Origin of the sequence: Streptomyces sp. NPDC019443 (assembly GCF_044389785.1) — a bacterium.
In the GTDB taxonomy this organism is placed as follows: Bacteria; Actinomycetota; Actinomycetes; order Streptomycetales; family Streptomycetaceae; genus Streptomyces.
Map to the genome: position 1 here is coordinate 281190 of NZ_JBIRYJ010000006.1, position 57671 is coordinate 338860.

Below are 57671 nucleotides of genomic sequence, written 5' to 3' on the forward strand. Positions count from 1 at the left end.
TGGCCGGACTCCTCGTGGCCGGTCTCTTCGTGGCCGGTCTCTTCGCCCTCGTGGCTGTGGCCGCCCTCGGTGCCGTGGTGCTCGAGCTTGGTGAGGGTGGCGGCGTCGACCTTGTTCTTCGCCTCGGACTGGGCGATGGCCTTGTCGACGGCGGGCTGGATGCCCTTGAGGTAGAGGATGTAGCCGGCTTCGTTCAGCTCGGCGGTCTGGCGGGGCCCCAGCTCCAGATCGTGCGGCTCGACGCCCGGCTCGGTGAGAGTGGAGACGGAGACGTGGTCGCCGCCGATCTGCTCTGCGAGATACTGCATGGGGTAGAACGACGCCACCACCTTCAGCTTGTCGCCGTTCTTGCCGCCGTCGGCGGCATTGGAGCTGGAGCAGGCGGAAACGGCCATCAGGCCGAGGGCGACGGCTCCGGCAGCGACGGTGGTGGGTATGAGGCGGCGTACGTTCATGACAGTCATTTTCAACAAAACTGGAAACGATTGTCAACAAAGCTGCCGAGCTCCCGCTGCCCCCGAACCGATTTGATCCAGGGGGTCCGGCCGCCGGTAACCTGAAGCATTCGCCGTTCGTCGTCGTCGTAATGAAGAGAGCACCGTGGCCGCCGACAAGATCGACACCATTGTCAACCTGAGCAAGCGCCGTGGCTTCGTCTACCCGTGCAGCGAGATCTACGGCGGTCAGCGTGCCGCCTGGGACTACGGACCGCTGGGTGTCGAGCTGAAGGAGAACATCAAGCGTCAATGGTGGCGCTACATGGTCACCTCGCGCGAGGACGTCGTCGGGATCGACTCGTCGGTGATCCTTGCCAGTGAGGTCTGGGAGGCGTCGGGCCACGTCTCCACCTTTACCGACCCGCTCACCGAGTGCACCTCCTGCCACAAGCGCTTCCGCGCCGACCACCTGGAAGAGGCGTACGAGGAGAAGCACGGCAAGGCCCCCGAGCACGGCCTCGCCGACCTGAACTGCCCCAACTGCGGCAACAAGGGCACCTTCACCGAGCCCAAGCAGTTCTCCGGCCTGCTCGCCACCCACCTCGGCCCCACCCAGGACTCCGGCTCCATCGCCTACCTGCGCCCCGAGACCGCCCAGGGCATCTTCACCAACTTCGGCCAGGTCCAGCAGACTTCCCGCAAGAAGCCGCCGTTCGGCATCGCCCAGATGGGCAAGTCGTTCCGGAACGAGATCACGCCCGGCAACTTCATCTTCCGCACCCGCGAGTTCGAGCAGATGGAGATGGAGTTCTTCGTCAAGCCCGGCGAGGACGAGCAGTGGCAGGAATACTGGATGGAGCAGCGCTGGAACTGGTACCGCGACCTCGGTCTCCGTGAGGAGAACATGCGCTGGTACGAGCACCCGGCCGAGAAGCTCTCCCACTACTCCAAGCGCACCGCCGACATCGAGTACCGCTACCAGCTCGGCGGCAACGAGTGGGGCGAGATGGAGGGCGTCGCCAACCGCACCGACTTCGACCTCTCCGCGCACTCCAAGGCGTCCGGCCACGACCTGTCGTACTTCGACCAGGAAGCCGGCGAGCGCTGGACCCCGTACGTCATCGAGCCCGCCGCCGGTGTCGGCCGCGCCATGCTCGCCTTCCTCCTCGACGCGTACAACGAGGACGAGGCCCCCAACGCCAAGGGCGTCATGGAGAAGCGCACCGTGATGCGTCTCGACCCGCGCCTCGCGCCCGTCAAGGTCGCGGTGCTGCCGCTGTCCCGCAACCCGCAGCTCTCGCCGAAGGCCAAGGGCCTGGCGGCCGACCTGCGCAAGAACTGGAACATCGAGTTCGACGACGCCGGCGCCATCGGCCGCCGCTACCGCCGCCAGGACGAGATCGGCACGCCGTTCTGCGTCACCGTCGACTTCGACACCCTCGACGACGACGCCGTGACCGTGCGCGAGCGGGACACCATGAAGCAGGAGCGCGTCTCGCTGGACCAGATCCAGGGCTACCTCGGCAGCCACCTGCTCGGCTGCTGACGCCCGCTGACGCCCTCGGACTTCTGCGGACTTCTGTGGATGTCTGCGGACGTCTGGGACGTACTAAAGGCCGGCCGGGCCACAGCCCGGCCGGCCTTTCCATGCCGCCTAAACTCCTGGAAGGTGGCGCCTGAGCGCCCGTTGAGCGCCCGCTGGGCTACGCATGGGGCAACAGAGCGACAAGAGTCTCCTGTTGATGTTGTCCCTGCTGCACACTGGGCGCAGTCGTCACCAGGAGGACATGATGCCGTCCATGACCACCAGCAAGGTCAGCAGATGGGATCAGCACGGCCGCGAACACATCGTGCACGTACAGAAGTCGGGCATGCAGCGGACGCTGACCTGCGACACCTGCGGCTGGCGCAAGGGGGCGCAGTTCCTGCCCTGGCTCAAGGCCGAAGAACACCTCGCCGAGGCCCACCAGGCGACGGTCGACCCGAGCGCGTGAGCTGAACGCTCCGGCCTGGGCGCCTGGCTTCAGGCGCTCAGGCCGCGCAGCACCAGATCGGCAACCGCCGCGAACTCGCCGTCGATCGTGGGCTTCTGCCACTCCGGCGCATACGCCGGATCATGGAAACGGGCCGTCGCGTCGAACACCGCCTGCGCCGCCACGCTCGGTTCCGTGAAGGCGAACTGCTCGGCGCGTACGCCCTCTTCGATGATCTCCCGCAGCTGCTCCACCAGCTCGCGGATGTGCTCCTCCACGACGCCGCTGTTCTCCCCGATCAGCACGCTGTACGTCGCGAACAGCTCCGGATCGTCACCGGCCTTGTGCCGCTTCGCCTCGAACAGCGTTGTCAGCCAGAAGCGCAGCCTCACCGGGGCCGGGTGCTCCGTGCCATTGGTGATCTTCGCCAGTTCCACCACGGTCCGCTCCAGCCAGCGGCTGGTCACCGCCTCGCGCAGCGCCGCCTTCGTACGGAAGTGGCGGTAGACGCTGCCATGGCTGACGCCGAGCGCGCGGGCCACGTCCACGACCGTGGCCTTCGCCGGGCCGTAGCGGCGCAGAACATCCTCGGTCGCCTCGAGGATCCGCTCGGGGGTCAGTGCTTCGGGCGTCATCGCGTCTGTGCTGCCTTTCGCTGGACGGAAACCAGACGGTACCGGTCCGTCAGCGCTCGCTGTCCAGGTGGGCCATCTGCGCCGACGGGTAGCGGTCGCCCACGGCCGAGCCCACCGGGACGGCCCGCTCGATCGCGGCGACGTCGTCGGCGTCCAGGGTGACGTCGAGCGCGCCCAGGGCCTCGGTGAGCCGGTCCCGGCGACGGGCCCCGACGAGCGGCACGATGTCCTCGCCGCGGGCGAGCACCCAGGCGATCGCGGTCTGCGCGAAGCTGACGCCCTTCTGCTCGGAGATCTTGCGCAGCTGGTCGACCAGATCCAGATTGTGCTGGAGGTTCTCGCCCTGGAAGCGCGGGCTCATTCCACGGAAGTCATCGGGCGCGAACTCGCGGTCGCGGGTGAAGTGGCCGCTGATCAGGCCGCGGGACAGCACGCCGTACGCCGTGATGCCGATGCCCAGCTCGCGCGTGGTCGGCAGGATCTGCTCCTCGATGCCGCGTGAGATCAGGGAGTACTCGATCTGCAGATCCGCGATCGGGGCCACGGCCGCGGCCCGGCGGATCGACTCCGCACCGGCCTCGGAGAGACCGATGTGGCGGACATGGCCGGCCTCCACCAGCTCGGCGATCGCGCCGACCGTCTCCTCGATCGGGACGTCGGGGTCGACACGGGCAATGCGGTAGATGTCGATGTGGTCGGTGCCGAGCCGCTGGAGGGAGTACGCGGCGAAGTTCTTGACCGCGGCGGGTCGGCCGTCATAACCGGTCCAGCGGCCGTCCGGGTCGCGCAGGGCGCCGAACTTGACGCTGGTGAGCGCCTGTTCGCGCAGGGCCGCGGGGGCGGTGCGCAGCGCCTCGTTGATCAGCAGCTCGTTGTGCCCCATGCCGTAGAAGTCGCCGGTGTCCAGAAGCGTGATGCCCGCGTCGAGAGCGGCGTGGATGGTGGCGATGGATTCGGCGCGGTCGGCCTCGCCGTACAGCGCGGACATGCCCATGCAGCCGAGACCGAGCGGGGAGACCTGGGGGCCGGTGGATCCGAGGGTGCGGAGGGGGTGCGGGGTGGAGGGCATGAGGGGCTCCTGTGGGAGGTCGGGAGGTGACGCACATCAACCATGGCATGACGGCTGACAGATTTCAATATCTGTCAGCCGTCATGTGTCATTCGCTATCCGTCATCCGTCATTCGTCATCGACGTCCGCCATCCGTCGGTCGTCAGCCCACGGGCCTCGACCGGAAACTGGTATCGCGAGGCCCCCCGGCGAGGTACCGTCACCTGCATGTCTTCGTTCTTCCAGATCTACGAGTGAGAGGGCGGCGGATCCACTCCCGCCCCCGTCTGACGATTCCCGAGTCACTTCTCACCACGATGGGAGAACCCCGTGGCCAAGAGCCGTAACAACCTCCTCGGCGTGGGCGGACAGCGAAAGAAGCTGTCCCGAGCCGACCAGCAGGGCAACGGTCCCGCGCGCAACGCCGATCGCAAGGCGGCCGCCGACCAGAAGCAGGACCTGGTGCGCAAGATGCGCGAGCGCGCCCAGGCCGGCAGCACGCCGGATGCGCCGCAGGAGGAGCAGGCCTGATCAGGACCGTGGGCCCGGACCGCGATGCGGTCCGGGCCCACGGCCGTGTCCGGGTGCAGTTCTGTTCTGTTCGGTTCAGTGTCAGTCCACCGTGCGCGGCAGGCGCAGGCTCAGCAGTGCCGTCAGCGCGATCATCGCCAGCTGCACCAGCAGCGTGACGGTCAGCGCCTGGCGCATCTCCGCCTCCGCTGCCAGCGCCAGGAACAGCGAGCCCAGTGTGGCCACGCCCAGTGCGAGTGCGGACTGCTGCGTCGTCGCCATCACCCCGCTGCCCACGCCGGCCCGCTCCGTGGGCACTTCGGAGAGCACGATGCGGAAGATGACGGGCAGCTGGAGCCCCTGGCCGAACCCGGCGAGTGCGACGCCCGGCAGCAGTTCCACGAAGCCCAGGTCCGGCCAGCCTCGCCACACGGCCAGCGCCAGCAGCGCGATGCCCAGGCCCTGCAGCACTCCGCCCGCCGTCACGATCCGGGTCCCGTACCGTACGACCAGCCGCGGGCCCGCCAGCGACGCCCCGAAGAACGCCAGCGCCATCGGCACCAGGGCCATGCCGGAGGCCACGGCCCCCATCCCGAGCCCCTGCTGCAGCGCCACCGCGATCACGAACATGAAGCCGCCGAAGCCGATCGAGAACGGCAGCACCAGCGCGAGCCCGCGCCGCAGCGGGACCAGCGCGAACAGGCTCGGCGGCACCAGAGGTGTGCGCCCCTGCCGGTCCGCGCGCCGCTCGACCCGGTAGAAGGCGACCGCCGCGAGGGGGAAGGCCGCCAGCGCGATCCAGGTCCACAGCGGCCAGCCCGCGGCCCGTCCCTCCGTCAGTGGCGCCAGCAGCGTCAGCAGGGCCACGGCGAGCAGCACGGTGCCGGGTACATCGACGGGGGCCGGGCGCTCCGCGCGCGTCCGCGGGACCGAGCGGGCCGCGAGCACCAGGCCGAGCAGCGCCACCGGCACGTTCACCAGGAAGATCGCCCGCCAGCCGGTGCCCGCGATGTCCGCCGCGACCAGCACGCCGCCCAGTATCTGCCCGGCGACCATGGAGAGCCCGGCGGTCGCTCCGTACAGGCCCATCGCCCTGGCCCTGCGCGGTCCGGCCGTTGCCGCCTGGATGGTGGCCAGCACCTGCGGCAGCATCAGCGCGGCCGCCGCGCCCTGTGCCACCCGCGCCGCGACCAGCGTCCAGGCGTCCGGCGCGAGTCCGCAGGCGAGGGAGGTCAGCCCGAAGGCCGCCATGCCAATGAGGAAGAGCCGGCGGCGCCCGTACATGTCCCCGAGCCGTCCGCCGAGGACGAGCAGCACGGCGTAGGAGAGGCCATAGCCGGCGACGACCAGCTCGAGGAGTGCGGGGCCCGCCGCCAGGTCGTGGTCGATGGTCGGCAGGGCGACATTCACGATGAAGAAGTCGATCAGCGGAAGTGCCGCGCCGAGCAGCACGGTGAACAGCCCGAGCGGGCCGAGGGCCGGTCCGCTCTGGTCGGCTGCGGCGCGGACGGGGACTGAGGAGAGGACACTGGTCTTACTCACGTCCTTGACGATCCTCGGCCGCACAGCCTGGTACCAGAGTCTATTTATCCTGGTACAGGCAGTACCTGGCAACGGTGTGGGGCGTTCGGCACCCTGGGAGTATGACGACGATGGTGCAGGAGTCCGACGTACGAAGGCATGAGCTCGCGGATTTTCTGCGCAGCCGTCGCGAGCGCATCACCCCCGAGCAGGTCGGCTTCCCACGCGGCCGCCGTCGGCGCACCCCCGGTCTGCGCCGCGAGGAGGTCGCCCAGCTCTCGGCCGTCGGCGTCACCTGGTACACCTGGCTGGAACAGGCCAGGGACATCCAGGTCTCCCCGCAGGTCCTCGACGCCATCGCCCGCGCCCTGCTCCTCGACTCGAGCGAGCGCACCCATCTCTTCGCGCTGGCCGGAACCGCCGACCCGGCGCCCGGCACGCCCTGCCCGACCGTGACCCCGGCGCTGCGGCAGATGCTGGAGCAGCTCGAACCGATCCCGGCATGCATCCAGAACAGCCGGTACGACATCCTCGCCTACAACCGCACGTACGGGCGGCTGCTCTGCGACCTGGACGACCTGCCGCCCGAGGACCGCAACTGCATGATCCTGGCCTTCACGAATGACGACTGGCGGGCGGCGGTAGCCGATCTGGGGGACGTCAGCCGGACCATGGCCGCGAAGTTCCGCGCCTCGATGGCCGAGCATCTCGCGGAGCCCGCCTGGAAGTCGCTGCTCGGCCGGCTGGAGTCGGTCTCGCCGGAGTTCCGGGATGTGTGGGCGCGCCATGAGGTCATCGACCACGGCGGCAGGACGAAGTACATCCGCAACGCCCATGTCGGCCTGCTGCACCTCGAGCACAACAACCTCTGGCTCGGGCCCGCGGCCGGTCCCCGCCTGGTCAGTTACGTGCCCCTCGACGACGAGTCCCGCGAGCGCCTGGAGAAGCTTCAGGCGCTCGCGGTCGCCGACGTCAGCCCGTGAAGCGGGTCACCGCGGGGACCAGGTCGCCCTGCTTGGCGATGCCCACGGTCCACAGGTCGGCGCTCTGCGGGACCGCGCTGAATCCCCGTACCACCACAGCGGGGTCGGCGCTCTGTTCCCAGCGGCTCTGCTGTCCGTTCCAGCGCAGGGCCACGGAGACCGCGCCCTTGCCGCCGACCGCCCACAGTGCGCCGTCCCCGGCTCGTCCGACTGCCCGGAGCCGGCCGTCGGCGATGTCGGGTGCGGTGGCGGCGGCCCATTTCTTGCCGTCCCAGTGCAGCGCGTAGGGGCGATCCGGTCCCTTGGAGTTCACGCCGCCCACGGCCCAGATGTCGTCGGCGCCCAGTGCGGCGATGGCGCTGACGAAGGGGTCTTCACCGCTCTTGCCCGCGGGAGCGTCGACGCGCTTCCAGGACGTGCCGTCCCAGTGCAGCAGCAGGGCGGTCTGATCGGTGGTGTCGGTGCCGTAGACCGTGCCCGCCGCCCAGATGTCGTCCGGCGCGACGGCGGCGAGGCCGGTGAGTTCGCCCTTGCCGACGTCGGGCAGGGACTGCCGGCGCCAGGCAGAGCCGTCCCACGACTGGATGGCGGGTACCGCGTTCTTGATGGACTGCGGCACTGCCCGGCCGGCCGTCCAGGCCTTTCCGTCGGAGGTCGTGGCCACCGCGTCGGGCACTACCCGGCCGGCCGGGTCCCGGTCGAGGTTGCGCGTGGTCCACGAAGTGCCGTCCCAGTGCGCAGTGTTGGCGCCGACCGCCCAGATGTCCTTGGCCGAGCGGACGGCGAGCGCCTGCGGGAAGCTGCCGTTCGGCAGCGTCGACTCCTGGACCCAGGAGGTGCCGTTCCAGCGCAGGGCCAGCGCCTCCACCTGGGTCGCGCTCAGCCGGTAGCCGACGGCCCACGCCTGTTTGTCGCTGAGCGCGGCGACGGCGGTGAGATCGCCCTTCGTCACGGGCACCGGCGTCTGCTGCCACTGTCCGGCGACGCGGGACGTTGCGGCGGAGGCGTCCGGCCCGCTGGGGGCGGGACCGGCCCAGCCCGTGCCGGCGACGACCAGGCCGCCGGTCGCGATGGCGCCGGCGGCCAGCGCCGCCAGAATGGGCGACCGGCCGACGTGCGGGCGCCCGGATGACTTGCTCGTATGCATCACGGAAATCCTTGGGTGATCGGCGGTCGGCTACTGGACCGTGGTCTTGATGACGAAGTCGAAGGCGCCGGTGTAAGCGCCGTCCTGCGGGCCCGCGAGCGCGATCGTGCAGGCCCGGTTGATGAGCCCGTCGGCGGCGTTGAGCGCGGCGAAGTCCCTGCCGTACGCCTGGGTGTCGTCCGGGAAGTACAACTGTGTGATCAGAACCGGTCCGCCGGGGGCCTGGACCTGGGTGTGGATATGGGGCGCTCGTTGGCCCCAACGGCCCCAGTAGTCACGGGGGATGATCGTGCTGAGCCGGAAGCCGCCCCTGCTGTTGGTGTACTGGTGGCCGCGCAGGGAGAAGCCGGCGGTGTCGTAGTCGCCGTTCTGGTCGCACTGCCAGAACTCGATGAGCGTCCCCGGCAGGGGCTTGCAGGCGGTGTCGTAGACGACGCCGGTGAAGTCGAGCCGCACTCCGCGGATGGCCGGGGTGATGAAGTCTCCCCGCTCGGGGGACTGCGGTTTGAAGAGTGGGCCCTCCGACGCCGCCGGGGTCTCATGACCGTCGCAGGCGGGCGTGACGGCCAGGGGGCGCCCCGCCCGACGTGCCGCGGTCACCGCGGGGGCGGAGGCTGGGGCGGGGGCTGCGGGCGCGGCTCCCGTCGCCGCGAGGGCGGCGGCGGTCACTCCCACCGAGCTCGTTCTGATGAACGTCCTTCGTGAGCTGGTGTGTTCGCCGTCCGCGTCGTGGTCGTGCCGCATCGCGTCTCCTTGCCGGATTCGATCGCCAGGCAGGGCATTCCGTGGGGGGAAGGACCGGGATCCACGCCTACGAGTCCTTGGAATGCCCTGTTCCGGCTCAGCCTGGCCGCTGTCGTGACCGAGCGGATCGATCAGATGACCGGCGGGTTCGCGGCGTTACGAAACCTCGTCCCGGCGCAGCGCGCCGTCGGGGGCGCCGAACCGTTCCTTTCCGGCCACCCACAGCGCGATCTGCGTCCGCGACCGCATGCCCAGCTTGTCGCGGACGTTGTCGAGGTGCGTGGCGACGGTGCTCGCCGACAGGTCCAGGCGCGCGGCGATCTCGCGGTTGGTCAGCCCCTCTGCGACCAGTGCCGCCACCGCCGTCTCCCGACCGGTCAGCGGGGACTCGGCGCCGGCGTCACCGACACCTACGGCGGCGTCGCCCGCCCGGAGCGCGTACGCGAGCAGCCGCTCCCAGCGCAGCAGGCGTCCACCGGCAAGCGCCCCGTCCCGCGCCGCTGCGGGCAGTGCCGCCTTCGCGCGGGCCGCCGCCGCCTCGACCTGCCGCTGCCACTCGGCTTCCGGCTCGGTGTCCAGCCGCCGTCGCGCCTGCGCGCCGGCGGCGAACAGCCGCAGCGACCGTTTCATGTCGCCCCGTTCGGCCGCCACGATGGCGAGTCCTTCGAGGGGATACAGCGCGTGGAAGCTCTCGCCGGGCACCGTGCGCAGCGCCTCGGCGAACAGCTCCTCCGCCGCTTCGAGTTCGCCCAGCGCGAGCCGTATCGCACCGGCGGTGTGCAGCGCGGCCGTCGACTGGCCCCAGGGCTGCTGCTCCCTCAGCAGGGGCAGGCAGGAAGCCATCAGCGCGTCGCCCTCGGCCGCCTTGCCGACGTGCAGCAGCGCCCAGGCCAGGTGATGCCGGCACCACGCCTCGTCCCGGGGGCGGCCCAGCGTGACGACGACGGCCAGGCACTCGGCGAAGTCGGCGACCGCCTCGGAGAACTCGCCGAGGCCCAGCTTGGCGGCGGCCCGCGCGTCCAGCGCGTTGGCGAGCCCCGCGGGGTTGTCACGCCGCCGCTCGACGGAAACCGCCTGCTCCGCAAAGCGCAGTGCGGCCGCCGGGTCCGCCTGCTGGCAGGCCGCGCGTGCGGCGAGCGCCAGGGCCGCACCGCCGTGCCGGAAGCCGCTGTCCCGCTCCAGCACCTCCGTCAGCAGCGCGCGGGCGGCCGTCAGCTGCTCCTGCTGGAAGCGCACCCGCGCCAGCGCCAGCGCCAGCCCGATGTGCGGTGCGCCGTCGCGGTCGGCGGTGTGGGCGACGGCCGCCGCGAGGTTGTCCCGCTCCTCGGTCAGCGGCCCGCCGGCCTGGTCGGCGAACAACTGGTCCGCGGCGGGCCGCATCAGCCCGGTCAGCCAGTCGACGGCCCGCTGCCAGGTGCCGTCCAGTTCGCCCGACTCGGCGAGGCGGTCCAGAGCGTAGGCGCGGATGGCGCTCAACTGCCGGAATCTCGCGGTGCCTTCGGCGTCGTTGCCTTCGGCGTCACCCGGCAGCCGTACGATCAAGGACTTGGCCTCCAGCGCGCACAGCACCCGCAGGACGTGCCGCGGCTGCATCTCGCCGTCCGCGCAGACCGCGGCCGCGCCCTCGGCGTCGAATCCGCCGACGAGAACGGCGAGTCGGCGAAAGAGCCTCTGCTCCTCGGGATCCAGTAATCGATGGCTCCAGTCGATCGCGGCGGCCAGCTCGCGGTGCCGGTCCGGCCCGGTTCTGCTGCCGTCGGTGAGGAGGGCGAGCTGGTCGTCCAGTCCGGTCAGGACATCGGTCAGCGGGAGGGCGCCCGTGCGGCGTGCCGCCAGTTCGATGGCCAGCGGCATGCCGTCCAGCCGTCGGCAGATCTCCGCGACCGTACGGGCGTTTCCGGCGTCCAGCGCGAATCCGGGGGCGCGGCTGCCGGCGCGTTCCACGAAGAGCCGTACGGCGTCCGCCTGGAGCACGGCCGCCGGGTCGTCGTCCTCACCGGGCGGCGACAGGGACAACTCGCCGACCCGGAACACAACTTCGCCGGGCACGCGCAGTACCTCGCGGCTGGTGGCGAGGATACGCAGCCGGGAGCACCGGCTCAGCAGGGCCGCGGCCAACTGCGCGCACGCTTCTGCCAGGTGCTCACAGTTGTCCAGGATCAGCAGCGTCGAGCGGTCGCCCAGCGCATGGGCCAGCACCTCGACGCCGGTTCTGCCGCCGCGTTCGCCCACGCCGAGCGCGGCGGCCACGGCCTGGGCCAGCCGGCTGTCGTCGTGGAGCGAGTCCAGCTCGACCAGCCGGACCCGGCCGTCCCCGGCGCCGCGCAGACCGGCGGCGAACTCCAGCGCCAGACGTGTCTTGCCCACGCCGCCCGGGCCGGTGAGTGTCAGCAGCCGTGACGACTTCAACAGGGCCCGGAGCCGGGACAGTTCACCCCCGCGGCCGATGAAGGAGTCCAGCGCCCGTGGCAGGTCCCGGTCGGGGGAAGGCGCGGCCGCGGTGGCTGTGCCGTGCTGCCGTGCGGAGCGTCGGCGGAAGGCGCGCTGTCTGCATGCGTCCGAGCAGTAGCGGGCGGGCCGGCCGCCCTGTGCCGGCTCGCTTCCCGGACGCCGGCCACGGCCGGGCAGCTCGGTCCCGCATGTTTCGCACGTGCGACTCGGACTCATCTCCCGAATCCTTGCCCAACGACCGTGGCCGGCACCACCGTGTCCGGCGAAGGTGAGCCACGCCCCACTGCCGTACGGGCCCGGGCTCGGCGCGGGCTATGCGGCCGCTGTGGACGCCGACTGGTCCAGGTCCCGCACCTCCAGGCGGTCCGCTGTGCGCCGTGCCGTCCCCTGTGCCCAGGCGCCGCTGGTCAGCGCGCCGACCACGAGGATGCACAGTCCGCATCCGGTGAGGACCCACCAGGCGGGGCGGCTCGCGGCGACGAAGCCTTGCGCGTAGGAGGTGGACGAGACCCCGGCGGCCAGTACGGCTCCGATGACGGCGACGCCGAGGGTCTGCCCGATCTGCCGGCTGGTGGAGGCGACAGCGGCGGCGACCCCGGCCTGGGCGCGGGGCATGCCGGAGACGGCGGTGTTGGTGATCGGCGTGTTCACCATGCCGAAGCCGAGGCCGAACAGGACGTATCCGGCGAAGAGCAGCGCATCGGAGGTCTCGGCCTCATAGGCGGCGAACAGCACGCCGGTCGCCGCCATGGTGACGCCTGCGATCAGCAGGGGGAGACGGGGGCCGCGGCTGCTGACGAGCCGCCCTGCCAGGGGGGCGCATACGAGGGTCATCGCGGCCATCGGCAGCATGTACAGCCCTGCGTCCAGGGCGGACAGGCCGCGGACGTCCTGCAGATAGAGGGTGTTGAGGAAGAGGAATCCGCCGAGCGAGGCGAAGGCGCAGACCGCGATGACGGTGGCCCCGCTGAACGGCGCGCTGCGGAAGAAGCGCAGATCGATCAGCGGCTCGGCGCGCCTCGGCTCGTACAGCAGCAGTCCGGCGAGCGCGAGGGCCGCGAGCGCGCTGAAGCAGAGGATCAGGGGCGAGGTCCACCCGGCCGAGGGTGCCTCGATGATCGCGTACGTGAGCGAGCCGAGGAGCGCGATGACCAGCAGCTGGCCGACGGGGTCGGGGCGGCGCGGTTTCGGAGCGCGGGACTCCGGGATGTAGAGCCAGGTCAGCAAAGCTGCGGCGAGGCCGATGGGCAGATTGAGCCAGAAGATCGAGCGCCAGCCGACGCTGTCCACGAGCACTCCGCCGACGAGGGGCCCCGCGGCCATGGAGATGCCGACGACGCCGCCCCACACACCGATGGCGCGAGCGCGCTCGCGCGGGTCGGTGAAGGTGTTGGCGATGATCGACATCGCGACCGGGTTGAGCATGGAGCCGCCGGTGGCCTGCACCATCCGGAAGGCGACGAGCGATTCGAGGTTGGGGGCGAGGGAGCAGAGCAGCGAGCCGAGGGTGAACAGGAGGAGCCCGGCCTGGAAGACCCTGCGTCGGCCGATCCGGTCGGCGGTGGAGCCGGAGAGCATCAGCAGCGAGGCGAGGACCAGGGTGTATGCGTCGATCGTCCACTGCATTCCGGCGACGGAGGCGTCCAGGTCCTTGCGAATGGAGGGCAGCGCGACATTGAGGACGGTGTTGTCGAGGCTGACGATCAGCAGGCTCATACAGCAGATCGCCAGCACGAGCAGTTGCCGCCGGTGTGTGAGCTCGGGCATACGCGGATCGTACGGCTGACCAACGTTTCCGGCAGTGCGCGACAATGGGCGAATGACCCCGCTCGCCCCGTCCTCGACGCTCAAAATCGGCCCGCACGCCGTGCAGCCCCCCGTGGTGCTCGCGCCCATGGCCGGCATCACGAATGCGCCCTTCCGCACCCTCTGCCGTGAGTTTTCCGGCGGCAAGGGGCTGTTCGTCAGCGAGATGATCACGACGCGGGCGCTGGTCGAGCGCAATGAGAAGACCATGCAGCTCATCCACTTCGACGCGACCGAGACGCCCAGGTCCATCCAGCTGTACGGAGTGGATCCGGTGACCGTCGGCAAGGCCGTCCGCATGATCGTGGAGGAGGATCTGGCCGACCACATCGACCTGAACTTCGGCTGCCCGGTCCCCAAGGTGACCCGCAAGGGCGGCGGCTCGGCCCTGCCGTACAAGCGGCCGCTGCTGCGCGCGATCCTGAACGAGGCGGTCACGGGCGCGGGGGATCTGCCGGTGACGATGAAGATGCGCAAGGGCATCGACGACGACCACATCACCTATCTCGACGCCGGCCGGATCGCGGTCGAGGAGGGGGTGACGGCGATTGCGCTGCATGGGCGTACGGCTGCGCAGCACTACGGCGGTACGGCGGACTGGGACGCGATCGCCCGGCTGAAGGAGCACGTCCCGGAGATCCCGGTGCTCGGCAACGGCGACATCTGGTCGGCGGACGACGCGCTGCGGATGGTGCGCGAGACGGGGTGCGACGGGGTGGTCGTGGGGCGCGGGTGCCTGGGGCGGCCATGGCTGTTCGGCGATCTGGTGGCGGCGTTCGAGGGCAGTGACGCCTATGCGACGCCGACGCTGAAGGAGGTCGCGGTCGTCATGCGGCGGCACGCGGAGCTGCTGGGGGAGTGGATCGGCGACGAGACGCGCGGCGTGATCGACTTCCGCAAGCATGTGGCCTGGTATCTGAAGGGCTTCTCGGTGGGCTCGGAGATGCGCAAGAGGCTGGCGATCACGTCGTCGCTGGCGGAACTGGACGCGCATCTGGGGCAGTTGGACCTGGACCAGCCGTGGCCGGTGGGCGCGGACGGGCCGCGGGGGCGTACGTCGGGGAACAACCGGGTGGTCCTGCCGGACGGCTGGCTGAAGGACCCGTACGACTGTGCGGGCGTGAGCGCGGAGGCGGAACTGGACACGTCGGGCGGCTGACGGATGGACCGGGTCCGCCCTGTGAGGACGGGCGCACCCGTCGCCCGCTCATCTGATGCGGGCCGACGCGCGGAAGACACGGCTCGGGTGGCCCTGAGTGCCACCCTCGGCGGTCGCGGTTCGCGCTCCCGGCCGGGCGACGCAGTACTGACGGAGCCGCGTGTTGCGGTGTGTTACGCGGGTCCGGATGATGGGACAGGAGACTTGGCGGTCGCGTGATTCTCGCCACCCTTGATAGGGGTGGCGCTCAGATGAGCGAATTGGCAGCGACTGCATCTCTCGGAAGAGTGGCACGCAGTGCCACCCCTGTTGGGTTCATTCGGTCGAGCGACTCGTCGCCATGGGTGGCGGAACCTGCGGTATTCATCACCTTCCGTATCGATGACTTCGAGTCTTGAAAACACACCCATGCTCCATCCCCTCGTTATTTACTTTCGATCTGGTGGCGGAGGAGTGGTTACAGCCGTATGACGTCCAGGTGGACGTACCCAGGCGCCTTCGATCTGGGTATGTTCCTCGCCGTCAGGGCAGCCACCGAGTCCTCGAGGAGTCGAGACCCGTGTCGGAAAACAAAGATCAGAAGTTCGTCTACGACTTCACCGAGGGCAACAGGGACCTCAAGGACCTGCTCGGCGGCAAGGGCGCGAACCTCGCCGAGATGACCAACCTCGGGCTGCCCGTCCCTCCGGGCTTCACGATCACCACTGAGGCGTGCAAGGTCTACCTCGACAGTGGCGAGGAGCCCGCGGCACTGCGTGACGAGGTCAGCGCCCACCTCGACGCACTTGAGCAGACGATGGGGAAGAAGCTCGGCCAGGCCGACGACCCCCTCCTTGTATCCGTACGCTCCGGCGCCAAGTTCTCCATGCCGGGCATGATGGACACCGTCCTCAACATCGGCCTCTCCGACGCGTCGGTGTCCGGGCTCGCGCAGCAGGCCGGCGACGAGCGCTTCGCCTGGGACTCGTACCGCCGCCTCATCCAGATGTTCGGCAAGACCGTGCTGGGCGTCGACGGCGACCTCTTCGAGGAGGCGCTCGAGGAGGCCAAGGCCGCCAAGAAGGTCACCGTCGACACCGACCTCGACGCCGCCGACCTGAAGAAGCTGGTCAAGCAGTTCAAGAAGATCGTCTCCCGCGACGCCGGGCGCGACTTCCCGCAGGACCCGCGCGAGCAGATGGACCTCGCCATCCGCTCGGTCTTCGAGTCGTGGAACACCGACCGCGCCAAGCTCTACCGCCGCCAGGAGCGAATCCCCGGCGACCTCGGCACGGCCGTCAACATCTGTTCCATGGTCTTCGGCAACCTCGGCCCCGACTCCGGCACCGGCGTCGCCTTCACCCGCGACCCCGCCAGCGGCCACCAGGGCGTCTACGGCGACTACTTGCAGAACGCGCAGGGCGAGGACGTCGTCGCGGGCATCCGCAACACCGTGCCGCTCGCCGAGCTGGAGTCGATCGACAAGAAGTCGTACGACCAGCTGATGCAGATCATGGAGACCCTCGAGACGCACTACAAGGACCTGTGCGACATCGAGTTCACCATCGAGCGCGGCCAGCTGTGGATGCTGCAGACCCGGGTCGGCAAGCGCACCGCCGGCGCCGCCTTCCGTATCGCCACCCAGCTCGTCGACCAGGGCCTGATCGACGAGGCCGAGGCGCTCCAGCGCGTCAACGGCGCACAGCTCGCACAGCTGATGTTCCCCCGCTTCGACGACCAGGCGAAGACCGAGTTGCTCGGCCGCGGCATCGCCGCATCGCCCGGCGCGGCCGTCGGCAAGGCCGTCTTCGACTCGTACACCGCGGTCAAGTGGTCGCGTTCCGGCGAGAAGGTCATCCTCATCCGCCGTGAGACCAACCCCGACGACCTGGACGGCATGATCGCCGCCGAGGGCATCCTGACCTCCCGCGGCGGCAAGACCTCGCACGCCGCCGTCGTCGCCCGCGGCATGGGCAAGACCTGTGTCTGCGGCGCCGAGGAGCTCGAGGTCGACACCAAGCGGCGCCGGCTCACCGTGAACGGGACCGTCATCGAGGAGGGCGACGTCGTCTCCATCGACGGCTCCACCGGCAAGGTCTACCTCGGTGAGGTGCCGGTCGTGCCTTCCCCGGTCGTCGAGTACTTCGAGGGCCGGATGCACGCGGGCGCCGACGACGCCGACGAACTGGTCGCCGCCGTGCACCGGATCATGGCCTACGCGGACCGAGTACGCCGCCTTCGAGTACGGGCCAACGCCGACAACGCCGAGGACGCGCTGCGCGCGCGGCGGTTCGGCGCGCAGGGCATCGGCCTGTGCCGCACCGAGCACATGTTCCTCGGCGAGCGCCGCGAGATGGTCGAGAAGCTGATCCTCGCCGACACCGACGACGAGCGCGAGCAGGCACTGGGCGCGCTGCTGCCGCTGCAGAAGAAGGACTTCATCGAGCTGTTCGAGGCGATGGACGGACTGCCCGTCACCGTCCGGCTGCTCGACCCGCCGCTGCACGAATTCCTGCCCGACATCACCGAGCTGTCGGTGCGCGTCGCCCTCGCCGAGTCCCGCAAGGACGCCAACGAGAACGATCTGCGCCTCCTCCAGGCCGTGCACAAGCTCCACGAGCAGAATCCGATGCTGGGTCTGCGCGGTGTACGCCTCGGTCTGGTCATCCCCGGTCTCTTCGCCATGCAGGTACGGGCGATCGCCGAGGCCGCGGCCGAGCGCAAGAACGCCAAGGGCGACCCGCGGCCGGAGGTCATGATCCCGCTGGTGGGCACCGTCCAGGAGCTGGAGATCGTCCGTGAGGAGGCCGACCGGGTCATCGCCGAGGTGCAGGCAGCCACCGGCACCGACCTCAGGCTGACCATCGGCACGATGATCGAGCTGCCGCGCGCCGCGCTCACGGCCGGTCAGATCGCCGAGGCCGCCCAGTTCTTCTCGTTCGGCACAAACGACCTCACCCAGACTGTGTGGGGCTTCTCCCGCGACGACGTGGAGGCTTCGTTCTTCACGGCGTACCTGGAGAAGGGCATCTTCGGGGTCTCCCCGTTCGAGACCATCGACAAGGACGGTGTCGGCTCGCTCGTCCGCAGCGCGGTCGAGGCCGGCCGGGCCACCCGCCCCGACCTGAAGCTGGGCGTGTGCGGCGAGCACGGCGGCGACCCCGAGTCGGTGCACTTCTTCCACGAGGTGGGTCTGGACTACGTGTCCTGCTCGCCGTTCCGCATCCCGGTGGCGCGCCTGGAGGCCGGCCGCGCGGCGTCTGTGTCCACCAAGGCGCGGGGCAGCGACTCCCGATAAGACGCCGGAGCCGTCGCCGGGGTCTGGGGGTTCGCCCCCAGTCGGTACACCGACCCTCACCGACCCGGTGGCAGTTCCGGAACACCGAAGGGGAAGGGGCGGGCGCCTTGTGCGGGGCGCCCGCCCCTTCCATGTCTTCTCCCGGAACTTTCGGCAAAGTCCATGCCGACGCAATGTCCCGGTTGAATTATGGACCGTTGTCCGCCGGACCGTTTCCGGGCCGCAGGCGGCAATCGAATTTCTGCCATTCGCTACGTAAAACAACGGGCGGGGCGCGGCCTGCGGATCCCCATCCGCCGACCACGCCCCATTACCCGTGCCGGACAGGGAGCCGCACCGTCTGTCGCCCGCCGCCGGTCGTGCAAAGCCCCCCACGGTCTTCGCACGTCCATCGGTGACAGAAGGTTTCCTGCCCGACGTCGTACAGCCTTTCGGTTGCCACCCACCCCTCGCGAGGCGTTTCAACTGTGGCTGAAACACCGTGGTAACGTCCTGTGATGGCATGCATACTCAGTGGTGGGGGCGATTGCGGATGCAACATGTGGGGGTTCGGTGCTACGTATCCATTTCACTGGGGACGACCTAGCCAGAGTGCGGATGGCGGTCAGACCGGATGAGTTGTGGGAAACGATTCTCAGCTTTCACCGATTGCGGGAGCGGCGGCGTGCGCTCGTGTTCGGGGAATGGCGATCGGAAACCCGCGCCCGGTTGAATGGTGAAACACGTCTGCTTGCTCCGATGGTTCCGCCGCAGGGATATTTCCCGGACTTTCTCACGCCTCCCGAAGGGGGCGGCGGGCTGGATGCGGGGCTGGAGGCGCTGCGGGCGACGCCGCCCGGACGGCTGCACTCCGAGCTGGCTCTCGCGGCCGCGGGACGGGGCGGCGCAGCGGTGCTGCCCGGCCGGCTCGCCGCGCTCGCCGAAGGCGATCCCGAGCCGCTCGCCCGGCTCGTAGGAGTTCTGCGCAGCTACTACCGCGCCGCCATCGAGCCGTACTGGCCGCACATCCAGGCCAGGGTCGAGGCGGACCGTGCCGTACGCGGCCGGGCGCTGCTCGACGGCGGCGCGGGCGAACTGCTCGCCTCACTGCCCCCGGTGCTGCGCTGGCGGGCCCCGGTGCTGGAGGCCGACTATCCCGTGGAGCGCGAACTGCACCTGGACGGGCGGGGATTGCTGCTCCAGCCGTCGTTCTTCTGCCGCGGCACCCCGGTGGTCTACCGTGACACCGCGCTCCCGCCCGTCCTGGTCTACCCCGCCGTCCACAGCTGCGCCCCCGCCTTCAGCGAGACGGGCGGCCCCTCACTCGGCAAGCTCGTCGGTCACACCCGCTCGGCCGTCCTGCAGGCCATCCGCTTCGGCTGTACGACCAGTGAACTCGCCCGCAGGGCAGGGGTGTCGCTCGCATCCGCCAGCCAGCACGCGGCGGTCCTGCGCGAGGCGGGCCTGGTGGTGACGCTGCGCCACGGCAACGCCGTACTGCACACCCTCACTCCGCTGGGCGCCGCCCTGCTGCGGGGCGGCGCCGCTGCGGAGGCCGCGGGCTAGGAGCGGAAGGGCCCGGTCACCTCGTAGGTGATGCCGCCGGACGAGGAGCCGCTCGTGCCGCGCTGGCTGGAGAAGTACAGCCGCTGGCCGTTCGGAGAGAAGGCCGGTCCGGTGATCTCGGAGGAGGACTGGCCGGTGATCCGCAGGAACACTGCGACGATGTCGTTCGGCGTGATGATGCAGATCTCCATGTTTCCGCCGTCCTCTGCGACGAAGAGATCGCCGGAGGAGGAGCCGGTGATGTTGTCGACACCGGTCAGCGGGGCGGGGCCGGGGTTGACCAGGCTGTCGTCGTAGGCCAGCTCGTAGGTGCTGTTGGCGAGGTTGAGCTGCCAGACGCGGTTGTCGCCCTTGGTGGTGAACCAGACGGTGTCGCCTGCGTAGTGGCAGCCCTCGCCGCCGTTGAAGTGCTTGGCGCCGGAGACCTGGCTGCGGGTCGCAGTGGGCGAGCCGTCCGGGTCGGGCACGTTCTGCCAGGTGAAGGAGCCGGAGGTGCCGGAACCGGCGACGAGCACCTGGAGGGTGCCGGAGGAGAGATTGCCCCAGGTGCTCGGGATGAACCGGTAGAAGCAGCCGTTGGACTCGTCCTCGGTCAGGTAGATCACCTGGCGCACCGGGTCGGCGGCGGCAGCCTCGTGCTTGAACTTGCCCATGGCGTCTCTGCGGGTGCTGGTGCCACCCCACGGGTTGGTCTCGTAGACGTAGCCGAGGGAGACCTCCTCGCAGGACAGCCAGGTGTTCCACGGGGTGGCCCCGCCGGCACAGTTCTGCCGGGTGTTGGAGAGGATCCGGTACGCGCTGGTGATGGTGCCGGAGGAGTTGAACTTCACGGCGCTGGCGCCGCCGCCGGGGTTGATCTCCGAGTTGGAGACATAGATCCAGCCGCTGCCGTCGGCGAAGCAGGCGCCGCCGTCAGGGGCGTTGTGCCAGGTGTAGGAAGTGCCAGAGACGGTCTGCCCGGAGCGGGCGATCACCCGGCTGGTGAACCCGCTCGGCAGCTGGATGCCGTTGGCGTCGGCCGCGCCCAGCGAGCCGTACGGGCTGGGGCCGTTCTGGGCGGGGGCCGCGTATGCGGCACCGCGCATCAGGGTGCCGCCGAAGGCAGCGACGGAAGTGCCGATGACCGCTCCGCGCAGGAAGTTACGACGTTCCACTTGTCACTCCAGGGGTGCTGGTGACCGCCCGTGGCACCGGTCGGCGCCGCGAGGTCGCGCGCTTCCGGAACCTAAGAGTGCCGAATTGACTCTACGTCAACAGGAGGTGACGTAGAGCGGTCGAGTCCGCGGGGTTTCGGCCATCCGGCGCCGTCACCGGGGGGCCCGAACCGATCGGGCGTACCGTCTGGGTATGTCCGTTACGTGGGTTGTGCCGGGGTCAAGTGGAATGTCGGTGCATGCGGCCGACGAGGAGCGCCGCATCGACAGCGAAGAGGAAGGCCGGTTCTCGTACGAGATCCACGGCAGCGGTGCCCTGCTCATCTGGGTGAAGCACGGCAGCGGAGCCGACAGCATCCACATTGCGTACGGGCCGGGCGCATGGATCTCTGTAACCGGGACCAAGAGAGGCATGTAGACCTGGAAGCCGTGGCCGCGAGCCGACCCCCGGCCGCGGCGGAGGCCTCAGGCCTTGAGGCCCTCATACGTCACCGACGTGAGCTGCTCGGACGCCACCCAGAGCCGCTCGCCCGCCGTATCGTTCCGCGTCCACTTCGCCCGCTGCGACGGCGCGGGCGCGCCGCGCCAGCCCAGCCTCGGCCCGGTGAAAGAGTCCGGCCGCACGCCAGGCGCGGTGGCCGCGTACAGCGTCGGCAGCGCGCCCGACTCCGCGGACTGCGCCATGATCCGGTTGCCGACCCGCATGAACCGCTCGGTTGTCCTCTTGCCCTCCAGCCGCGCGCCCGCGGTCTGCAGATTGGTGTCCGCATAGCCCGGATGGGCGGCGGCCGCGACGACGTCGGAGCCCGCCGCACCCAGCCGCCTGGCCAGCTCGTGCACAAAGAGCAGGTTCGCCGTCTTGGAGCGGGAGTAGGCGACCCAACGGCGGTAGCGGCGCTCACTGTTGAGATCGCCCATGTCGATATTGGCCAGAACGTGCATGAAGCTGGACACGACCACCACCCGCGCGCCCGGGGTGTCGAGCAGCTTCGGCAGCAGCAGCCCGGTCAGCGCGAAATGCCCGAGGTGGTTGACGCCGAACTGCGTCTCGAAGCCGTCGGCCGTCTTTCCGTACGGCAGGGCCATCACGCCGGCGTTGTTTATCAGCAGGTCGAGGCGCTCGTACGGGTAGCTCGCCGCGAACTCCCGCACGGAGGACAGTTCCGCCAGGTCCAGCCGCCGGAACTGCACGTCGGCGCCGGGGACTTGGCGGGCCATGTGCTCCTGCGCCTGCCTGCCGCGGGCCTCGCTGCGGCACGCGAGAATCACTCGCGCGCCGCGGCGGGCCAGCTCCTGGGCAGTGACGAGTCCGATTCCGCTGTTGGCTCCGGTGACCACGGCGGTACGTCCGCCCTGGTCCGGGATGTCGCCCGCGTTCCAGCCCGACATGGCTGAACCCCTCGCTAGGGAACCCTTGGTAGGTCCACCCTACGAACGATCAGGCGGTGGAGCCACTGCCGACGACCAGGTCGGTGCTCAGCCGTACCTCGTACGCCGTCACCGACACCGACTCGTCGTCCAGACAGCGCCCGCTCGCCAGGTCGAAGCGCTGCTTGAGCAGCGGCGACGCGACGAACGGTTGGCCGGACGACGAGCCGACCAGGCCGCGGGAGAGAACCTGGGCGCCGGAGAAGGGGTCGCGGTTGTCGATGGCGTACGCAGCGCCCTCGCGGTCCAGGAAGACCGCAGCCTGGCGGCCGTCGGGCAGCAGTGCCGCGACACCGCGTCCGGGGGTGAGCAGGGACAGCGCACACAGCGCGATCCACTCCTCGCCCAGGCGGAGCTGGACCTGAGTTTCCGTTTTTTCGGGAGCGATTGTCATCGGGCGGCGGTACCTTCCAGGGCTTCCAGCGGACGGATGGACAGCAGCGGCAGATCGGGCTTGACCTGGTCGCGCTCGGGCACGAACTTCACCGTCGGGTCCGGGACGTCGGGCGCGTTGACGAACGAGACGAAGCGGCGCAGCCGCTCCGGGTCGTTGATCGTCTCGGACCACTCGTCGCGGTAGCCCGCGACATGGTCGGCCATGAGCGACTCCAGCTCGGAGCAGATGCCGAGCGAGTCGTGGACGACCACGTCCCGAATGTGATCGAGGCCGCCCTCGATCCGCTCCAGCCACGTCGAGGTGCGCTCAAGACGGTCGGCGGTGCGGATGTAGAACATCAGGAACCGGTCGATGAGCCGGATCAGCTCCGCGTCGGAGAGATCCTGGGCGAGCAGATCCGCGTGGCGCGGGGTCGCGCCGCCGTTGCCGCCGACGTAGAGGTTCCAGCCGTTGGCCGTGGCGATGACCCCGAAGTCCTTGGACTGCGCCTCCGCGCACTCGCGCTGGCAGCCCGAGACCGCGGACTTCAGCTTGTGCGGGGAGCGCAGACCTCGGTAGCGGAGCTCCAGATCGATGGCCATCCGGACCGAGTCCTGCACGCCGTAGCGGCACCAGGTCTGGCCCACACAGGACTTCACGGTGCGCAGCGCCTTGCCGTACGCATGCCCGGACTCGAAGCCCGCGTCCACCAACCGCGCCCAGATCATCGGCAGTTGATCGACGCGTGCGCCGAACATGTCGATGCGCTGGCCGCCCGTGATCTTTGTGTAGAGACCGAAGTCACGGGCCACCTCGCCGATCACGATCAGCTTCTCCGGGGTGATCTCACCACCCGGAATACGCGGCACGATCGAGTACGAGCCGTTCTTCTGCATATTGGCGAGGAAGTGGTCGTTGGTGTCCTGGAGCGCGGCCTGCTCGCCCTCCAGGACATAGCCCGAGGCGCCGATCGTGGGCGCGAGGGAGGCGATGATCGAGCCGACGGTCGGCTTGCAGACCTCGCAGCCGTTGCCGCCGCGGGCGCCGTCACGTCCGTGCCGGTCGAGGAGTTCCTGGTACGAGGTGATGCGCAGCGCCCGCACGATCTCGTACAGCTCCTGGCGACTCTGGCCGAAGCAGCCGCACAGGCCCTTGTCGACCTCGACGCCCGAGGCCTCCAGCTCGGCATTGACCAGCTGTCCGAGCACCTTGACGCAACTGCCGCAGCCCGTACCGGCCTTGGTGCACTTCTTCACCTCGGGCACGGTGGTGCAGGAGTGCTCGGTGACCGCGCCGCGGATCGTGCCCTTGGTGACGTTGTGGCAGGAGCAGATCACCGCCTCGTCGGGCAGCGCGGAGGGGCCGAGCGCGGCCGGCGCGCCGATCCCGGCGGGCAGCACGAGCTGCTCGGGCGAGAGCGGCGGGACGGAGCCGGTGAGCGGGCGCAGCATGCCGTAGGAGTCGGCGTCGCCGACCAGTACGCCGCCGAGCAGCTCGCCCTCGCGGCCGATGACCAGCTTCTTGTAGACCCCGGACCGGGAGTCGGAGTAGACGACGTCCAGGCAGCCCTCCGCCGCGCCGTGCGCGTCGCCGAAGGAGGCCACGTCCACGCCGAGGAGCTTGAGCTTGGTGGACAAGTCCGCGCCGGTGAAGGCCTTGACCTCTCCCTCCAGCGCGGCGGCCGCGGTCTCGGCCATCTCGTAGCCGGGCGCGACCAGGCCGTACACCCGGCCGTCCGACGCCAGCGCGCACTCGCCGATCGCGAAGACGGCGGGATCGGACGTACGGCACTGCTCATCGACCACGATGCCGCCGCGTTCGCCGATCTCCAGGCCGCAATCACGGGCGATCTGGTCCCTGGGCCGCACACCGGCCGAGAAGATGACCAGGTCGGTGTCGATGGACGAGCCGTCCGACAGCGCCATCGCGGTCACGGCGCCGTCCTCGCCCGCCGTGATCTCCTTACCGCCGACGCCCGTGTGCACGATCAGGCCCATGTTCTCGACGGTGCGGCGCAGCGCGGCGCCGCCGCCCTCGTCCACCTGTATCGACATCAGCCGCGGATTGAACTCGACGATGTGCGTGGCCAGTCCCAGCCCCTTGAGGGCCCCGGCCGCCTCGAGGCCCAGCAGCCCGCCGCCGACCACGGTGCCGGTCGTGCAGTTCTTGGCGTACTCCTCGATGGCGAGGAGGTCCTCGATGGTGCGGTAGACGAAGCAGCCGTCGCTGTCCTTGCCGGGCACCGGCGGTACGAAGGGGTACGAGCCGGTGGCCAGCACGAGCGTGTCGTACGTGAAGGTCCGTCCGGCGCGTGAGGTGACCGTGCGCGCCTGCCTGTCGATGGTCTCCGCCGGGTCGTCGAGATGCAGCTCGATGCCGTGGCGCTCGATGAAGTCGCCTTCGACGAGGGAGAGCTCGTCGGGCGTACGGCCGGAGAAGTACGAGGTCAGCTGGACCCGGTCGTAGGCGGCGCGGGGTTCTTCGCACAGCACGACGATCCGCGCCCGCCCGGCCACACCGCGCTCCGCGAGGGCTTCGAGGAACCGCTGGCCGACCATCCCGTGGCCGACGACCACGATGGTGGGACTCGTGGTGGGAGTCGTGGGGGTGGACATCTCAAGCGCCTCCAAGCAGGTGGAACAGTGGGGTGGAGGGGAGCGGCTCGTCGCCCTCCCAGGTGCGGGCCAGCTCGCCGACGGTGCGGAGGTCGCCGAGCAGTACCCCGCCGACGAGCCGGTCCCCGCGGACGACGACCTTGCGGTACGCGCCGCGGGTGGCGTCAGTGAGCTGAACGACGTCGTCGCCGGGGTGGGGGGTCGGATCGCCGAAGGCGGCGAGATCGAGCGGGCCGGGGCCCGACAGGGTGAGCCGGGTCAGCGCGCGGGTGCCGGTGTAGCGGGCGGCGGTGCCGGTGAGCACGGAGGCCAGGACGTCCGCCTGTTCCAGCGCGGGGCCCGCCAGGCCGTGGACGACGCCCGCGTGTTCGGCACAGTCGCCGATGGCGTGGATGTACGGGTCGGATGTGCGCAGCTCGTCGTCGACGACGATGCCGTGGCGGACCTCCAGACCGGCGTCGCGTGCCAGCCCGGCCCGGGGACGTACCCCGCAGGCGAGCACGACCAGCTCGGAGTCGAGGACGTACCCGTCGGCGAGCTCGACGGACGTACCGCGAAGGCCCCTTACCCGGCACTCCGTGTGGATCTCCACGCCCATCGCTTCGAGGTGGGCGCGCAGCAACTTCGATGCGGAAACGTCCAGTTGGCGCTCCATAAGGTGCTCGCCCTGCTGGGTCAGCACCACCCGGGCGCCGCGTTCGGCCAGCGCGCGGGCCGCGGAGACGCCGAGCAGCCCGCCGCCGACGACGACCGCGCTGATGCCGGGGCGTACCGCCTCGGAAAGGGCGAGGCAGTCGTCCAGCGTACGGAAGGGGTGCACCCCTTCCGGGAGCCCGTCGGCGATCCCGCGCAGGGGCGGCAGCACCGGGTTGGAACCGGTCGCCAGCACCAGCCGGTCGTACGCCACGGAGGTGCCGTCCGCACAGTGCACAAGACGCTGGTCGCGGTCGATCTCGGTGGCCCGGACGCCGCGCCGTACCGGAACCTCGGGCAGGGCGATGACCTCGGGGCCGTACCGCCCGGCGAGGACCTCCGCGAGCAGCACCCTGTTGTACGGGGCGTGCGGCTCCTCACCGAGAACGGTGACGGAGACGCCCGCGTAGCCGAGTCGGCGCGCCAATTGTGCGCCCGCCGTCCCGCCGCCGATCACCACTGTCTCTGAAGCCATTCCCGCAGCCTGCGGCTTCGGTGTTACCTGGCAGGTTCCCGTCTGTTTCCCGTGAGGAACGCTGCCCTCAGCGTGCCGGGGGCGGGTGTGTGAGGGGACGGGGATGCGCGCGCCCCGCTGCTCGCCCGGCTCCGGTACTGTTGCCGTCTCCAGCAGTGGACCGTCGTAGGAGGTGAGACCCATTACCGCAGTAGCAGGCTGGGTGCTCTCATCTCACGACCGCGCGGTCAATCCGACATAGGTGACCGCCCCGCGGGAGCGCCCTCAGGCTTCCCGAAAGGCATCCATGTCGGCTTCACCGTCACTTCTTCCTCTCTCCGCCATCGTCACCAGGCTGCGCGCCGCCGGCTGTGTATTCGCCGAGGACGAGGCGCGACTGCTCATCTCCACGGCAGGTACGCAGTCCGAACTTGCCGCCATGGTGGACCGGCGGGTCGCCGGGCTGCCCCTTGAGCACGTCCTCGGGTGGGCCGAGTTCTGCGGTCTGCGGGTGATCGTCGAGCCCGAGGTCTTCGTGCCTCGCCGGCGCACCGAGTTCCTCGTGGCGCAGGCTGCCGGGCTCGCCGGGTCGCGGGCTCTCGTCGTCGATCTGTGCTGCGGTTCCGGTGCGGTGGGCGTCGCGCTGACGGCGGCGTTGGAGGGGGCTCAGCTGTACGCCGCCGATGTCGACCCGGCCGCGGTGCGGTGCGCCCGGCGCAATGTCGGGGCCGTCGGGGGGCAGGTGTATGAGGGCGACCTCTTCGAGCCGCTGCCCGCCGCGCTGCGGGGGCGGGTCGATGTGCTGGCCGCGAATGTGCCGTACGTACCGACCGAGGAGGTCGAGCTGCTGCCCCCGGAGGCGCGCGAATTCGAGCCGCGGGTGGCGCTCGACGGGGGTGCGGACGGGCTTGACGTGCTTCGGCGGGTGGCCGGTGAGGCGGCGCTGTGGCTGGCGCCCGGTGGGTGCCTGCTCGTCGAGACGAGCGAGCGGCAGGCGCCGGGGGCCGTCGAGGCCTTCGCCCGCGGCGGGCTGGTGCCGCAGGTGGCTGTTTCCGAGGAGCTGTACGCCACCGTCGTCATCGGAACCAGGACCGCGGACCTGCCGCGGGCCTGATCCTGATCCTCGGGCCTGATCCTCGGGCCTGATCCTCGGGCCTGCGGCCCCGCCGCCCGCCTCCGGAACCTCAGACGTCGCTCAACTCTCCCGGGATTGATGGACGACACACGCATCTCGTCCGTAGGGTCGCGATCATGCCCGACATATCGCTGACGACGCTCCTCTTCCTATGCATCGCCGCCGCCGCGGCGGGCTGGATCGACGCGGTGGTGGGCGGCGGCGGGCTGCTGCTCCTGCCGGCCATGCTGCTCGGCCTGCCGAACGTCCAGGCCGCGCAGATCCTCGGCACCAACAAGGCCGTCGCCATCGTCGGCACGTCGGGCGCCGCGATCACCTATGTGCGCAAGGCCTCGGTGCAGGTGAAGACGGCGGTACGGATCGGGCTCGCGGCCCTCGCGGGCTCGATGGGCGGCGCGTTCTTCGCGGCCGGGATCAGCAGCGACGTACTCCGGCCCGTGATCATGGTGGTGCTGCTTGGCGTGGCGGCCTTTGTGATGCTGCGCCCCACCTTCGGCACCGCATCGGACGCCGACCGGCGCACCGCCGGCCGCGCCCGCATGATTGCCGCGATCGTGCTCGTCGGCGGCGGAATCGGCTTCTACGACGGTCTGTTCGGGCCCGGCACCGGCACCTTCCTGGTGCTCGCGCTCACCGCCGTACTCCATCTCGACCTGGTGACCGCGTCCGCCACCGCCAAGATCGTGAATGTCTGCACCAACGGCGGGGCCCTGGCGATGTTCGCCTACCAGGGCACGGTGATGTGGCAACTGGCTGCGCTGATGGCGGTGTTCAACCTGGCGGGCGGCATGTTCGGCGCCAGGATGGCGCTCAGGAAGGGCAGCGAGTTCGTCCGCGGAGTGCTGCTCGTCGTGGTCTTCTCGCTCGTCGCGAAGCTCGCCTTCGACCAGTGGACGGCGTAGCGGGCGGATCGGCGCTGTACTGCGGACGATCATGCCGATGGTGGCCTGACCCCGATCAGGTGCGCGAACGCCACCACATTCCCCTGGTAGCCGGTCTTCTTTGTGAAGCCGCCCCCGCAGGTGATCACCCGCAGCTCCGCCCGGCCCCTCGATCCGTACACCTTCTCGTCCGGGAACGCGCCCGTCCCGTACACCTCGACCGCGTCGATCGTGAACACCGCCGTACGGCCGTCCTGCCGGGTCACCTCGATCCGGTGGCCCTTCTTCAGCGCGCCCAGGTTGTAGAAGACCGACGGGCCCTTCGCGTTGTCGACGTGGCCGGCGACTATCGCCGTACCCTTGGCGCCGGGGGATGTGCCGTCCCGGTACCAGCCCGCGAGGTTGCGGTCGGCGGCCGGTGGCACCTCCAGGCTGCCTTTGCTGTCCAGGCCCAGGCGCGTGACCGGTGCGTCGACCCTGATCTCGGGTATGCGCAGGCGTACCGGCGGGGACGGCGGCAGTGGGTCGGCGGCCGCGTCGGTGTGGTGGTGGGGACCGGCCGCGAAGGCCTCCGCGGCGGACGGGACCGGCGGGGTCACGTCCTCGGAGCCGTTCTGGACCAGCCACAGGCCGGCGCAGACGGCGACGGCTATGCCCCAGCCGCTGCCCTTGGCGCTCATCGGTCCTCCGGATAAATCTCGCCCGCTCCCGTCAGGTCCTGGGACCTGACGGGAGCGGGGATACGGCGGGTACGAGGGCCGGTGGGAACCGGCCCGTCAGCTGCCCTGCGCGCCGCTCGCCCGACGGCGCAGGAGCAGGGTCCCGCCTACGGCGGCCGCGGCCAGTACGGCCACGCCCGCCGCGATCTGGGTGGTGTCAGGGCCGACGCTGCCGCCGACGCCGGAGTGCACATGGCCGCTCGGCCGGTTGTGGTGCCGCACCGCCAGGTCACCAGTGGCCCGCTTGCCGTTCTTGCAGCTCACCTCGATGGCATAGGTCCCCGGCTCGGCCTCGTGCGGGACTGTGAACCGGCCGACTACGACCTCCTTGTGCTTACCCGCAGACAAACGGAATCCGCCCGCGCCCAGCGACCGCGCGTCTCCGACGCCGTGGCCGCCGGGACCGCAGGCGGTGGTGTTCACGGTGATGGTGGCGCCCGGCGAGGCGGTCGACGGGAACGCCTCCAGTACCGCGAAGTCCCCGGCGTACGCCCCGTGGGCGCCGAGCCCTATCGTGGCGGCTGCCAGCGCGGTGGCTGTCAGCAGGCGGGCGGTGGTGCGCATGTCGGTCCTCCGATGAAGCGCGGTGGTGCGAGTGATCGTCCTCACTTTGAGGTAAGGCGCAGCTCGCCGCCCACGCCTGCTGATGGGCAATCAGATTCGATGGGCAGACTCGGCGTGTCGCGCTGGACACGAGGCGTCGTCGCAGGTCATCGCTGGTGACGGGGAATCAGATGGTGTGGTCGGCCGCGGGCATGCTGAACGGGTGAAGGGGCCCCCGGCCGGCCGTACCCGCTCACCGGGCGCACGGACTTGACCTCAATCATGCTTGAGGTATGAGTCTCATCCTCATGGACCTCACAACGCCTGAAACCGCGTCCGAGATCGCGTCCGAGATCGCGTCCGAGACCGCGCCTCAAAGCGCGCCGGAGAGCACCGCGCCGCTGAAGCTCGCCGTCGTCCTCTCCAGCAACCGCGAAGGCCGCTTCGGCCCCGTCATCGCCGACTGGTTCCTCTCCCACGCCGCCGGGCGCGAGGACTTCACCGTCGAACTGATCGACCTTGCCGACGCCGACCTGCCCACCGCCCTCTCCCACAGCCCCGGCCCCGCCGTCCGCGCCGAACTGGCCAAGGTCTCTCCGAAGCTCGCCGACGCCGACGCCTTCGTCGTCCTCACCCCCGAGTACAACCACTCCTTCCCCGCCGCCCTCAAGAACCTCATCGACTGGCACTACACCCAGTGGCAGGCCAAACCCGTCGGCTTCGTCTCGTACGGCGGAATCTCCGGCGGCCTGCGCGCCGTCGAGCAGCTGCGCCAGGTCTTCGCCGAAATGCACGCCGTCACCGTCCGCGACACGGTCTCCTTCCACCACGCCGGCGCCCACTTCGACGGCGAGGGGCGGCACAAGGACCCGGCCGCCTGCGACGCCGCCGCCAAGACGATGCTCGACCAGCTCGCCTGGTGGGCGCACGCCCTGCGGAACGCCAAGTACAGCCACCCGTATGCCGGTTGAGGGCCGTGGACCATGCTGGCCGGACTGCTGGGCGAGCGAGTGCGTACGGTGGCTGCCTGACCGACTGCGGCCCGACCCCGCGACCCGACCCGCGGCCCGACCCCGCGACCCGACCCCGCGACCCGACCCGCGACCCGACCCCTGCGACCCGAAGGAGCACGTCAGTGGCCCAGGCACTGACCGTACTGACCACGACTGACAGCGCCGCGAAGGCGGAGGAGCTGGCGCGCGGCGCGGTGGAGGCGAGGCTCGCCGCGTGCGCGCAGATCTCCGCGCCGGTCACCTCCGTCTACCGCTGGAGGAACGCGATGGAGACCGCGGAGGAGTGGCAGGTCCTCTTCAAGACGACGCAGGCCTGCTATGCGGCGCTGGAGGCGCATCTGGTCGCCGCGCACGATTACGAGACACCGGAGATCATCGCGACGCCGGTGGTGGGTGGCAGCCCCGCGTATCTGGCGTGGATCGAGGCGGAGACCATGGTGCCGTGACGATGTCTGCGCAAGAGCTCCCGTTCTTCGTCTACGGCACGCTGCGCCCGGGCGAGTGCAACCACGATCTGTTCCTGCACGGCCGAACGGCGACGGAAGAGCCCGGGCTGCTCGCGGGCGCGGTGCTGTACGAGGGCCCCGGCTATCCGTACGCCGTCCTCGACGCCGGTGGCGGCACGGTCGCGGGGGAGCTGGTGACGGCGGCCCCGGGGGGGTACGGCGAGCTGCTCGCCGTACTCGACCACCTGGAGGAGTACATCGCGCCGGGCCACCCGCGCAATCTGTACGAGCGGGTGGTGCGCGACGTCCTGCGCCCGGACGGCACGGCGGTACGGGCATGGGTGTACGTCGCGGCGCCGGGACCGGCCGGGGAGCTGCGGGCGAAGGGCACGCGGATCCGGGGCGGCGACTGGTGCGGCCGGCTGAGCAGCTGACCTGGGGCTACGTCTCGTGCGCGCGTTCCACCCGGACCGCGCACACCTTGAACTCCGGCATCCGCGAGGTCGGGTCGAGCGCGGGGTTCGTCACCGAGTTGACCCGGCCCTCGCCGGGCCAGTGGAACGGCATGAAGACGGTGTCGGGCCGTATCCCCGCACTGATCCGGGCGGGCCCGACGGCACGCCCGCGCCGTGACACGACGGCGAGCGGCTCGCCCTCGACGGCCCCGAGGCGCTCGGCGAGCAACGGATGCAGCTCGACGAAGGGCCCGGGGGAGGCTGCATTGAGCTCATCGACCCGCCGGGTCTGCGCCCCGGACTGGTACTGCGAGACGACCCGCCCAGTGGTGAGCAGTACGGGATACGTCTCGTCGGCCTCTTCGCCGGCGGCCCGATGCGCCACGGTGACGAAGCGGGCGCGCCCGTCTGGGGTCGCGAACCGTTCGAGGAAGAGCCGGGGCGTGCCGGGGTGGTCTCCCGAGACCTCCTCGGGGCACGGCCAGAACACCCCGTCCTCCTCCATGATCCTTCGGTACGTGATGCCCGAGTAGTCCGCCGGGCCGCCCGCCGACGCCCTGCGCAGTTCCTCGAAGACCTCCTCCGGGTCAGCCGGGAAGCCCTTCTCGTGGCCCAGCAGAGCCGCCAGTCCGCCCAGCACTTCCAGGTCGCTCCGTATGCCCGGTGGGGCCGTCACCGCCTGGCGGCGCAGCAGGACGCGGCCCTCCAGATTGGTCGTCGTGCCCGTCTCCTCCGCCCACTGCGTGACCGGCAGCACCACATCCGCGAGCGCCGCCGTCTCCGACAGCACCACGTCCGCGACCGCCAGGAAGTCCAGCGAGCGCAGCCGCTCCTCCACATGCCCGGCCCGGGGCGCGGAGACCACCGGGTTCGAGCCCATCAGCAGCAGCGACTTCACGTCCCCGCCCAGCGCGTCCAGCAGTTCGTACGCACTGCGCCCCGGGCCCGGCAGCGTCTGAGGCTCAACCCCCCACACCCGGGCGACATGCGCCCGCGCCGCCGGGTCGTCGAGCTTGCGGTAGCCCGGCAACTGGTCCGCCTTCTGGCCGTGCTCGCGGCCGCCCTGGCCGTTGCCCTGGCCGGTCAGGCAGCCGTAGCCGGACAGCGGTCGGCCCGCGCGGCCCGTCGCCAGGCAGAGGTTGATCCACGCGCTCACCGTGTCCGTGCCCTTGGAGTGCTGCTCGGGACCGCGCGCGGTCAGCACCATCCCCGACTCCGCGTCGCAGAACATCCCCACCGCTTCGCGCAGTTGGGGCACGCCCACCCCGGTGATCCGCTCCACCAGCTCCGGCCAGTGCGCCATTGCCGCGGCCCGTGCCTCACCCCAGCCGCTCGTACGCGACGCGATGAACTCTTCGTCCGTACGCCCCTCGGCCACCACCACGTGCAGCAGCCCGAGCGCCAGCGCCAGATCCGTCCCCGGCCGGGGCGCGAGATGCAGGTCGGCCTGTTCCGCTGTCCGTGTCCGCCGCGGATCGACGACGATCAACTTGCCGCCGTTCTCCCGCAGTTCGGTCAGATAGCGCAGCGCCGGCGGCATCGTCTCGGCGAGATTCGAGCCCACGAGGATCACGCACCCGGAGCGCGGAATGTCCTCCAGCGGGAACGGCAGCCCGCGGTCGAGCCCGAATGCCCGCTGGTGCGCGGCCGCCGCCGACGACATGCAGAAGCGCCCGTTGTAGTCGATCTGCGAGGTGCCCAGCACGACCCGCGCGAACTTCCCGAGCGCGTACGCCTTCTCATTGGTCAGGCCCCCGCCCCCGAAGACGCCGACCGCGTCGGGGCCGTACACCGCTCTCGTACGCCGCAGTCCCGCCGCGACCGTACTGAGAGCCTCCTCCCAGGTGGCCGGCTCGAGCCTGCCTGTGGCGGGGCGACGGACCAGGGGCTCGGTCAGACGCACCCGGGAGGAGAGCAGCGCGGGCGCGGTACGGCCCTTGCCGCACAGCGCGCCCCGGTTCACCGGGAAGTCCGGACGCTCCACCACCTCGACCGCTTCGGGTCCGCCGCGCAGACTCATCCCGCACTGCAGGGCGCAGTAGGGACAGTGGGTCGGCGTGACCGGGGCAGCGGCCTCGGTCGTGGTTTCGGACATACGTCCAGGTTGCGACGCTCGTGTTACGCGGGCGGGCGCGCCGCATTACGGTCCGGGTACGCCCATCTCCGCCCGCGCCCGTGGCGCCCGTGAGGTACCAGCGGTGCCCCGTTCGGTACCCGTGGCGCCCGTGAAATACCCGCGGCGCTCCTCACGCGCGGCGGCCGAGCAGCGCCAGCAGCCTGGCCTGGTGGCTGTCGCCCGGCGGCGGCTCGATCGGCGGGGCGAAAAGACCGGACTTCGACAGGCCCGAGGCATACGGAGTGACCTCGTCGAGCGCGAAGCTCACCAGCACGTCCGGCAGCCGCTCCGGCGCGCCGATCGCACGGGACAGGTCCCAGCTGTGCACGACGGCGTCCGTGATCATCTGCGCGCAGTACGCCACCGCCGGGGTCTCGCCGTACGAGAGCAGCACGGTCTGCTCCAGCGCCCCCGGCGCCCCGAACGCCTTCCGCGCGGCGCGCGCGGCCGCGTCCCAGCTGGTCCGCGGGTGGGCGCCGAGCACATCGCCGTCGTACGCGTCGCCCACCTCGTCGATGCCGGCTCCGTCGGTCACCAGGTCCGGCACCCACAGCTGCTCCGCGGTGAGATGGTTGACGAGATCGCGTACGGACCACTCGGTGCAGGGCGTCGGGTCGTCCCACTGATCGGCCCGTACCGCGTGCACGCGTTCGGTGAAGAGCGCGAGCGCTTCGGCGTGCCGGCTGAGCAGGGTTGCTACGTCGTTTTCCATACGGTTCACTGTCGCGCGCCGCGGATGCCGACGCGAGTCTGTCGCCGCGTGTCACCGGGTGGCTGCGGCCAGCGCCTCCCTCACCCCGGGCTCCTCGGCCCCCAGGAACCGGGGATCCGGCGTGAACACGGCATCCACCGCCGCCTTGCCGGCCGCGAACATCTCCCGCGTCCCGCCGTAGTACCAGGTCGCGTCGTGGGGTTCGGCGACCCCGACGCCGTACGACTCGACCCCCGCCGCCCGGCAGAGCGCGACGGCCCGCCGGATGTGGAAGCCCTGCGTCACCAGGACCGCGCGCCGGACCCCGAAGATCTTCTTGGCGCGTACGCAGGAGTCCCAGGTGTCGAACCCGGCGTAGTCGCTGACGATTCGCTTGTCCGGCACGCCGCGGGCGGTGAGATACGTGCGCATGGCGTCCGGCTCGTCGTACTCCACGCGGCTGTTGTCGCCGGTGACGAGCACAACCTTGACCTTGCCCGCCCGGTACAACTCGGCAGCGGCGTCCAGCCGGTGCGCGAGATAGGGCGTGGGGCGGCCCTTCCAGAGCCCGGCCCCGAAGACGACGGCGACATCCTGCGCCGGGACCTGCGCAACGGTGCGGATGCGGCTGTCGGCGACGGCGTGCATCCAGGTCGCGGGAGCGAGTGCGAAGACGCAGGCGAGCATGACGGCCTGCGCGATCCGCCGCTGGGCGCGCCGGGTCCGGGGTGCTTTGGGAAGTCGTAGTCTCACCTTCACGCCTGGTCAGACGTTGATTGGGCCGGATCGGTTCGGCAGGGGGCCACTTTGGCTCCATCTCGATCCAGTCCATGATGAGACCGACCCCCCGATGTTCCGGTTCGAAATGTCGATCACAGTAGGTGACGGGCCTGACAACGCCGCCGGGGTGTCGGTGAGCCCGTGGAAAACACCCGTCACCCTCACGCAACGACCCGGCAATCTCGGCACGTCAGGATCGGTTCATGACGGAGCCGGCGCACCTTCACGAGACCCTGCCCCTCGACGCCACGCCCCTCGACAGCACAGCGCAGCTGCTCCTGCGCATCTCCGACCAGCTCGGCAGCCAACTCAGCCACGTCACACTGAACGGAGCCCGCAGGCGCATGCCCCCGACCGAACGGCCCACCCTCGTCGCCGTCGCACACGGCAGCCGCGACCCACGCGCCCTGCGCACCGTCACCGAGCTCCTCGACCGGGTCCGCGAGCTGCGCCCCGGACTCGACGTCCGCCTCGGCCACATCGAGCTGAACGAGCCGCTGCTGCCCGGCACCCTCGCCGCCCTCCAGGGCGAGCGGCCTACGGACGGCCCCCGCGCCGTCCTCGTACCGCTGCTGCTCAGCCGCGGCTACCACGTCAAGCACGATCTGCCGCAGGCAGCCGCGGCCGTACCCGGCGCCGACATACGCGTCGCCGCCCCGCTCGGCCCCCACCCCCTCCTCGTGGAGGCGCTCTGCTCACGGCTGGCGGAGGCGGGCTGGCGGCCCGAGGACGGCACCAGCCGCAGCGCCGGAGTGGTCCTGGCCGCCGCGGGCTCGCGCGACCCCGATTCCGCGTCCGACACCCGGCGCACCGCGGAACTGCTCAGCGAGCGGCTCGGCGGAGTGCCGGTCGTTCCCGCCTACGCGTCGGCTGCCCAGCCCACCGTCCCCGCGGCCTTGCGCGCGCTCGCCGCCCGGGGCCGCCACCGGATCGCCGTCGCCTCCTATTTCGCTTTCCCGGGCCTGTTCGCCACCCGCAGCGCCGCCGCCGCGCCCTGGATCGCCGCCGCCCCGCTCGGCGCGCACCCGGCCCTGGCCCGGTTGCTGCTGCAGCGCTACGACGAGGCCCTGAGCACCGCGCACGCCACGCAGCGGCGCGAACTCGCCCCTGCGTAGCCCACCGCATCGCCCGACTGCCACCGGCTCCGGTTACCTTCGGTGCATGGCAGGCACCACCGGCACCACCTCATCCGGCCCCGACGCATTCGACGACGCCCCCGACGACGCTTACGACGAGGCGGCCACCGCACGCTGGGCCCCCGAGCCGGACAAACGCCCGGGCCGCACCGCTTTCCAGCGCGACCGCGCGCGCGTGCTGCACTCCTCCGCGCTGCGCCGGCTCGCCGGCAAGACCCAGGTGGTCACCCCCGGCACCCGTAATCAGGCCTGGGACGCCAGCCCCCGCACCCGGCTCACCCACTCCCTGGAATGCGCCCAGGTCGGACGGGAACTGGGCGCGGCGCTCGGCTGCGACCCCGATCTCACCGAGGCCGCATGCCTCGCCCACGACATGGGCCACCCGCCGTTCGGACACAACGGCGAGCAGGCACTGAACGACTTCGCCAAGGACTGCGGCGGCTTCGAGGGCAACGCCCAGTCGCTGCGGCTGCTGACCCGTATCGAGCCCAAGCGGTTCGTCCACCGCACAATGACATCAGCCGGTGCCGGGGCGGGGACCGGCGAGCTCGTCAGCGTCGGCCTCAACCTCACCCGGGCGGTCCTGGACGCCGCCACCAAATACCCCTGGCCGCGCGGCGGACACCCCGCCGACCCCGACTCGGTGAAATTCGGGGTCTACGAGGACGACCTGCCGGTCTTCGAATGGGCCCGCGAGGGCGCCCCCGAGTACCGCAAGTGCTTCGAGGCCCAGGTCATGGACTGGTCCGACGACGTGGCGTACTCCGTGCACGACTTCGAGGACGGACTGCACGCCGGCCATATCGACCCCAACCTTCTCCTCGCCGAACCGGAGCGCAGCGACATCTGGCGGGTGGCGATCGGGCGGTACGTACCCGAGGACACCGAACCGCAGGAGCTGGCCGAGGCCCTGGACCGGCTCATCGACCAGGAGTGGTGGCCGCACCACTACGACGGCTCGGCGGTCGCGCAGGCCCGGCTGAAGGACGCCACCAGCCAGCTCATCGGCCGCTTCTGCCTCGCCGCCGAGGGCGCCACCCGCCAGAGATACGGCTCCGGACGACTCACCCGGTACGCCGCCGAGCTGGTCGTCCCGCGCGCCGCCCGCAACGAATGCGCGGTCCTCAAGGCCGTCGCCGACCGCTATGTGATGCAGCGCGCCGAACAGGAGGCGCTCCGCGCCGACCAGCGCATCGTGCTCGCCGAACTGGCCGAGGCGCTCACCGCCCGCGCCCCCGAGAGCCTCGACCCGCAATTCCGTGCTCTGTTCGACGCCGCCCCCGACGACCGGGCGCGCAAGCGGGTGATCGTCGACCAGCTCGCCTCGCTCACGGACGCCTCCGCCCGCACGCTGCACGCCCAGCTCACGGCCCGCCGCTGAGCAGCTGGGAGAGCCCCCGCGGCGGGTCCGAGATGACACGCCCAGGGGTCACTCCCTCTTCCGCCATAACGCTGCGTGCGGGACGCTCGCTGAAGGCTGCGCAGCGTGAAAGCAAAGAGGAGGCATCAAGTGGTCGACGCACATCGGACATTCGTCATCGTCGGTGGTGGACTTGCCGGAGCCAAGGCCGCCGAGACCCTCCGTGCCGAAGGGTTCACCGGCCGCGTGATCCTCATTGGTGACGAACGCGACCACCCTTATGAACGGCCGCCCCTGTCGAAGGGCTATCTGTCGGGCAAGGAGGAGCGCGACAGCGTCTTCGTCCATGAACCCGCCTGGTACGCCCAGGCCGATGTCGAACTGCACCTCGGCCAGACCGTCGTCGCGGTCGACCGGGACGCCAAGTCCGTCCGCCTGGGCGACGGCACCGTCCTGCACTACGACAAGCTGCTGCTGGCCACCGGCGCCGAGCCGCGCCGCCTGGACATCCCCGGCACCGAGCTGGCCGGCGTCCACCACCTGCGCCGCCTCGCCCACGCCGACCGACTGCGCCAGGTGCTCACCGCGCTCGGCCGCGACAACGGCCATCTGGTCATCGCGGGCGCGGGCTGGATCGGCCTGGAGGTCGCGGCAGCCGCCCGCGGCTACGGCGCCGAGGTCACGGTCGTCGAACCGGAACCCACTCCATTGCACCAGGTCATCGGCCCCGAGCTGGGCCAGGTCTTCACCGAACTGCACCGCGAGCACGGCGTCCGCTTCCACTTCGGCGCCCGCCTCACCGAGATCACCGGCCAGGACGGCATGGTCCTCTCCGTCCGTACCGGCGACGGCGAGGAGCACCCGGCCCACGACGTCCTCGCCGCGATCGGCGCGGCCCCGCGCGCCGCCCTCGCCGAAGCCGCCGGCCTCGCGCTCGCGGACCGGGCACACGGCGGCGGTATCGCCGTCGACGCCGCACTGCGCACCTCCGACCCCGACATCTACGCGGCGGGCGACGTCGCGGCCGCGCACCACCCGCTGCTGGAGTCCAGGCTGCGCGTCGAGCACTGGGCGAACGCCCTCAACGGCGGCCCGGCCGCCGCGCGCTCGATGCTCGGCCAGGATGTCTCGTACGACCGCATCCCGTACTTCTTCTCCGACCAGTACGACCTGGGCCTGGAGTACTCAGGCTGGGCGCCGCCCGGCTCGTACGAGCAGGTGGTGCTCCGCGGCGACGTCGGGAAACGGGAGTTCATCGCCTTCTGGCTGAAGGACCGCCGGGTGCTCGCCGGGATGAACGTGAATGTGTGGGACGTCACCGACCCGATCCAGCAGCTGATCCGCTCCGGGAACCCGGTGGACCCGGACGCCCTCGCCGACCCTTCCGTACCGCTCACTTCCCTCAACAGCTGACGGGAGTGTCACATCGCCACCGTAGACTTCCGCGTGTGGCAGGCAGGATCAACGATGACGACGTGAAGGCGGTCCGGGACGCGGTCCCGATCGACGCCGTCGTTTCCGAGTACCTCCAGCTGCGCAACGCCGGCGGCGGAAACCTCAAGGGGCTCTGCCCCTTCCACGACGAGAAGTCCCCCTCCTTCCAGGTCAGCCCGAGCAAGGGTCTCTTCCACTGCTTCGGCTGCCAGGAAGGCGGCGACACCATCGCCTTCGTGATGAAGATCGACCATCTCTCCTTCTCCGAGACGGTCGAGCGCCTCGCCGCGACGGCGGGCATCACCCTGCGCTACGAGGAGGGCGGGTACAACCCCACCCACCAGCGGGGTGAGCGCATCCGCCTGGTCGAGGCGCACAAGGTCGCCGCGCAGTTCTACATCGAGCAGCTGGAGACCGGCTCCGAGGCCGAGACGGGCCGCAAGTTCCTCGCCGAGCGCGGCTTCGACCAGGCCGCCGCCCAGCACTTCAGCGTCGGCTACAGCCCGCAGGGCTGGGACCACCTCACCCGCTTTCTGCGCGGAAAGGGCTTCAGCGACAAGGAGCTGATCCTCTCCGGCCTCTCCCAGGACGGCCGCCGCGGCCCCATCGACCGCTTCCGCGGCCGGCTGATGTGGCCGATCCGCGACATCTCGGGCGATGTCGTCGGCTTCGGGGCACGCAAGCTGTACGAGAGCGACAACGGGCCGAAGTATCTCAACACCCCTGAGACGGGCATCTACAAGAAGTCCCAGGTCTTGTACGGTATCGACCTGGCGAAGAAGGACATCGCCAAGGTCAGCCGGGCCGTGGTCGTCGAGGGCTACACGGATGTGATGGCGTGCCATCTGGCCGGGGTCACGACTGCCATCGCCACCTGTGGCACCGCCTTCGGTGGCGATCACATCAAGATCCTCCGCAGGCTGCTGATGGACAACGGCAGCGCCCGGGTGATCTTCACCTTCGACGGCGACGCGGCCGGTCAGAAGGCCGCGCTGCGTGCCTTCGAGGACGATCAGAAGTTCGCCGCAGAGACGTACATCGCCATCGCTCCTGATGGAATGGACCCCTGCGAGCTGCGCCTCGCCAAGGGCGACGATGCGGTCGCCGAGCTGGTCGAACCCCGCACTCCCCTCTTCGAGTTCGCGCTGCGCCAGATTGTTGCCCGCTACGACCTCGAAACGCCCGCGGGCCGCGCGGCCGCACTCGACGAGGCGGCGCCCATCGTCGCCCGCATCAAGAACAGTGGCGCGCAGCACGAGGTCTCCGTGCAGCTCGCGGGCATGCTCGGCATCCTGGACACGCAGTTCGTGGTCAAGCGCGTTGCGCAGCTGGCCCGCTGGGCGCGCGATCGCGGCGGCAAGGGGCCAGCGCCCACGCCTTCCCGCCTTACTCGGTCGTACGAGCCGGTGCAAGCCCCCAGCGGCCCGGCCCTCAACCTCCGTAACCGGATTCACCGAGCCGAACGGGAGCTGCTGAAACTCGCTCTCCAGCGGCCCGAACTGGTCTCCCCGACCTTCGATGCCTACGGCATCGACGAGTTCACCGCCCCGCCCTATGCTGCCGTTCGCCAGGCGATCCTGGATGCGGGCGGTGTCGAATGGGGCATAGAAGACGTCCCCGGGTACCTCACCCGGGTCCGTGACGCTGCCCCCGATGACCGCGTCCGCGTACTGGTCACCGAACTCGCAGTCGAGCCCATTCATCGGCGCACGGTCGACGAGGGCTACGCCGACACATTGCTGGTCGACGTCCGCGTGAGCGCCGTCGACCGTCGCTGCATCGAGCTGAACAGCACCCTCACCCGCCTCAGCCCGCAAAGCGACCCGGAGCGGTACGCAGCGCTGCAGAAGGAGTTGTTCGTACTCCAGCAGTACGCCCAGTCCCTGCGCAACCAGGGCGCGGACGCCCTCTAGCCCCGCTTGGGTAACCGCCCGGTCACGCACTGGACTCAAAAAGTAGCCGCACGCCCCTCGTGGCGGTGATGTGTCGTACCCCACACTGGGGTGCGGTGCCTGAGTCCCCGGAGCGCGGCCGGTCCACCCACAGTGGGCCTCTCACCCCCGCGGATCCGTTCATCGTGTACGGGACGGAAAGCGGCCCGGCCGCCTCCGTCCCGCTGCCGCACGCCCCCGAACCGGCAGCGATCACCCTGGAGGTCGCCCCCGTGCAGACCCAGACCCTGACCGAGACCGATGCTGTCGCGGCCGTCTCCGCGCAGGTTCCCGCGCAGAGCCGGGCCGTACATCACCCCGAGACCGCGACCGTTCCCGAAGCGGTCCCGGAGACCCTCGTCGAGGATCCAGTGGAAGTGCCCGAGCCTCCGGAACGACGGGTCGGCCGCATCGACAGCGGCGGGCCCTCATCCGACCTGTTCCGTCAGTATCTGCGGGAGATCGGCAGAATTCCGCTGCTCACGGCCGTCGAGGAGGTCGAACTGGCGCGGCGCGTCGAAGCCGGTCTGTTCGCCGAGGAGCGGCTCGGCAAGACCCCCGACATCGACGACTCCCAACTCGCCGTCGACCTCGACAAGTTGGTGGTCATGGGCCGGATGGCGAAGCGCCGGCTGATCGAGGCAAATCTCCGGCTCGTCGTCTCCGTCGCCAAGCGCTACGTAGGCCGCGGGCTGACCATGCTCGACCTCGTCCAGGAGGGAAACCTGGGCCTGATCAGGGCGGTCGAGAAATTCGACTACGCCCGCGGCTACAAGTTCTCGACGTACGCGACCTGGTGGATCCGCCAGGCCATGTCCCGGGCCCTCGCGGACCAGGCACGCACCATCCGCGTCCCGGTCCATGTCGTCGAGCTGATCAACCGGGTCGTCCGGGTCCAGCGCCGGATGCTCCAGGAGCGCGGCTACGAACCCACCCCCGAGGAGGTCGCCGTCCAGCTGGACCTGCCGTCGGAGCGGGTCAGCGAGGTGCTGCGGCTGGCTCAGGAGCCGGTCTCCCTGCACGCGCCGGTGGGGGAGGAGGACGATGTCGCCCTCGGGGACCTCATCGAGGACGGCGACGCGGCGTCGCCCGTCGAGTCGGCCGCCTTCCTGCTGCTGCGTGAGCACCTCGAGGCGGTGCTCTCCACCCTCGGCGAGCGCGAACGCAAGGTCGTCCAGCTGCGCTACGGGCTGGTCGACGGGAGGCCGCGGACGCTCGAAGAGATAGGCCGGATCTTCGGCGTGACGCGTGAACGCATCCGCCAGATCGAGTCCAAGACCCTCAACAAGCTGCGCGACCACGCCTTCGCGGACCAGCTCCGCGGCTACCTGGACTGACACCGGGGCTCCGCCCCGGACCCGCTCCTCAAGGTCCCCCCAGACTTCGTCCGGGGGCCCCACGAGGCTTGGATTTTCCGCCGGTCGGCCTGAGAATTCAGGCCGACCGGCGAAAATCAAGCCCGTCCGGCGATTGAGGACAACGCCCGAAGGGCGTACCGGGCCTGGGGGCCCGCCCCCAGTTCGGGAAGTGGCGGTCCCCCGCGCCCGCCAGGGCGTAGGGGGAGGGTCGGGGCTGCTCCGATTTCGCGGCTCCGCCGCGTGGGCCCGCCGCAGGCGTACCGCCCCCGACCTACTCCACCTCCACCACCGCCTGTGCGAACTGCGCCGCGTACAGCCGCGCATACGCACCCTCCGCCGCCAACAGCCCCTCATGCGTGCCCTGTTCGACAATCGCGCCGCTCTCCATCACCAGGATCACATCCGCGTCCCGGATGGTGGAGAGCCGGTGCGCGATGACAAAGCTCGTACGCCCGTGGGCCAGGCGCGCCATCGCCTTCTGGATGAGCACCTCGGTACGGGTGTCGACCGAGCTCGTCGCCTCGTCGAGCACCAGGATCACCGGGTCGGACAGGAACGCCCTCGCGATGGTGATCAGCTGCTTCTCGCCCGCGCTCACCCCCGCCCCCTCGTCGTCGATCACCGTGTCGTAGCCGTCGGGGAGCGTACGGATGAATCGGTCGGCGTGCGCCGCGCGCGCCGCCTCCTCGATCTCCTCCCGCGTCACCTGTCGGGACGCTCCGTACGCGATGTTGTCCGCGATCGTGCCGCCGAACAGCCAGGTGTCCTGGAGCACCATCCCTATGCCGGAGCGCAGTTCCTCCCGCGACATCTTCGCGATGTCCACGCCGTCCAGGCTGATCCGGCCGCCCGTGACCTCGTAGAACCGCATCAGCAGATTCACCAGCGTCGTCTTGCCCGCACCCGTCGGGCCGACGATCGCGACCGTATGACCCGGCTCCACGCTCAGCGACAGATCCTCGATCAGCGGCTTCTCCGGGTCGTACTGGAAGGCGACCTTCTCCAGCGAGACCTGCCCCAGCGGCTGTCCCGGCCGCCCGGCCGTGGCCGAGGACGAGGACCAGGCCGAGGCCGAGAACGACGGAGCGTCGGCCTCCTGCTCGTCCGCGTCCAGCAGCTCGAAGATCCGCTCGGCCGACGCGACGCCCGACTGCACGAGGTTCGCCATCGAGGCGACCTGCGTCAGCGGCATCGAGAACTGCCGGGAGTACTGGATGAACGCCTGCACATCGCCGATGGACAGCGCACCGGACGCGACCCGCAGTCCGCCGACGACTGCCACCAGCACATAGTTGAGGTTCGAGACGAAGAACATCAGCGGCTGCATCACCCCGCTGTTGAACTGGGCCCTGAAACCCGCCTCGTACAGCTCCTCGTTCTGGTCGGCGAAGGCCCGGGCCGACTCGTTCTGTCGCCCGAAGACCTTCACCAGCGCATGGCCGGTGTACATCTCCTCGATGTGGGCGTTGAGTTTGCCGGTGGTCTTCCACTGCTGCACGAAGTGCGGCTGCGAACGCTTGCCGACCTTCGTCGCCACGAAGACCGACACCGGCACCGTCACCAGCGCGACCAGCGCGAGCAGCGGCGAGATCCAGAACATCATCGCCAGCACGCCCACGATGGTCAGCAGCGAGTTGATCAGCTGCCCCATGCTCTGCTGCAGCGTCTGCGAGATGTTGTCGATGTCGTTCGTCGCCCGGCTGAGCACCTCGCCGCGCTTGGCCCGGTCGAAGTACGACAGCGGCAGCCGCGACAGCTTCGCCTGCACGTCCTCCCGCATCCGGAACACGGTCCGGTTGATCACCCGGATCGACAGCCGCGTCGCCACCAGCATCAGCAGACCCGCGGCCAGATACACCACCAGCGCCACCAGCAGCACATGGCTCACGGCGGTGAAGTCGATGCCGTCGCCGGGCGTGAAGTCCACGCCGGACAGCATGTCGGCGAGCCCGCCCTGGTCCTTGTCCCGCAGGTCGGCGACCTCCTGCTCCTTGCTGGTCCCCGCTGGCATCTCCCGGCCGACGACCCCCGCGAAGACCAGGTCGGTCGCCTGCCCCAGTATCTTCGGCCCGACCACCGCGAACGCGACGCTCAGCACACCCGCCGCGAGCATCACCCACAGCGTCGCCCGCTCCGGCGCGAGCTGCCGCAGCAGCCGCTTGCCCGACCCCTTGAAGTCCATGGACCGCTCGACCGGTCCCATCATCATCCGTCCGCCCGGCCCGCTCATGCGGCCTCAGCCTCCGTCAGCTGCGAGAGCACGATCTCTCGGTAGGTCTCATTGCTCTCCATCAGCTCGTGATGGCTGCCGGTCCCCACGACCTGCCCCTCGTCCAGGACCACGATGCGGTCGGCGTCGCGGATGGTCGACACCCGCTGGGCGACTATGACCACCGTCGCCTCGGCGGTCTCGCGCGCCAGCGCCCCGCGCAGCGCCGCGTCCGTCGCGTAGTCCAGTGCCGAGAAGGAGTCGTCGAAGAGGTAGATCTCGGGCCGCTGCACCAGGGTCCTGGCGATCGCGAGGCGCTGGCGCTGCCCGCCGGAGACATTGGTGCCGCCCTGCGCGATCGGCGCGTTCAGCCCGCCTTCAAGATTCCGTACGAAGTCGTCGGCCTGCGCGACTTCCAGCGCCTGCCACAACTCGTCGTCGCTCGCGCCGGGCTTTCCGTACCGAAGATTCGTGGCCACCGTCCCGGAGAAGAGATACGGCTTCTGCGGTACGAGCCCCACCGTCCTCGCCATCAGCGCCGGATCGAGCTCACGCACATCCACCCCGTCGACGAGCACCTCGCCGCCCGTCACATCGAACAGCCGCGGTACGAGCCCCAGCAGCGTCGACTTCCCGCTGCCTGTCGACCCGATGATCGCGGTCGTCTCGCCGGGCCGCGCCACCAGATCGACGCTGCGCAGCACCGACTCCTCGGCCCCCGGGTAGCGGAACTCCACGTCCCGCACCTCCAGATGCCCGTGGCCGCGCAGCTGCCGTACGGGCGCGGACGGCGGCACCACGCTCGAATCCGTCGCCAGCACCTCCTCGATCCGCTCGGCACAGACCTCGGCGCGCGGCACCTGCATGAACATGAAGGTGGCCATCATCACGGCCATCACGATCTGCATCAGATACGCGAGGAACGCGGTCAGCGCGCCGATCTGGATCGCGCCGCTGTCGACGCGGTGTGCGCCGAACCAGATGACGGCGATGGACGACACATTCACCACCGTCATGACGGTCGGGAACATCAGCGCCATCAGCCGGCCGGTGGACAGGGACACATCGGTCAGCTCCGTGTTGGCCCCGCGGAACCGCTCCTTCTCGTACTCGTCGCGTACGAAGGCGCGGATGACGCGGTTGCCCGTGATCTGCTCCCGCAGCACCCGGTTCACCGTGTCGAGACGTTCCTGCATGGTCCGGAACAGCGGCCGCATCTTCTTGACTATCAGCGACACCGCGATGCCGAGCAACGGCACCACCGCGAGCAGCACCGCCGACAGCGGCACATCCTGGCCGAGCGCCATGATGATGCCGCCGACGCACATGATCGGCGCCGACACCATCAGCGTGAACGCCATCAGGACCAGCATCTGCACCTGCTGGACGTCATTGGTCGTACGGGTGATCAGCGACGGCGACCCGAAGTGCCCGACCTCGCGCGCGGAGAAGCTCTGCACCCGGTCGAAGACGGCGGCCCGGACATCACGCCCGAGAGCGGAGGCGGTTCGTGCGCCGTAGAAGACCGCTCCGATGTTGCAGACCACCTGGACGACGCTCACGGCGATCATGACCGCGCCGACCCGGAGGATGTAGCCCGTGTCCCCCTTCACGACACCGTTGTCGATGATGTCCGCGTTGAGGGTGGGCAGATAGAGGGTGGCGCTGGTCTGCAGCAGTTGGAGCGCCACCAGTAAGGCGATGGGTTTCTGGTACGGACTGAGGTACGTCCGTAGAAGTCGTATCAGCACGCGCTGTCTCTCGGAGTCGGCAAGATCGAGGGGTCACCCCATCTTGCGACACTCCGCCCCGGTAACCTCAAGGGATTAATTCAAGGCAGGGTCAAGATGTCGGGTTGAACGCCCCGGGGTGGATCTGATCCCGCGTCGCGCCGTACTGCTGGCGCACCGCCTGACCCACCGCGCGTTCCTCGCCCGGCTCAAAAACCTGAGCCGATGCACCCTGCCAGGCCGGCGGAGCGGCCGGCGACAGCGTCCCCTGCGAGACCCCGAGCGCCCACGCGGCCTGCCGGGCCGCGCCCAGCGCCGCGTAGTCGGCGGGCTGCGGCACGACGACCTGTGCCCCGAAGATCGCGGGCGCCGCGGTCTGTACGGCGGGCAGCTCGGCGGCGCCACCCAGCAGAAATACCCTGCACACCTCGACCCCGCGCCCGCGCAGCACGTCCATGGCGTCCGCGAGCGAGCAGAGCATGCCCTCGAAGGCGGCCCGCGCCAGATGCTCGGGCTTCATCGACTCGCGGCGCAGACCGCTCAGCGTCCCGGCGGTGTGCGGCAGTTGCGGAGTGCGCTCGCCCTCCAGATACGGCAGCATCACAAGCCCGGACGAACCGGGCGTCGACTTCATGGCCAGCGCGGAGAGCTCGTCGAGACCCTCGAGGCCCAGCAGCTCGGCCGTGCCGCGCAGCGCCCGTACGGCATTGAGCGTGTGCACCACCGGCAGATGCATCCCGGTCGCATCGGCGAACGACGTAATCATCCCGCCCGGATCGGCCAGTGCCTGGTGGTGCACGGCCATCACGGAGCCAGAGGCCCCCAGCGACACCACCGCGTCGCCGACCCCGACACCCAGCCCGAAGGCCGCCGCCATCGTCTCGCCGGTGCCGGCGGAGATCAGCAGCCCCTCGGGCGTCGTACCCGCGGCATCCGCCGGACCGAGCACCTCGGGCAGCGCGCACTGGTGCCCGAGCGCCAGCTCCACCAGGTCGGGCCGGTACGAGCCGGTGCCCGCCGACCAGAAACCGGTGCCGGAAGCGCCGCCGCGGTCCGTGGTCCTGCGGGCCGGCCGGCCGAGCAGCTGCCACACCAGCCAGTCGTGCGGCTGCATGACGGACGCGACTTGCTGCGCCGCCTCGGGCTCGGAGCGCGCCATCCAGCGCAGCTTCGCCACCGGCTGCGCGGACTGCGGCACCGAACCGACGGCCTCGGCCCAGGCCTGCCGCCCGCCGAGCGCGTCGATCAGATCCGCCGCGGCGGCCTGCGCACGCTTGTCATTGCCGAGCAGCGCGGGACGTACGAGATTGCCCTGCCGGTCCAGCGTCAGCAGACCGTGCTGCTGCGCGGAGACGCCGATGGCCTGCACGCCTTCGAGCAGCCCGCCGGCCGCGGCCTCGCCGAGCGAGAGCAGCCATACCTGCGGGTCGATCTCGATGGCCTTCGCCTCGACGGGGTGCGGCGCGTACCCCTGGCGCAGCACGGCACCCGTGTCCGCGTCACAGACGACGATGCGCGTGAATGCAGACGAGCTGTCCAAGCCGGCGACTATCCCCATGTCTGAAGATTCTGCCGCACGCGGGGAGGTACCACGTCACATGCCGCCGGTTAATTACTGCCGGTGATCAGGTATTACTGGTGCCCCAGTCGTCCTCGCCGCTCGCGCTCCGCTCCCGCAGGGACCGCACCCGCTCGGCCACCGAGTCGGGCACCCGGTCCCCGACCTTCTCGCTCACCGCGTGGAAAGCCTTGCCCGCGACCTCGCGGCTGTTGTGCGCCGCGGACTCCGCGGCATTGCGCACGGCAGGATTCTGGGAGATCTCGCGCACGGACTTCTTGAGCTGCTCGTAGCGCTCGCGCCCGGCTCGCGTGCCGATCACGTAGCCGAGGGCCAGTCCGGCGAGGAACGTGAGCTTGTACCGCATGGCTGCCACCCTTCCCTTGCGTCGGTGCTCGCCGCCTACCCGGTCAGGCCCGTGATCACCCGGGGCCTTACCGATTGGCGGAGCACCCCCCTGCTTGCGCTAATGTATGTGTCGCGGCGAGCGCACGCCCCCCGGGAGACCCGGGGTAGGTACGTTCGGTGCACACGCAGCAATCCCCTGTAGCTCAATTGGCAGAGCAGCCGGCTGTTAACCGGCAGGTTACTGGTTCGAGTCCAGTCGGGGGAGCGCGATCCCCTGTAGCTCAATTGGCAGAGCATTCGGCTGTTAACCGGAGGGTTGCTGGTTCGAGTCCAGCCGGGGGAGCAGATACCGGAAGAGGGCCCCGTGGGGGTCCTTTTTCGTGTCCTGGACTACTTCGGGACGGCTCCTGGAACCGGGCAGGGGGCAGCGCAGTCCTCATGATTGTGCGTTGCCGACCATCCGAGGCAGGAGATCGTATGAGCGGCTATGCTGCGGCAGACGGCGCGCACATTTGTGCGCGACGCGCCGTTAGGGGCGGTAGCTCAGCCGGTTAGAGCAGCGGACTCATAATCCGTCGGCCGTGGGTTCGAGTCCCACCCGCCCCACCGCGCGCTACGCGTGCAGAAACGATCTGACTAGCGACTTTGCTGGTTGGTCGGGTGGCCGAGAGGTCGGAGCCACCCCAATCGATCATGGTTTCATGATCGGCAGGACGGAATTCGGGACGCTGATTTCGTGGCAAACCAGGCATCCGGTGCAGGTCGTGCTTTTGGGGCTGTGGGGCAGGGTGCCGATGCGTCGTCCCGGGTGGGAAGCGGTCCGGTGCGGGCAAGGTTCAGTGACGTTGGCGCCGTGGCGGCTCACATTGCTCATCAGCCGCGAGAGGCGTACGGGACCCTTCGAGGAGCAAATTGGTCAGGGTGCACGAGGCCTTCGTGCACAGCCTGACGGTCGCGCAGAACGTACGGTCGTCGGCCGCCGGCGAGTGCAGCGTCCCGTGGGCGGTACGGATCCGCTCGATCATCTCTGAACTGCCAAGGCTCGCTTGCTCCCGCGCCTCCACCAGTTCCTCGAATCCGACGTCGGCGGCGCCGCCGATCAATTATCCGGGCGCCTGGCGGCAGCAGGGCCCGGTGAAAGATGTTGGGCACGGAGTGGGACGGCGGGCTGGGCAGCTCCAAGCCAACGGCGGCAGCACGCGAGCGGAGACCCCGTCGAAGTCGCGTCGAGGGGCGCGGCGACCTCCGCCATCCGGGCCCCACTTCCGCGGGTGCCTGGAACGCATCGTCCGAGTTCCGACCGCCAGGCTCGTTCCTCGCTGACGCGGCGGGCCTGGGCGGGCGGTGACTTCGGCGACTTCCATTTCAGGGCCGAGGCGGGCCGCATCCACCAGGGCAATTGCGGCAGGGGCCCGCAGGGGTGTCATGAAGACCTCCGGCGTGTGCGCCCATCCTGCACGTCCTGACCATATTTCACTCCATTAGGGGGATAGGGAAGGGTTTCTCCCTCTTCTTACTCATATTGCCTTCGATGATCAACCTGCGGCCTCCGGCGGACCAGCACGCATCACGCTGCCCTCGTGAATCTTCGCCGCCCAGGTAAAGCGATGAGTAGGAAGGGGGACTGTATGCACCTGACTCCGCATGAGCAGGAACGACTGCTGGTCCATGTCGCCGCGGATGTTGCCCAGCGGCGCCGTGAGCGGGGGCTGCTGCTGAACTATCCCGAGGTCATGGCGCTGTTGACGGCGCACGTGTACGAGGAGGCCCGGACCGGTGCGACGGTGGACTCGGTCATGGAGTCCGGCCGCCGGGTGCTGAAGCGCAGCGAAGTTATGGAAGGCGTCCCGGAGATGATCGCCAACGTGCAGGTCGAGGCGACGTTCCCGGACGGGACGAAGCTGGTGACCATTCACGATCCGTTCGACGAGGCGGCCGAGGACGTGGATGTCCATCCGGGCAAGCTGGAGCTTCGTCCGGACGACGAGGATTCCGCGGTGGAGTTCAACGAGGGCCAACAGCCCGTGGAACTGCTCGTGAGCAACCCGTCGGACCGCCCGATCCAGATCGGCTCGCACTATCACTTCGCCGAGGTCAACGAAGGTCTCCTCAAGGTCAACGAAGGTCTCTGCTTCGACCGGAAGGCGGCACACGGCATGCGGCTGCACATCGCCTCGGGTACGTCGGAGCGATTCGAGCCCGGTGAGAAGGAGCGCACCGTGCGGCTGGTGCCTATCGCGGGGGACCGCATCGTCAGGGGACTTCAGGCCGGGAAGAGCGAAAAGGATGTGCACCTCGATGCGCGGCGTGACTGAGTATGCGAGCCCTCTGAAGCGGTCCACGTACGCCGAGCTCTACGGCCCGACAACCGGCGACCGGGTCCGGCTCGCCGACAGCAACCTCGTCGTCAGGATCGATGCGGACTGGAGTGGCGGGCCCGGTCGCAGCGGCGACGAGATGATCTTCGGCGGCGGCAAGGTGATCCGCGAGTCGATGGGCCAGTCGCACATTCCACGGGACGATCCCCGGACGCCGGTGGACACAGTGATCACCGGCGCACTCATCCTGGACCACTGGGCCGTGGTGAAGGCCGACATCGGTCTGCGCGACGGCCGGATCCATGCGATCGGCAAGGCGTACAACCCCGAGACGATGTCACCGAAGCCCAACAACCACGTACATGCATCGGACTTCGTCGTCGGGCCCGAGACGGAGGTGATCTCTGGCAACGGACGGATCCTGACCGCGGGCGGCGTCGACACCCACGTCCACTTCTTGTGCCCTGAGCAGATCCACGAAGCACTCGCGTCGGGTGTGACCACGCTGATCGGCGGCGGCACCGGCCCCGCCGAGGGCAGTACGGCCACCACCGTGACGCCCGGCAAGTGGCACATCCAGCGGGCGTTCGAGGCACTGGACCCCTATCCGGTCAACATCGGTCTGCTCGCCAAGGGCAGCACGGTGTCACAGAAGGCGCTGCGCGACCAGGTCGCCGCCGGCGCCCTCGGCTTCAAGATCCACGAGGACTGGGGTGCCACGCCTGCGGTGATCGACGCGGCGCTGAGGGTGTGCGACGAGACCGGCGTCCAGGTCGCCCTGCACGCCGACTCGCTGAACGAGTCCGGGTTCGTGCAGCACACCCTCGCCGCTACCAAGGACGGTAAGGGGAAGTACCGCAGCCTGCACGTCTTCCACGTCGAAGGTGCCGGCGGCGGTCACGCACCCGACATGATCAGCCTGGTGGGCGAGGCGAGCGTGCTGCCCGCGTCGACCAATCCGACCCGGCCTCTGACGGTCAACACCGTCAAAGAGCACATCGACATGATGATCGTCTGCCACCACCTCAACCCCGAGATCGACGCGGACAAGGCGTTCGCCGACTCGCGGATCCGGCCCTCCACCATGGCCGCCGAGGACCTGCTGCACGACATGGGCGCCATCTCGATGATGTCCTCCGACGCGCAGGCCATGGGGCGCATCGGCGAGATGGTCATGCGGACCTGGCAGACCGCCCACGTCATGAAGTCCCGCTACGGACACCTCCGCGAGGACGACGCCGAGGCGGACAACTACCGCGCCCGGCGCTACGTCGCCAAGTACACGATCAACCCGGCCATCACCCACGGAATCGACGACGAGGTCGGCTCCGTCGAGGCAGGCAAACTCGCGGACCTGGTGCTGTGGGAACCGAAGTTCTTCGGCGTGAAGCCGCACATGGTCATCAAGGGCGGCCAGATCGCGTACGCGCAGATCGGTGACGCCAACGCGTCCATTCCGACGCCCCAGCCGTTCCTGCCGCGCCCAGTGTGGGGGTTCAGCGGCCGCTCCCCGAAGAGCAACTCCTTCAACTTCGTTTCGGAGCAGGCCGTCGACGGCGAGCTGTCCCAGATCGGCCTGCTCAAACCGCTGCGCGCGATCAAGTCCACACGCCAGGTCACCAAAGCCGACATGGTGCACAACAACGGCCAGCCGAAGATCGTCATCGACCCCGACACCTTCGACGTCACCATCGGCGGCGCCACCACCTCCGACGTACGCACCACGGTGGACGGGCAACAGATCGCACGGCACTACGCCACCGAACTGCCCATGACCCAACGGTACTTCCTGTTCTGACCCCTGTTGTCGCCCGGCCACTCCTTCTCGCCGGGCCGCCTGTCCCCGTGAAAGGCGGGCCGCTGCCCCCCATGAGCCGTGCTGCCCTGCTCGTCCTGGCTGATGGCCGCTTTCCCGCCGGTGGGCATGCCCACTCCGGCGGTGTGGAGGCCGCTGTTGCCTCTCAAGGCGTGTACGACACCGCAAGTCTGGAGGCCTTTTGCCGGGGGCGCCTGCACACCGCCGGGCTGACCGCGGCCGGGCTCGCCGCCGCAGCGGCCACCGGATACGACCTTCTGATGCTGGACGAGGCTGCCGATGCCCGCACGCCCGTGCCGGCGCTGCGACAGGTCGCCCGCAGGCTCGGCCGGCAGATGTTGCGGGCGGCGCGCATCACCTGGCCCTCGCCCGACCTCGACCGGCTCGCCCGCGTCCTGCCGCAAGGAGCGCACCAGCCGGTCGTCCTCGGTCTTGCGGCCCGCGCCGCCGGCCTGACGCCGTTCGATGCCGCTCAGTGCGCCGCGTACGAGAGCGTCAGCGGGCCGGCGACCGCGGCGGTGAGGCTGCTGAGCCTTGACCCGTTCGAAGCGACCGCCCTCCTGGCGCGGCTCGCCGGTGAACTCGACGAGGTCGCCCGAACCGCGGCCGACGCGGCGGATCGCGTAGCCGCCGAGGGCGTCGGCGGGCTGCCCGCCGCGTCCTCTCCGCTGCTGGACATCACCGGTGAGCGACACGCCGCCTGGAGCGTTCGTCTCTTCGCTTCCTGACCTGCCTCAACCGACCTGGAGCCGCCGTGCACCTCGACCATCCCACGACCATGCCCCACCGCCACGCCTTCAGCGCCGATGCGCTGCGCCCCGACGGCAGCCGTCGCGCCCTGCGGGTCGGGCTGGGCGGGCCCGTGGGCTCGGGCAAGACCGCGACCGTGGCCGGGCTGTGCCGTGCGCTGCGGGACCAGTTGTCCATCGCCGTGGTCACCAATGACATCTATACGCGTGAGGACGCGGAGTTCCTGCGCCGCGAGGCCGTGCTGCCGCCAGAGCGGATCACCGCCGTAGAGACCGGTGCCTGCCCGCACACCGCGATCCGCGACGACATCTCCGCCAACCTTGAAGCGGTGGAGCAGTTGGAGCAGATGCTGCAACCGCTGGACCTGATCCTCATCGAATCCGGAGGGGACAACCTCACCGCCACCTTCTCGCGCGGCCTCGTCGACACTCAAGTGTTCGTGATCGACGTGGCAAGCGGCGACGACATCCCGCGCAAGGGCGGGCCCGGCATCACCACCGCCGACCTCCTCGTGGTCAACAAAACTGACCTCGCGCCGTATGTCGGTGCCGACTTGGACACCATGGCAGCCGACGCGAAGAAGCAGCGCGGCGCTCTGCCGGTCGCATTCACCAGCCTCGCCTCGGCCGACGGGATCCGTCCGGTCGCCCACTGGGTCACCGGGCGTCTCTCCGCGTGGCGTGCCGGGGTCGCCGCGTGACCGCCGCGCAACTGCCGACCTCGACACGGGCGCCGGCCGGCTACCAGCCGGGAGCTGAAGAAGGCGAGGCGGGGAAAGGGGGGGCAGCCGAGGTCCCTTCTGCATTTCAGGCGCACACGCCCGGCACCCAGCCCAGTGCCCAGAGCCGCGCACCCGAGGACCGCACCTCCGTCCTCGACCCCACCGGCGTCCGCGCCACCGCCCGTATCCGTGCCGCCCACAACGGTCGCACCACGACGCTCCCGCTCCTGCACAACGACGGTCCGTTCCATCTGCGCCGGCTGCGAGCCCGCGACGGGCGGGCGCGGGTCTGCGTGATCGGGGCGATGAGCGCACCGCTCGGCGGGGACCGCCTCGAACTCGACATCGCGGCCGAGGCGCGATCCGAGCTGGAGGTGACCACTGCCGCCGCCACCATCGCGCTGCCCGGCTCCACCACTGCCCCTGCAACCTACGACGTCCGACTCACCGTCGGCGAGAACGCATCCCTGAACTGGCTGCCACAGCCGTTGATCAGCGCCCGAGGCAGCACCCTGCACCAGTCCTACGCCGTGGAACTCGCCTCCACCTCCCGCCTGCTGTTGCGGGAAGAACAGCTCCTCGGCCGCACGGCGGAGCCCCCCGGTCATCTCTCCACCCGCCTGACCGTGCGGCGCGACGGCCAACTGCTCCTCGATCAGCACACCGCCTACGGGTGCCCGGCACCGGCGTGGGACGGCCCCGCAGTCCTGGGCGGGCACCGCGCCGTCGGACAACTCCTCGCCGTTTACCCCGAGCTAGCCGCAGATCAGACGCCATACTTCATCGGTGACGACCCGGCGGAGGGATGCGCCGTCCTAACCCCTCTCGCCAACGGGCCAGCACTGCTGGCCACCGCCGTCGCATCGACACCGGCCCACCTGCGCCGCCTCCTCGACACGGCTCTCGCACACGTCCTGATCGCACAGGCATGAGCGGTTTTGTGTGCTCCTTTGAGTCCCGTCGACCAGATCGCCCGACCGGCAGCGGCATTAGTGAGTAGCGATGAACAGTCCGCTGGATGATCACGATTCTTGACAGGGCCGAGTGGCTGGCAGCGAGAGGCCCGCCGCCCTGAAGGGCAGGAAGTTAACCCCAGAAGCGGAGCAGGTCGGCTGTTGCCGGGACGTGGCACACGGCTCGGAAGGTGCGTGTGGACAGCATCGACATAAGCCACCGTCGCGATCCCGCTGGTGCTGCACGACGCGCCTGCCGGGAGAGCTTCCGCCGGATCATGGACACGGTTGACCCCACTCTGGTCGACGCCGCCGAGCACTCGCTGGGCGAGGTCGTGACCGTGCGCGCGGTGAGCGAGCTCCGGCTGCGCTGGATCGGCGCCTGAGCGAGCCGGTTGAGCAGAAAATTGCGCGTTGGAAGGGAAATCCGCTGCGCGGAGGTTCGAGTCCCTTTCCGAGCTGGCGCGTTCGCTCTTCTGTACTTCGATCCAGTCCAACCGGGACGCATTCGGGACGCGGTCAGGACACAAGGACAGGAACAGACTGACAAAGACGAAGTAACACCGACACAGCTCGCCCGCTTTGACCAGCAAAAACGTCGTGGATCGGCGTAGATCGACAAGGGCCGCCAAGATCCCCAAAGGACTCATAATCCGTCGGCCGTGGGTTCGAGTCCCACCCGCCCCACCTGAAGCATGTTCTGACCTGCGGAAACGTTCCTCGCGAGGTGTTGGAGCGTCAACTCCGGCTCAGCGGACCGAATCCGCTGCTCGCGAGTTCGGTCCCGGAGTGATCTATGCCGGTTTGCAATTCGCTGACCTGCGCGGATGTATCGACCCGCCGTTGGTGCGAGCCACCGCAGGTGGCTGGCCTGACGGTCGGAACTGTGAATTCGGGACGCTGGCAGGACACAGGTACCGGGAAGTGTCCACGAGAGGTCCGAGCACGCCGACCGCTGCGGGGTCCGGTCCACGGGGTGGTGGATGTGGTTGATGAGGCGGCCGCCTGGGATTGCGGTGGCATGCTCCTACACGGGTAGCCCCCGGTGATTGGCTGAAGGCGTACAGGAACGGGCCGAACTGAAAACGGCCCCGCGGACGCCCAGCTGCGGATGGCGGCTGATATTCGCCTGAGCCCATTTCTGGGGCCAGGCGGCTCGGCACCAGGCTCTCGGACTGTCCCTCGCACGCGTGGCTCTGTCCATGAGAAGGGACTGCACTTCGACAGTGGTCCGGGAGGTGTCTGGCCGTCGGCGCCGACGCGGAATGGTCACGGGTTCGGGCAGCACCGGGCCTTCCTCGCCGAGTGTGGCGGGGTCTCAGCGCCAGTCGTCGATCACGTAGGCGTCGGGGTGGCTGTAGCCGGGTTCGTTGGGCCTGTGCATGGTCACGCCCTGCAACCAGGTGCGGAAACCGCGATCGACCATTCGGCGGTAGGCATCCGGGCGGCCCAGGTTCATCCCGGCGTCCAGTTGACCCAGTCCGCGCTCGGCGGCGAGCCGCTCGCACGCGCCAAGCAGTCGTTCGAACCGGTCGGCCGCCTCCGGGCCAGGGCGCACGGCGCCGAATTTGACGAAGCACACGTCCTCTCCGGCCTCCGACCCGGCTCCGCAGTGGCAGACGGCCAGGCCATCGAGCTCGGAGCCGGCCCCCTGGAGCAGGATGGTGTCACCGAGTCCCTGCGCGTGCGTGGCCACGATCTCGCGTTCCACGCTCAGGCCCTCGTACACGGCCCCGGTCAGTGTGCGACAAAGGCTCAGGGCGTCGGGCTGCTCGGCGGCGGGCAGCTGGCCGTACAGCACTCGGCCGGGGACTGCGGCACTGCCTGCGACCTGCTTCTTCATGATGGCTGTGAGGAATCGGGGCCAGAAACCGTACTGGCGGTAGAGCTCAAGGTGCTTGGGACTGTGCGAGAAGGTGAACAGGCCGAGGTGGCGGTTCTCCCAGGTGTCGAAGCAGTCCATGACCGGCTCCATGAGGCGCTTGCCGATGCCCTGGTCCCACAGGTCCGGACGTACGGTCAGCGGGCCGAAGTACCCGACGCTGCCCCAGTTGACGGCGAAGTTCGATGCAACGACTTCGCCCTCGATCGTCGCTGCGAAGGCCGCCTGTGGATCGGCCGCCCAGCGAGTGCGGACGTAGTCGGCGGTCCCGAAGAACGTCTTCGGCTCGGGAGCCCCGAGGAACGTCCCGAAGGCGACCCTGAAGATCTCGTCGGCCCGATCCAGGTCCACCTCACCCAGCGGGCGGACCGACACGCGGCCCGTGCCACTCTTGCGCTCCCCTGCCGGTGGGATCATCGCTCTCTCCTTCCGGCCCCCTGTTTCATCGCACCACGGGCGTGCGCCGCAGGCGAGGCGAGAGGTCCACCGATACCCAGGGACCGAGGACCCGGCCGGTCTGCCTTGCCTGTCCGCCGGGAACTGCAGCAGTCACCAGGCCGAATACGACCGGTCAACAACGGCTACTACGGGTACCGAGGCCCAGGAAGGCCACCCTCTGCCCGGCCGGGGCGTCAGTGGACGGGTGCTGTCCGTTCGCGTGAACATCGACCTCGGCCCCGGGCGCGCGCCTCCCGGATCACCTTCTTGGGGCTGCTCGCCTCCGGCAGCGGTACGCAAGCGGGAGCAGGCGAGGGGCCTGGGCCTGAAGAGGCCAGAACGAGAACGGCCCGAACTGAAAACGGTCCGGCCAGGCCGCCGTCGCTGACGCGCAGTTCCACCCACCCCGATCGCTCAGATTTGGTGGCAGGTGCTCGTCGCCGGGTTGCCCCCCGCGATTGGCTGGAGGCGTACAGGAAACGGTTCGAATTGATAGCCGGCCTGAAGGGTCGCAACTGCCCGGATGTCGCCCAAAAGGATGCGGGACGTCGCCGCAGAGACGGGCGCCCATGGCACTCGCCGGATCAGCCGTGCAGGGGCTCGAGGCGGCGCAGCCGCAGGCTGTTGCCGCCCGGCGCTGCGTGGGGGACAGGAACGGCATGACCGCGAGGGACAGCGCGGCAAGCACCATCCCAGGCAGGGAATGCTCCGCCCAAGTTGATGCCGCGATGCGCGAGCTGATCGCGGCCCGCAGCTGCTGACAGTCTTCCGTTTCGCTTCGTACGCGCCCGACCTCAACCCGGCCGAGAGTGTGAGGGCACACCTGAAGAACAGCCTGGGCAACCTTGCCCCGTGCAGCATCGACGAACTCGCCGCACTGGCCCGCACCCGACCCAACGCATGCAGTGCCAGGCCGACCTCCTTGGCGGCTTCATCGCCGCGACCGGACTCATCCCGTCCCGCCACGTCGTCACCCCGAACCGAAGACCTCAG

Annotated in this window: 46 protein-coding genes, 3 tRNA genes and 1 pseudogene (1 of these 50 only partly in view); 26 read left to right on the forward strand and 24 right to left on the reverse strand. The window is 69.9% G+C overall.

Translation table 11 applies throughout. The features are described from left to right. Window positions 1-455, reverse strand: the 5' end (the start) of a protein-coding gene (locus ACH492_RS21375) for a metal ABC transporter substrate-binding protein (protein WP_398988785.1). It extends 556 nt beyond the left edge of the window; 455 of the gene's 1011 nt are visible here — the first part of the coding sequence; the start codon lies at window positions 453-455; its stop codon lies beyond the left edge, outside the window. Window positions 456-600: 145 nt separating this feature from the next. Here ACH492_RS21375 and ACH492_RS21380 point away from each other — a divergent pair, with 145 nt between their 5' ends. Together ACH492_RS21380 and ACH492_RS21385 are read left to right on the forward strand one after the other, a co-directional pair. After that, window positions 601-1983 carry a glycine--tRNA ligase gene (locus ACH492_RS21380; protein ID WP_398988787.1) on the forward strand — a complete coding sequence of 461 codons (1383 nt, stop codon included), beginning with the start codon at window positions 601-603 and terminating at the stop codon, window positions 1981-1983. 244 nt (window positions 1984-2227) lie between these two features. Beyond that, window positions 2228-2431, forward strand: coding sequence for a hypothetical protein (locus ACH492_RS21385; RefSeq protein ID WP_307663628.1), 204 nt, complete (start codon window positions 2228-2230; stop codon window positions 2429-2431). A 29-nt stretch (window positions 2432-2460) separates the two neighbouring features. On the opposite strand, the gene ACH492_RS21390 is transcribed toward ACH492_RS21385, so the two are convergent. Next, a complete protein-coding gene (locus tag ACH492_RS21390) occupies window positions 2461-3045 on the reverse strand; it encodes a TetR family transcriptional regulator (RefSeq protein WP_398988789.1) in 585 nt (194 codons plus the stop codon). Between the two features lie 49 nt (window positions 3046-3094). Continuing rightward, entirely contained in the window at window positions 3095-4114 is a 1020-nt protein-coding gene (locus ACH492_RS21395) for an aldo/keto reductase (RefSeq protein ID WP_398988791.1), read from the reverse strand. Between the two features lie 310 nt (window positions 4115-4424). On the opposite strand from ACH492_RS21395, the gene ACH492_RS21400 reads away from it, so the two are divergent. Further along, window positions 4425-4625, forward strand: a complete 201-nt coding sequence (locus ACH492_RS21400) for a DUF6243 family protein (RefSeq protein WP_398988793.1) — start codon at window positions 4425-4427, stop codon at window positions 4623-4625. Between the two features lie 81 nt (window positions 4626-4706). Here ACH492_RS21400 and ACH492_RS21405 read toward each other — a convergent pair whose 3' ends face one another. Further along, the gene (locus ACH492_RS21405; protein WP_398988795.1) at window positions 4707-6146 is read right to left on the reverse strand and encodes an MFS transporter; all 1440 of its coding nucleotides are present in this window, start codon (window positions 6144-6146) and stop codon (window positions 4707-4709) included. A 101-nt stretch (window positions 6147-6247) separates the two neighbouring features. On the opposite strand from ACH492_RS21405, the gene ACH492_RS21410 reads away from it, so the two are divergent. Beyond that, window positions 6248-7108 (forward strand): helix-turn-helix transcriptional regulator, encoded by an 861-nt coding sequence (locus ACH492_RS21410; RefSeq protein ID WP_398988797.1) that lies wholly within the window; start codon window positions 6248-6250, stop codon window positions 7106-7108. Here ACH492_RS21410 and ACH492_RS21415 read toward each other — a convergent pair. The 4 genes from ACH492_RS21415 to ACH492_RS21430 form a co-directional block, all read right to left on the reverse strand. After that, entirely contained in the window at window positions 7098-8255 is a 1158-nt protein-coding gene (locus ACH492_RS21415) for a hypothetical protein (RefSeq protein WP_398988799.1), read from the reverse strand. The two genes, ACH492_RS21410 and ACH492_RS21415, sit on opposite strands and share 11 nt — an antisense overlap. Before the next feature lie 30 nt (window positions 8256-8285). After that, window positions 8286-8999 (reverse strand): dioxygenase, encoded by a 714-nt coding sequence (locus tag ACH492_RS21420; protein ID WP_398988801.1) that lies wholly within the window; start codon window positions 8997-8999, stop codon window positions 8286-8288. Window positions 9000-9155: 156 nt separating this feature from the next. Then, window positions 9156-11666: an ATP-binding protein gene (locus tag ACH492_RS21425; protein ID WP_398988803.1), complete on the reverse strand. Its 2511-nt coding sequence runs from the start codon at window positions 11664-11666 to the stop codon at window positions 9156-9158. Window positions 11667-11762: 96 nt separating this feature from the next. Beyond that, entirely contained in the window at window positions 11763-13217 is a 1455-nt protein-coding gene (locus ACH492_RS21430; RefSeq protein ID WP_398988805.1) for an MFS transporter, read from the reverse strand. 52 nt (window positions 13218-13269) lie between these two features. Between ACH492_RS21430 and dusB the strand changes: the two genes are divergently transcribed. The 3 genes from dusB (at window position 13270) to ACH492_RS21445 (ending at window position 19237) form a co-directional block, all read left to right on the forward strand. Beyond that, window positions 13270-14415: a tRNA dihydrouridine synthase DusB gene (dusB, locus tag ACH492_RS21435; RefSeq protein WP_398988807.1), complete on the forward strand. Its 1146-nt coding sequence runs from the start codon at window positions 13270-13272 to the stop codon at window positions 14413-14415. 559 nt (window positions 14416-14974) lie between these two features. Continuing rightward, complete coding sequence (ppdK, locus tag ACH492_RS21440; protein WP_398988809.1) at window positions 14975-17692, forward strand: pyruvate, phosphate dikinase; 2718 nt, start codon at window positions 14975-14977, stop codon at window positions 17690-17692. Between the two features lie 552 nt (window positions 17693-18244). Continuing rightward, window positions 18245-19237: an ArsR/SmtB family transcription factor gene (locus tag ACH492_RS21445; protein WP_398988811.1), complete on the forward strand. Its 993-nt coding sequence runs from the start codon at window positions 18245-18247 to the stop codon at window positions 19235-19237. Here the strand turns inward: ACH492_RS21445 and ACH492_RS21450 are convergent. Next, the gene (locus tag ACH492_RS21450; RefSeq protein ID WP_398988813.1) at window positions 19234-20391 is read right to left on the reverse strand and encodes an alkaline phosphatase PhoX; all 1158 of its coding nucleotides are present in this window, start codon (window positions 20389-20391) and stop codon (window positions 19234-19236) included. The genes ACH492_RS21445 and ACH492_RS21450 overlap by 4 nt on opposite strands. A 229-nt stretch (window positions 20392-20620) precedes the next feature. On the opposite strand from ACH492_RS21450, the gene ACH492_RS21455 reads away from it, so the two are divergent. After that, a complete protein-coding gene (locus tag ACH492_RS21455; RefSeq protein ID WP_398988815.1) occupies window positions 20621-20809 on the forward strand; it encodes a hypothetical protein in 189 nt (62 codons plus the stop codon). Between the two features lie 47 nt (window positions 20810-20856). On the opposite strand, the gene ACH492_RS21460 is transcribed toward ACH492_RS21455, so the two are convergent. From ACH492_RS21460 to ACH492_RS21475, 4 genes are read right to left on the reverse strand one after another with little or no spacing between them, the layout of a single operon-like run. Beyond that, window positions 20857-21780, reverse strand: a complete 924-nt coding sequence (locus ACH492_RS21460; protein WP_398988817.1) for an oxidoreductase — start codon at window positions 21778-21780, stop codon at window positions 20857-20859. A gap of 49 nt (window positions 21781-21829) precedes the next feature. Further along, window positions 21830-22213: a nitrite reductase small subunit NirD gene (nirD, locus tag ACH492_RS21465; RefSeq protein ID WP_398988819.1), complete on the reverse strand. Its 384-nt coding sequence runs from the start codon at window positions 22211-22213 to the stop codon at window positions 21830-21832. Further along, window positions 22210-24810, reverse strand: coding sequence for a nitrite reductase large subunit NirB (gene nirB, locus ACH492_RS21470; protein WP_398988821.1), 2601 nt, complete (start codon window positions 24808-24810; stop codon window positions 22210-22212). The genes nirD and nirB overlap by 4 nt, the downstream gene beginning before the upstream one ends. 1 nt (window position 24811) lies before the next feature. Continuing rightward, window positions 24812-25978, reverse strand: coding sequence for an NAD(P)/FAD-dependent oxidoreductase (locus tag ACH492_RS21475; protein WP_398988823.1), 1167 nt, complete (start codon window positions 25976-25978; stop codon window positions 24812-24814). A gap of 286 nt (window positions 25979-26264) precedes the next feature. Between ACH492_RS21475 and ACH492_RS21480 the strand changes: the two genes are divergently transcribed. Continuing rightward, entirely contained in the window at window positions 26265-27071 is an 807-nt protein-coding gene (locus ACH492_RS21480) for a putative protein N(5)-glutamine methyltransferase (protein WP_398988825.1), read from the forward strand. A gap of 137 nt (window positions 27072-27208) precedes the next feature. Continuing rightward, window positions 27209-27994, forward strand: coding sequence for a sulfite exporter TauE/SafE family protein (locus tag ACH492_RS21485; RefSeq protein WP_398988827.1), 786 nt, complete (start codon window positions 27209-27211; stop codon window positions 27992-27994). 29 nt (window positions 27995-28023) lie between these two features. Here the strand turns inward: ACH492_RS21485 and ACH492_RS21490 are convergent, their stop codons facing one another. Both ACH492_RS21490 and ACH492_RS21495 read right to left on the reverse strand, forming a co-directional pair. Next, window positions 28024-28653, reverse strand: coding sequence for a class F sortase (locus ACH492_RS21490; RefSeq protein WP_398988829.1), 630 nt, complete (start codon window positions 28651-28653; stop codon window positions 28024-28026). A 96-nt stretch (window positions 28654-28749) separates the two neighbouring features. Next, entirely contained in the window at window positions 28750-29256 is a 507-nt protein-coding gene (locus tag ACH492_RS21495; RefSeq protein ID WP_398988831.1) for a hypothetical protein, read from the reverse strand. A 287-nt stretch (window positions 29257-29543) separates the two neighbouring features. Here ACH492_RS21495 and ACH492_RS21500 point away from each other — a divergent pair, with 287 nt between their 5' ends. The 3 genes from ACH492_RS21500 to ACH492_RS21510 all read left to right on the forward strand — a co-directional run bounded on the left by ACH492_RS21500 (window position 29544) and on the right by ACH492_RS21510 (window position 31128). Next, window positions 29544-30206 carry an NADPH-dependent FMN reductase gene (locus tag ACH492_RS21500; protein WP_398989213.1) on the forward strand — a complete coding sequence of 221 codons (663 nt, stop codon included), beginning with the start codon at window positions 29544-29546 and terminating at the stop codon, window positions 30204-30206. A 164-nt stretch (window positions 30207-30370) separates the two neighbouring features. Next, window positions 30371-30694 (forward strand): divalent-cation tolerance protein CutA, encoded by a 324-nt coding sequence (gene cutA, locus ACH492_RS21505; RefSeq protein ID WP_398988833.1) that lies wholly within the window; start codon window positions 30371-30373, stop codon window positions 30692-30694. A 2-nt stretch (window positions 30695-30696) separates the two neighbouring features. Continuing rightward, window positions 30697-31128, forward strand: coding sequence for a gamma-glutamylcyclotransferase family protein (locus ACH492_RS21510; RefSeq protein WP_398988835.1), 432 nt, complete (start codon window positions 30697-30699; stop codon window positions 31126-31128). 7 nt (window positions 31129-31135) lie between these two features. On the opposite strand, the gene ACH492_RS21515 is transcribed toward ACH492_RS21510, so the two are convergent. From ACH492_RS21515 to ACH492_RS21525, 3 genes are all read right to left on the reverse strand, one after another. After that, complete coding sequence (locus ACH492_RS21515; RefSeq protein WP_398988837.1) at window positions 31136-33244, reverse strand: molybdopterin oxidoreductase family protein; 2109 nt, start codon at window positions 33242-33244, stop codon at window positions 31136-31138. A gap of 151 nt (window positions 33245-33395) precedes the next feature. Next, window positions 33396-33977 carry a TIGR03086 family metal-binding protein gene (locus tag ACH492_RS21520; protein ID WP_398988839.1) on the reverse strand — a complete coding sequence of 194 codons (582 nt, stop codon included), beginning with the start codon at window positions 33975-33977 and terminating at the stop codon, window positions 33396-33398. 51 nt (window positions 33978-34028) lie between these two features. Then, on the reverse strand, window positions 34029-34643 hold the full coding sequence (locus tag ACH492_RS21525; RefSeq protein ID WP_398989215.1) for a vancomycin high temperature exclusion protein: 615 nt from the start codon (window positions 34641-34643) through the stop codon (window positions 34029-34031). A 296-nt stretch (window positions 34644-34939) separates the two neighbouring features. On the opposite strand from ACH492_RS21525, the gene ACH492_RS21530 reads away from it, so the two are divergent. The 5 genes from ACH492_RS21530 (at window position 34940) to ACH492_RS21550 (ending at window position 41934) form a co-directional block, all read left to right on the forward strand. After that, on the forward strand, window positions 34940-35851 hold the full coding sequence (locus ACH492_RS21530; RefSeq protein ID WP_398988841.1) for a sirohydrochlorin chelatase: 912 nt from the start codon (window positions 34940-34942) through the stop codon (window positions 35849-35851). A gap of 46 nt (window positions 35852-35897) precedes the next feature. Next, window positions 35898-37253: a deoxyguanosinetriphosphate triphosphohydrolase gene (locus ACH492_RS21535; protein ID WP_398988843.1), complete on the forward strand. Its 1356-nt coding sequence runs from the start codon at window positions 35898-35900 to the stop codon at window positions 37251-37253. A 129-nt stretch (window positions 37254-37382) separates the two neighbouring features. Further along, complete coding sequence (locus ACH492_RS21540; RefSeq protein WP_398988845.1) at window positions 37383-38645, forward strand: NAD(P)/FAD-dependent oxidoreductase; 1263 nt, start codon at window positions 37383-37385, stop codon at window positions 38643-38645. Window positions 38646-38680: 35 nt separating this feature from the next. Beyond that, complete coding sequence (gene dnaG / locus ACH492_RS21545) at window positions 38681-40579, forward strand: DNA primase (protein WP_398988846.1); 1899 nt, start codon at window positions 38681-38683, stop codon at window positions 40577-40579. Window positions 40580-40674: 95 nt separating this feature from the next. After that, the gene (locus ACH492_RS21550) at window positions 40675-41934 is read left to right on the forward strand and encodes an RNA polymerase sigma factor (protein ID WP_398988848.1); all 1260 of its coding nucleotides are present in this window, start codon (window positions 40675-40677) and stop codon (window positions 41932-41934) included. Between the two features lie 292 nt (window positions 41935-42226). On the opposite strand, the gene ACH492_RS21555 is transcribed toward ACH492_RS21550, so the two are convergent. The 4 genes from ACH492_RS21555 to ACH492_RS21570 all read right to left on the reverse strand — a co-directional run bounded on the left by ACH492_RS21555 (window position 42227) and on the right by ACH492_RS21570 (window position 47819). Continuing rightward, complete coding sequence (locus tag ACH492_RS21555) at window positions 42227-44185, reverse strand: ABC transporter ATP-binding protein (RefSeq protein WP_398988850.1); 1959 nt, start codon at window positions 44183-44185, stop codon at window positions 42227-42229. Beyond that, on the reverse strand, window positions 44182-45915 hold the full coding sequence (locus ACH492_RS21560) for an ABC transporter ATP-binding protein (protein ID WP_398988852.1): 1734 nt from the start codon (window positions 45913-45915) through the stop codon (window positions 44182-44184). Before ACH492_RS21560 ends, ACH492_RS21555 begins: the two co-directional genes overlap by 4 nt. Window positions 45916-46006: 91 nt before the next feature. Continuing rightward, window positions 46007-47452 carry an FGGY family carbohydrate kinase gene (locus ACH492_RS21565; protein ID WP_398988854.1) on the reverse strand — a complete coding sequence of 482 codons (1446 nt, stop codon included), beginning with the start codon at window positions 47450-47452 and terminating at the stop codon, window positions 46007-46009. A 67-nt stretch (window positions 47453-47519) separates the two neighbouring features. Next, window positions 47520-47819 carry a YtxH domain-containing protein gene (locus tag ACH492_RS21570; RefSeq protein WP_307663661.1) on the reverse strand — a complete coding sequence of 100 codons (300 nt, stop codon included), beginning with the start codon at window positions 47817-47819 and terminating at the stop codon, window positions 47520-47522. 173 nt (window positions 47820-47992) lie between these two features. Between ACH492_RS21570 and ACH492_RS21575 the strand changes: the two genes are divergently transcribed. The 8 genes from ACH492_RS21575 (at window position 47993) to ACH492_RS21610 (ending at window position 54337) form a co-directional block, all read left to right on the forward strand. Further along, window positions 47993-48065 (forward strand) — tRNA-Asn (locus ACH492_RS21575). Between the two features lie 5 nt (window positions 48066-48070). Then, a tRNA-Asn gene (locus ACH492_RS21580) sits at window positions 48071-48143 on the forward strand. A gap of 189 nt (window positions 48144-48332) precedes the next feature. Continuing rightward, window positions 48333-48406 (forward strand) — tRNA-Ile (locus tag ACH492_RS21585). Between the two features lie 1022 nt (window positions 48407-49428). Beyond that, complete coding sequence (locus ACH492_RS21590) at window positions 49429-50115, forward strand: urease subunit gamma (protein WP_398988856.1); 687 nt, start codon at window positions 49429-49431, stop codon at window positions 50113-50115. Continuing rightward, window positions 50099-51916, forward strand: coding sequence for an urease subunit alpha (locus tag ACH492_RS21595; RefSeq protein ID WP_398988858.1), 1818 nt, complete (start codon window positions 50099-50101; stop codon window positions 51914-51916). The genes ACH492_RS21590 and ACH492_RS21595 overlap by 17 nt, the downstream gene beginning before the upstream one ends. Before the next feature lie 71 nt (window positions 51917-51987). Next, on the forward strand, window positions 51988-52662 hold the full coding sequence (locus tag ACH492_RS21600; protein ID WP_398988860.1) for an urease accessory protein UreF: 675 nt from the start codon (window positions 51988-51990) through the stop codon (window positions 52660-52662). A gap of 26 nt (window positions 52663-52688) precedes the next feature. Beyond that, on the forward strand, window positions 52689-53384 hold the full coding sequence (gene ureG / locus ACH492_RS21605) for an urease accessory protein UreG (RefSeq protein ID WP_398988862.1): 696 nt from the start codon (window positions 52689-52691) through the stop codon (window positions 53382-53384). Further along, a complete protein-coding gene (locus tag ACH492_RS21610) occupies window positions 53381-54337 on the forward strand; it encodes an urease accessory protein UreD (protein WP_398988864.1) in 957 nt (318 codons plus the stop codon). The genes ureG and ACH492_RS21610 overlap by 4 nt, the downstream gene beginning before the upstream one ends. Before the next feature lie 1339 nt (window positions 54338-55676). Here the strand turns inward: ACH492_RS21610 and ACH492_RS21615 are convergent. Both ACH492_RS21615 and ACH492_RS21620 read right to left on the reverse strand, forming a co-directional pair. Next, the gene (locus tag ACH492_RS21615) at window positions 55677-56657 is read right to left on the reverse strand and encodes a GNAT family N-acetyltransferase (protein ID WP_398988866.1); all 981 of its coding nucleotides are present in this window, start codon (window positions 56655-56657) and stop codon (window positions 55677-55679) included. Between the two features lie 622 nt (window positions 56658-57279). Beyond that, window positions 57280-57390 (reverse strand): annotated as a pseudogene (locus ACH492_RS21620) (cation transporter); the annotation flags it as partial. Window positions 57391-57671 lie beyond the last annotated feature (281 nt).

Coding starts and splice junctions, on each gene's coding strand:
- ACH492_RS21385 (WP_307663628.1), top strand. CDS start 2,228: ATGCCGTCCATGACCACCAGCAAGGTCAGCAGATGGGATCAGCACGGC.
- ACH492_RS21390 (WP_398988789.1), bottom strand. CDS start 3,045: ATGACGCCCGAAGCACTGACCCCCGAGCGGATCCTCGAGGCGACCGAG.
- ACH492_RS21395 (WP_398988791.1), bottom strand. CDS start 4,114: ATGCCCTCCACCCCGCACCCCCTCCGCACCCTCGGATCCACCGGCCCC.
- ACH492_RS21410 (WP_398988797.1), top strand. CDS start 6,248: ATGACGACGATGGTGCAGGAGTCCGACGTACGAAGGCATGAGCTCGCG.
- ACH492_RS21415 (WP_398988799.1), bottom strand. CDS start 8,255: ATGCATACGAGCAAGTCATCCGGGCGCCCGCACGTCGGCCGGTCGCCC.
- ACH492_RS21420 (WP_398988801.1), bottom strand. CDS start 8,999: ATGCGGCACGACCACGACGCGGACGGCGAACACACCAGCTCACGAAGG.
- ACH492_RS21425 (WP_398988803.1), bottom strand. CDS start 11,666: ATGAGTCCGAGTCGCACGTGCGAAACATGCGGGACCGAGCTGCCCGGC.
- ACH492_RS21430 (WP_398988805.1), bottom strand. CDS start 13,217: ATGCCCGAGCTCACACACCGGCGGCAACTGCTCGTGCTGGCGATCTGC.
- dusB (WP_398988807.1), top strand. CDS start 13,270: ATGACCCCGCTCGCCCCGTCCTCGACGCTCAAAATCGGCCCGCACGCC.
- ACH492_RS21455 (WP_398988815.1), top strand. CDS start 20,621: ATGTCGGTGCATGCGGCCGACGAGGAGCGCCGCATCGACAGCGAAGAG.
- ACH492_RS21460 (WP_398988817.1), bottom strand. CDS start 21,780: ATGTCGGGCTGGAACGCGGGCGACATCCCGGACCAGGGCGGACGTACC.
- nirD (WP_398988819.1), bottom strand. CDS start 22,213: ATGACAATCGCTCCCGAAAAAACGGAAACTCAGGTCCAGCTCCGCCTG.
- nirB (WP_398988821.1), bottom strand. CDS start 24,810: ATGTCCACCCCCACGACTCCCACCACGAGTCCCACCATCGTGGTCGTC.
- ACH492_RS21475 (WP_398988823.1), bottom strand. CDS start 25,978: ATGGCTTCAGAGACAGTGGTGATCGGCGGCGGGACGGCGGGCGCACAA.
- ACH492_RS21480 (WP_398988825.1), top strand. CDS start 26,265: ATGTCGGCTTCACCGTCACTTCTTCCTCTCTCCGCCATCGTCACCAGG.
- ACH492_RS21485 (WP_398988827.1), top strand. CDS start 27,209: ATGCCCGACATATCGCTGACGACGCTCCTCTTCCTATGCATCGCCGCC.
- ACH492_RS21490 (WP_398988829.1), bottom strand. CDS start 28,653: ATGAGCGCCAAGGGCAGCGGCTGGGGCATAGCCGTCGCCGTCTGCGCC.
- ACH492_RS21495 (WP_398988831.1), bottom strand. CDS start 29,256: ATGCGCACCACCGCCCGCCTGCTGACAGCCACCGCGCTGGCAGCCGCC.
- ACH492_RS21500 (WP_398989213.1), top strand. CDS start 29,544: ATGGACCTCACAACGCCTGAAACCGCGTCCGAGATCGCGTCCGAGATC.
- ACH492_RS21510 (WP_398988835.1), top strand. CDS start 30,697: ATGTCTGCGCAAGAGCTCCCGTTCTTCGTCTACGGCACGCTGCGCCCG.
- ACH492_RS21515 (WP_398988837.1), bottom strand. CDS start 33,244: ATGTCCGAAACCACGACCGAGGCCGCTGCCCCGGTCACGCCGACCCAC.
- ACH492_RS21520 (WP_398988839.1), bottom strand. CDS start 33,977: ATGGAAAACGACGTAGCAACCCTGCTCAGCCGGCACGCCGAAGCGCTC.
- ACH492_RS21525 (WP_398989215.1), bottom strand. CDS start 34,643: ATGCTCGCCTGCGTCTTCGCACTCGCTCCCGCGACCTGGATGCACGCC.
- ACH492_RS21530 (WP_398988841.1), top strand. CDS start 34,940: ATGACGGAGCCGGCGCACCTTCACGAGACCCTGCCCCTCGACGCCACG.
- ACH492_RS21535 (WP_398988843.1), top strand. CDS start 35,898: ATGGCAGGCACCACCGGCACCACCTCATCCGGCCCCGACGCATTCGAC.
- ACH492_RS21555 (WP_398988850.1), bottom strand. CDS start 44,185: ATGAGCGGGCCGGGCGGACGGATGATGATGGGACCGGTCGAGCGGTCC.
- ACH492_RS21565 (WP_398988854.1), bottom strand. CDS start 47,452: ATGGGGATAGTCGCCGGCTTGGACAGCTCGTCTGCATTCACGCGCATC.
- ACH492_RS21570 (WP_307663661.1), bottom strand. CDS start 47,819: ATGCGGTACAAGCTCACGTTCCTCGCCGGACTGGCCCTCGGCTACGTG.
- ACH492_RS21590 (WP_398988856.1), top strand. CDS start 49,429: ATGCACCTGACTCCGCATGAGCAGGAACGACTGCTGGTCCATGTCGCC.
- ACH492_RS21595 (WP_398988858.1), top strand. CDS start 50,099: ATGCGCGGCGTGACTGAGTATGCGAGCCCTCTGAAGCGGTCCACGTAC.
- ACH492_RS21600 (WP_398988860.1), top strand. CDS start 51,988: ATGAGCCGTGCTGCCCTGCTCGTCCTGGCTGATGGCCGCTTTCCCGCC.
- ACH492_RS21615 (WP_398988866.1), bottom strand. CDS start 56,657: ATGATCCCACCGGCAGGGGAGCGCAAGAGTGGCACGGGCCGCGTGTCG.